This window comes from Streptomyces sp. NPDC003635 (genome assembly GCF_053587635.1).
In genome coordinates, this window is the sequence record NZ_JBSFOK010000001.1 from 1 (window position 1) to 56947 (window position 56947).

A 56947-nucleotide genomic window follows, 5' to 3' on the forward strand; every position below is an offset into this window, starting at 1 on the left:
CTGGCGTTGATTTTTGGCACGCTGTTGAGTTCTCAAGGAACGGTCGCTTCCTTTGTACTCACCCTCTCGGGCTTTCCTCCGGGCTTCCCTTCGGTCTTGCGTTTCCGACTCTATCAGATCTTTCCGATCCGATTTCCTCGGTGCTTTCCAGGTTCTCGCTTTCGCGTTTCCCTTTCCGGCGGTGTCGACTCTATCAGATCCTTTCGGCGTCTGACGCCCAGTCAACCGGGCTTGTCCGCGCGGCCGTTGGGCCGTTCCGACGTTTCAAACCTTAGCGGATCCGCTCGGCAGTTCCTAATCGGGCTGCCGAACCCCATTCGAATTGAATTCGGGCACGCCGAATTCATCCCGGCTGGGAGATCGTGCTGTGGTTTGGTTTGCCGCTGCTGCGGCGGAGGTGTTGTCGGAGAACCGTTACGGCTCGGCGGCAACCCGAAGAACTCTACGGATCGGGCAGGGGGGTGTCAAGTGGCCCCTGTCAAGATCTTTAATCGAGGTCGGTGAGCCGGCCGCCCGCGTCCGGCTGGGCGTGCTCCACCCTGCGCAGGAGTCGGGTGAGCACTTCCCCCAGGGCGGTGCGCTCCTCGGCGGAGAGGTCCTGGAGCAGGTCCTCCTCGAAGCCCGAGGCCAGGCGCATCGCCTCCATCCACTTCTCCCGGCCCTCCGTCGTGAGCTCAACGATGACGCGGACCCGGTTGGACTCGTCGCGCTCCCGGGTCACCAGGCCCTCGGTGACCATGCGGTCGATCCGATGGGTCATAGCGGCGGGGGTGAGACCGAGGCGCTTGGCGAGGTCGCTCGGGCCCAGCCGGTACGGGGCGCCGGACAGCACGAGGGCCTTGAGGACCTCCCACTCGGTGTTGCTGATGCCGAGGGTGGCGGTCTGGCGGCCGTAGGCGACGTTCATCCGGCGGTTCAGCCGGGACAGTGCGGAGACGATCTTCTCGACCTGGGGGTCGAGGTCCTGGAACTCGCGCTGGTAGGCGGCGATCTGCTCTTCGAGTGTCGGCTCGCCGTTGGCGCCGGAGGTATCGCCCATGCGTCGCAGTATCGCACGACAGTAGTTGGCGTTGAAGTCCTTCCATGTGTACTCTTTAGCTTCGAACTTTAGCTTTGAAGTCTTCGGAGCTAACTACTTGAGGCCTCCACTTCAGGCCGGACTACTCGAGAGAGGTGAACGTGACCAGGGCGATGGGCGCGGCGATGCGCCGGATCCACGTGGGCAACGCACTCAGCGCGTTCGGGCTCGGTTTCACCGTCCCGTACCTGTACGTCTATGTGGCGCAGGTACGAGGGCTGGGTGCGGTGACGGCGGGTCTCGTGCTCGCCGTGTTCGCCGTGGCCGCGCTCGTCGTACTGCCGTTCGCCGGACGGGCCATCGTCCGACGCGGCCCGCTGCCGGTGCTGCTCGCCGCCCTGGTCACCGCCGCGCTCGGCGCGCTGAGCCTCGGCCTCGCCGGGAACGCCACGGCCGTACTGCTGTCGTCGGCCGCGCTGGGGGCCGGGCAGGCCGTGATGCAGCCGGCGCTGGCGACGATGATCGTGGACTGCTCGACCGCGGAAACGCGGTCGCGGGCGTTCGCGACGCAGTTCTTCCTGCAGAACCTCGGTCTCGGTGTCGGTGGCCTCATCGGCGGCCATCTGGTCGACACGAACCGGGTCTCCTCCTTCACGCTGCTGTTCGCGATCGAGGCGGCGATGTTCCTGCTGCTGGTGGTGGTGATGGCGACCGTGCGGATGCCGCACTCGCCGCGCATCGGGGGCGCGCCCGCGCAGTCGGCGAAGGGGAGCTGGAAGCAGCTGCTGGGGAACCGGGCGATGGTGCAGCTGTGCGTGCTGGGCTTCGTGCTGTTCTTCGCCTGCTACGGCCAGTTCGAGTCGGGTCTGAGCGCCTACGGGGTCGAGGCGGCCGGGATCTCCACGTCCGCCCTCGGGACGGCTCTCGCGGCCAACACCGCGATGATCGTCGTGGCGCAGTTCGCGGTGCTGAGGTTCGTGGAGCGGCGGCGCCGGTCCCGGGTGATCGCGGCGGTCGGGCTGATCTGGGCCGTGGCGTGGGTCGCGGCGGGGTACGCCGGGCTCGGGCACGGCAGCCAGGAGATGGCGACGGCGGCCTTCGTGTCGACGTACGCGTTGTTCGGGCTGGGTGAGGCGATGCTGTCGCCGACGGTCGCCCCGCTGGTGGCGGACCTCGCCCCCACGGGGATGGCGGGTCAGTACAACTCGGCCTTCGCCCTGGTGAAGCAGCTCGCGCTGGCCGTCGGTCCGGCGGTCGGCGGCCCGATGGGTGCCGCGCTGCACGCGCCGTACATCGTGACGTTCCTGCTGTTCTCGCTCGGCATCACGTACCTGGCGCTACGTCTGGGCCGCCGGTTGACGGTCGAGCAGGACCACCCGGCGCTGGCGAGGAGCCGGGTGGTGGCGGGCGGCACTCCGTCGCCGGAGACCGCCCCCGCTCACGCCTGAGCGCGCGGCAGCGCGAACTCGCACCACACCGCCTTGCCGCCGCCCGGGGTCTTGCGGGCGCCCCAGGACGAGGCGATGGTCGCGACGATGGCGATGCCCCGGCCCGATTCGTCGGCCGGGTCGGCGCGGCGGCGACGCGGCAGGTGGTCGTCGCCGTCGGTGACCTCGACGATGAGGCGGCGGTCCGTACGGCGCAGGCGCAGGCGCATGGGCGGGGTGCCGTGCTGGAGGCTGTTGGCCACCAGCTCGCTCGCCGCGAGGACGCCCAGGTCGTGCAGGTCCGCGGGGAAACGCCAGCTCGTCAGGACGCCGGAGGCGAAGGCACGCGCGCGTGGCGCGGCCTCCACCCCGCCCAGCAGTTCCAGCGCCGCGTTGCGGAACAGGTCGGCGTCAGGGCCCGTGCGCGCGGGGTGCTGGAGGACCAGGACCGCCACGTCGTCGTCGTGGTCCGCCGTGACGCCCGCCGAGCGGACCAGGCGGTCGCAGACGACCTGCGGGCTGCCCGTCGCGCCGGCCAGGGCGCGCTCCAGGGCCGCGATGCCCTCGTCAAGGTCCTCGTTCCGGCGCTCCACCAGGCCGTCCGTGTAGAGGACCGCCGTCGAGCCGGGGCTCAGTGGGATCGAGCCGGAGGCGTGGATCCAGCCGCCGGTGCCCAGCGGCGGCCCGGTCGGCTCGTCGGCGCGCAGGACCGTGCCGCTCTCGTCGCGGACGAGGATGGGCAGGTGCCCGGCGGAGGCGTACACCAGCCGCCCCTCGTTCGGGTCGTGGACGGCGTAGACGCAGGTCGCGATCTGGTTGGCGTCGATCTCCGTGGCGAGGCCGTCCAGGAGTTGCAGCACCTCGTGCGGCGGGAGGTCCAGTCGGGCGTACGCGCGGACCGCCGTGCGGAGCTGGCCCATCACGGCCGCCGCCCGCACGCCCCGGCCCATGACGTCGCCGATCACCAGGGCCGTACGGCCGCCGCCGAGGGTGATGACGTCGTACCAGTCGCCGCCGACCGCGGCCTCCGTGCCGCCCGGCTGGTAGGTGGCCGCGATGCGCAGGTCGTCCGGCTGTTCGAGTTCCTGGGGGAGCAGTGAGCGCTGCAGCGTCACCGCGGTCTCGCGCTGGCGGCGCTCGCTGGCGCGCAGCCGTTCGGCGGCCTCGGCGTGGTCGGTGACGTCGGTGGCGAAGACGAGAACACCGCTGCCGCCGCCCTCGCCTTCGGCGACCGGGGTGCAGGTGAAGGTGTAGGAGCGGCCGTCGGGGGCCTTGCGGGACTTGACCGTCCGGGGCTTGCCGCTGCGCAGGACCTGGTCGAACAGCGGGAGCAGGCCCAGTTCGTCCAGTTCCGGCAGGGCTTCCCGGGCCGGTTCGCCGAGCGGGCGGACGCCGAAGGCGCCGGCGTAGGCGTCGTTGACGTAGGCGAGGCGGTGGTCGGTGCCGTGGACCAGGGCGACGAGGGCCGGTACGCGGTCGAGGACTTCGCGTACGGGCAGTTCGTCGAGGGCGGGCAGGGGTGCGTCGGTGAGCTGCTCGGCTCTGGCCGCGGGGACGGAGCCGCCGCTGTCCCCGCGCCGCTCGGGGGTGACCGTGTGGTCGGTCCGCGCTGCGGCGCGGCGCTGCGTTCCGGGGAGCCGGGCGCTCCAGCGCGTGAAGTTCACGAATCCTTGCCTCGTGTCGTCGTCTTCGGCCAGCTCCGGACCCGGCCGGGGCGGAGAGTCGCCCGTCCGAGGGCGTCCAGCGTCGGGGGTCAGTGTGGCAGTGTGGCGGACCGGCCGACATCCGTCAGACGCCCGCCCGGCCGGTGGAGTTCCTGGGTCCGGTCAGGACGACCCCTTCGGGTCGTCGTCCGTGTCGACAGGAGGCTTTCCACCGGCCGCGAGTTCGAACTCCGCTCGGGGGTGTTCGAGCGAACCGAGCGACACGATCTCCCTCTTGAAGAGCCCCGACAGCGTCCACTCGGCCAGGACGCGCGCCTTGCGGTTGAAGGTGGGCACCCGGCTCAGGTGGTAGACGCGGTGCATGAACCAGGCGGGGTAGCCCTTCAGCTTGCGCCCGTAGACGTGGGCGACGCCTTTGTGCAGTCCGAGGGAGGCGACCGAGCCCGCGTACTGGTGGGAGTACGTCTGCAGCGGCTCCCCGCGCAGGGAGCGCACGACGTTGTCGCCGAGGGCCTTGGCCTGGCGCACCGCGTGCTGGGCGTTGGGGGCGGTCTCCGTGCCGGGCTCGCCGGCCGTGACGTCGGGGACGGCGGCCGCGTCTCCGGCCGCCCACGCGTGCGGGGCGCCGTCGATGGTCAGCTCGGCGGTGCATTTCAGCCGGCCCCGCTCGGTGAGCGGCAGGTCGGTGGCGGCGACGAGGGGGTGGGGTTTGACGCCGGCCGTCCACACGACCGTACGGGTCGGGAAGCGGGCGCCGTCACTGAGCACGGCGACCCGGTCGACGCAGGATTCCAGCCGGGTGTTCAGGCGTACGTCGATGTTGCGGCGGCGCAGTTCGGTGACCGTGTAGCGGCCCAGCTCCTCGCCGACCTCCGGAAGGATGCGGCCGGAGGCCTCGACGAGGATCCACTTCATGTCCTCGGGGAGGACGTTGTGGTAGTAGCGGGCGGCGTAGCGGGCCATGTCCTCGAGTTCGGCGAGCGCCTCGACTCCGGCGTAGCCGCCGCCGACGAAGACGAAGGTGAGGGCCGCGTCGCGGATCGCGGGGTCGCGGGTGGAGGAGGCGATGTCCATCTGCTCGATGACGTGGTTGCGCAGTCCGATGGCCTCTTCGACCGTCTTGAACCCGATGCCGTGGTCGGCGAGTCCGGGGACGGGGAGCGTGCGGGAGACCGAGCCGGGGGCGAGGACGAGTTCGTCGTAGGAGATGCGCTCGCCGCCGGTGCCCTCCTCCGCGGTGGCGAGGGTGGTGAGGGTCGCGGTGCGCTTGGTGTGGTCGATGGAGACGACCTCGCCGACGACGACCCGGCAGCGGTCGAGGAGGCGGCGCAGCGGTACGACGACGTGGCGGGGGGAGATCGAACCGGCCGCCGCCTCGGGGAGGAACGGCTGGTAGGTCATGTACGGGTCCGGTGTGACGACGGTGACCTCGACTTCTCCGCGTTTGATTTCCGGTTTCAACTTTCGCTGGAGTCGCAGAGCCGTGTACATCCCGACGTAGCCGCCGCCGACAACGAGAATGCGCGCACGTTCCTTCACCATCCCATGACGCACCCAGCGCTTGAGTTTGTCCACAGCCTCGGCAATTTGTGTGACCGCGCGCCTTCGGGCCACCGGGTTGGCCGAATTACCGGAGTGCGGGGAAGGCTCGCAGGTCAACGGGTGTGCGCCGGGGGGTCGGAGGGGGTGCAATCGGGACGTATACGACCCGTACGCCGATCGGGGGGCGCTCCGTGCGGAACGTGCCCCTTCTGAATTGACTCCCTCTCAACTATGTTCGTGTGTCGACGGGGTGTAGGGGGATGCGCTCGTCGGGCTCAACGGGTTCGCGACGGGCGGGCTCGGGTCCGGGCAGTTCCACCGCGCTCCGGCTATCTATGGCGGGGAGAGTCTCCGGGGGGAGACGTCATTACCGGGGGAACGCTTATGCATGTTCAGGACTCTCATTGGTCGTCCACGTCCGCCATCACAACCAGTGGCGGAGCGATGGGCGGAACGATGGGTGGAACCATGAACGCGGCGGGGAACGGACGCGGGGACAGCTCCCGCACGACTCCGCTGCGAGTCGACGCACAGCGCAATCTGGAGCACGTACTGCGCGCGGCACGCGAGGTCTTCGGCGAGCTGGGCTACGGCGCGCCGATGGAGGACGTGGCGCGGCGCGCGCGGGTCGGCGTGGGGACGGTGTACCGCCGCTTCCCGAGCAAGGACGTCCTGGTGCGCCGGATAGCCGAGGAGGAGACCTCCCGGCTGACCGACCAGGCCCGGGCGGCGCTCGGGCAGGAGGACGAGCCGTGGTCGGCGCTCTCGCGCTTCCTGCGCACCTCGGTGGCGTCCGGCGCCGGGCGGCTGCTGCCGCCGCAGGTGCTGCGCGTCGGGGTCGCGGAGGAGCGCGCGGACCACACCGGGTTCGACGAGGCGCGGGTGCCGCAGCAGCGGACACAGCCCGGCACGGGCGAGCTGCGGCTGGTACCCGGCGACACTCCGGCGGGCTCCGGTGCCGGCGTGGACGACGCGGGCGCTTCGGCGCTGCTCGAGGTCGTGGGGCAGCTCGTCGACCGGGCGCGCGAGGCGGGTGAGCTGCGCGCCGACGTGTCGGTGGCGGACGTGCTGCTGGTGATCGCGACGGCGGCGCCCTCGCTGCCGGACGCGGCGCAGCAGGCGGCGGCCTCGGCACGGCTGCTGGACATCCTGCTGGAAGGGCTGCGTTCGCGGCCGTCGTGACCGGCGGCGGGGCAATGCGCCGGGTGACTCGAAAAGGTGACGCCGGGGCGGGGCGCCAGGTGCGCCCCGCCCCGGAAACACTCGGGGAACATCTCGGGAATTCCGGGCTATTGCCTCAACTGCACTTCCGGAAACGTCATTTGAGCCTTCCCCGTAAGGGTGACGGCCAGTACCGCGGAAGAGGAAGTCCCCTCGGACGAGTGGAAGGCCCTCATCGCCGGCCGCTGACGAAAAGTCGATAGGGCACACTGACCCGGTGTTCGGGACTGGTTGGGCCGGCGGCGGGGGCTTTCCGCGATGAGCGTTGACGGGCGGGACGGGTCACTCGGCGACGGTGACGCGGAAGGCGGCGGCCCGGCCTCGCCGCACGTGCCGAGTCAGGGCGGACGCGCGGACCTGCCGCAGGGCGGCGAGTCTCCGGTGGCCAACATCCCGGCGCAGGGCGGGGAGCCCGTGGAGGGCAGCGTCCCCGCGCAGCGCGACCGGCGCGAGGACAGCGTCCTGCCGCCGCCCAGGGACCTGGCGCCGTCCGACGCCGAGTTGATCGGGCGGATGCGCGCGGGCGACGACACGGCCTACGAGGAGCTGTACCGCAGGCACTCCGACGCGGTCCGCCGGTACGCCCGCACCTGCTGCCGCGACGCGCACACCGCAGAGGACCTGACCGCCGAGGTCTTCGCCCGCATGCTCCAGGCCGTACGCGGCGGTTCGGGCCCCGAGCACGCCGTACGCGCGTATCTGCTCACCTCCGTCCGGCGCGTCGCCGCGACCTGGACGAAGTCCGCGAAGCGGGAGCAACTGGTCGACGACTTCGCGGTGTTCGCCTCCCAGGCGACACGGGTGTCGGAGGTGGCGGACGGCGACACGCTCGACCTCGGCGCGGATGTGCGCACGATGCACGAGGCCGAGCAGTCGATGGCGATGCAGGCCTTCCGGTCGCTGCCGGAGCGCTGGCAGGCCGTGCTGTGGCACACGGAGGTCGAGGACGAGTCCCCGAGCGAGGTCGCCACGCTCTTCGGGCTCGACGCCAACGGCACGCGCGTGCTCGCCAGCCGCGCCCGCGAGGGCCTCAAGCAGGCCTATCTCCAGGCCCACGTCAGCGCCACCCTCGCCAGCGACGAGGAGTGCGCCCGCTACGCCGACCGGCTCGGCGCCTACGCCCGTGGCAGCCTGCGCACCCGTGCCGAACGGGGCCTGCGCAAGCACCTGGAGGAGTGCGCCAAGTGCCGCCTGGCAGCGGGCCAGCTCAAGGAAGTCGCCAGCGGTATCCCGGCCGTCGTCCCGGTCGCGGTCATCGGCTGGTTCGGCGCCGCCGGGTACGCCAAGGTCGCCGCGCTCATCGCGGGCGGTACCGGAGCGGGCGCCGCGGGTGCCGCGGGCGCCGCCGCCGCGGCGGGCGGTTCCTCCTCGGGCGGTGCGGGCGCCGGAGGCGGCGCGGCGGCCTCCGAGGGGCTCGGCGCCCCGGTGAAGGCCGGTATCGCGGCCGGTGTGGTCGCCGTGGCCGCCGCGGCGGTGGCCCTGGCCCTGGTCGCCGACGACGACCGGGCGCCGAAGCCGGACGCCAAGCCGCCGGTCACCTCACCCACCCCGGTCGTCGAGGACGCCCCCACCCCCGAGCCCTCGAAGAGGGCGCCCACGCCGGCCCCGCCCGTCTTCGCCGCCGATCCGGCCCCGAAGCCCACAGCCACCCCCACACCGAGCCCGACCCCCACGCCAAAGCCGAAGCCCACCCCGACCCCCGCACCCACGCCGAAGCCCACCCCGCCCCCGACGCCCACCCCCACACCGACGCCGCCCCCGGCTCCCGCGCCACCGCCGGCCGAGTACCGGTGGAGCGAGCTGCGCTACGACGTCAACGGCGACGGCACCGCACCCGAGATGCGGATCGGGGAGAGCAGCTGGGTCTGGCAGCGGCAGGGTGCGTCGATCGGTGGCACCCGGTACGCGCACGGCGTCACCGTGCACGGCGCCTCCTCGGTCACCATCGACCTGAACCGGGCGTGCTCCACCTACCGGGCCGTGGTCGGCGTCGACGACATGAGCCTGGGCCTGGGGAAGATGCGGTTCTCCGTGTACGCGGACGGGGTCCGGCTGTGGCAGTCCGGGTACGTCAAGGGCGGCGACCCCGCGGTCTCCCTGTCGGTGAACATCGCCGGGCGCGAGACGGTCCGGCTGGTCGTGGAACCGCACAGCGCCTTCGACAAGCTGGTCCTCGCGGACTGGGCCGAGTCGAAGTTCCGCTGCGCCTAGGCGCGCCGGGCCGTGGCTCCGGCGCCGAGGGCGTTGCGCTGGGGAGTGATGCCGGCGGGCACCGCACGCGCGCGTGCCGGGGTTCCGGTCCAGCAGGTGCCCCGGCGGGCGAGCAGCCGTCGTAGCCACAGCTCCAGGGAGACCAGGTCCGCGAGGCCGTCCAGGGGCAGTGGTTCGCCCTCGGCGGCGGAACGCAGCGCCTTGCGGACCACGCGGGCCTCGACCAGGCCGGCCTCGGCGAGCAGCGGCGTACCGAACAGGGAGATCAGGTCGGTGGCCGCCACCCGCAGTCCGGTGCGGGCGGCCACCGCGGCGGGGGCGTGGGAGGGCGCGCCCCAGCCCGAGGGCAGGTCGGCCACGCCGGCGCCCTCCAGGACCGTGCGCAGGATCGCGGCACGCGCGCCGGGCTGGACACGCAGGGCCTCGGGAAGAGCGCGGCAGGCGCGGACGACCTGGTTGTCGAGGAACGGCGCGTGCAGGCGCTGGAAGCGGATCTCGGCGGCCTGCTCCAGCACGCGCACGTCCGCCGCGTGGCGGGCGAGGGCGGCACGGGCGCGGTAGTCGCCGGGGCGCTGTCCCGGGCCGACCCCGGAGCGGTTGGTGGCCCCTTGCAGGCGAACCGATACTTCAGCGAGCGCCTCCCCGGTCAGCCAGCGGGCCGCCGGGCCCGGTCTGGCCCAGGTGAGCGCCGCCAGCGACGCCCCCACGGCACCTCCGGGCTCGTCGAACCGGCGCTGCAGCAGCCGCTCGGCGAGCGCCTCGAGCCCGGTGCGATACGGCGTGCGCGCCAGCTTGCGGGCCGCGCCGTACACCCGCGCGGGAACCATCACCGAGCCGTCCGCCTTGGCGAGCGCGGCGACGGGTCGCACCAGGTGCCGGCGCTTGCGGTCCATCAACAGGTCCGTCAGCCGGGCCGGATGGGCGTCCAGGACCTGACGGGCGCCGTAGCCGGTGAAGTGGTCCGCGCTGCCCGCGGCGAGCCGCGCCCGGTGCCGGGCGGCCGTCACCAGGGACGACCCGGGTTCGTCGGTGAGCGGGCCGTCCAGATCGGCGTACGGCAGGGTCTCCTCGCCGCCGGTCACCACCACGTGGTGCAGGCGCGGGTTGGACGCGAGCGTGCCCGCCCGCTCCAGCTCCGCCTCCCGCCCGCCCACGGCGAGGTCGTTGAAGGTGACCGCCAGCAGCCGTTCCCCGGCGCCGGTGCCGTGTCCCAGCACCGTGCCCGGCATGCCGGGCAGGCCCGCGGCGAGCAGGGCGAGGGTGCCGGAGGCCGGGCCGCCGGAGAGGTCGGCGCCGATGCCGGGAACGGGCATCCCGCGCGCGGCACGGCGTTCGGCGGGGCCCATGCCCGGGACGGGCCCGGGGTCGATGTCGGCGCCGGGCACGTGCCGGGGTGCGGAGAGCCGGGCCCGTACCGCCTCCACGAGCGCGTCGCGCACGCCGCCGACCGCGCTGTCCGGGTCGGCCGGGGGAGCCGCCACCGCGAGGGAGGCGACCGGCTCGTACCCGGCGATCTCGCGCGCTCCGGCGCGCAGGATCAGGGCGTGCCCCGGCGGAATGCGCCGTACGCCGTCATAGGGCGTGGAGTCGTCCAGCGCCGCGGGGACGTCCGGGGCCGCCAGCAGGGCCGCCAGATGCCCGAAGTCGAGGTTGGCCTCGATGAGGTCGGCGAGGGGCAGCGCGGCGGTCGCGTAGGCCGTGCCGCCGGCCCAGGGGGTGTAGAACACCGGCCGGGCGCCCGCCAGATCGCCGCACACCATGACGCGGCGGCCGACCTGGACGACGGCCGTGTAGCTGCCCGGCCAGGCCGTCAGATGCCGAAGTGCCCCGCCGCGCGCGGCGAAGAGTCCGACCCGCAGCTGCTCGTCGCTCGCCCCGCAGATGCCGAGCACGGCGATCCGGGTCTGAGCGTCGGCCTGCACCACACGCACCTCGTCGGGGCGCCAGTCGCCGACCGCCCACAGCGGATCGGGGTCTCCCCACAGGAGTTGGGAGCCCACCGGGTGCACGGTCTCCCCGTCGGGCCCGGTGGCCCCCGCGGAACCGATCTGGGCGGCTCCCGCGGCGGTGCTGCTCCATCCCACCAACCACCGCATCGACGCCTCCACAGGCTGTGGACCACCAGTGCACCGCACGAACCGGTTCACCATGCTGCCATGAAGGACGCGCGCCGGAGACGCGGTGACACCGCTTGAGATCCTTGAATGCGCCCCTAATGGCGCCCCCGTGCGGCGGGCGTGTGGCGTCAACGCCCGTACGGGACACGGCGATCGCCGGGCCGCGGCGACGTGAATGCGCCCCCGGTTCACGCCCCGAAAACACCCTTCGCGCCGTCAAGTTCCGTGGTGGGAGCGGTGATCACCCAGAAAAGGCGGGGTCTATTTTCAGCCAATTCGGCGTGACGACGACAGCTTTGGCCACGCTCCGTACAGGCCCTGCGCACTACTTGGCGTGTGCGCAGTCCGGGAGGCGGGACTCGCCCCCCGGACCGTTCCGCCGCCCGCGGGGATGGAGGCGGCGGTGTCCCCCAGCCCACTGGATCCAGTACAGCGGGCCGACCCACGCACGATCCATGGAACCGCTCCCCCCGTGGCCGGAGAAGAGCGCACACACGGGCGCACAGCCACACAGCGGGAGCACGTCGCAACGGTCCGTACCTGAACCGCACTTCAGTACGGACCACAATCCCGCCATCCGGAAGAATGCCCCTTAACGCTTGGGATGCGGCGAACTACGCTGGGTTTACGAATGCCGCGTGGTTATGCCAGCGCGGCAGCCGTCTGTGTCGAGGGGTGGCGCATGTCCAGGGAGCAACGCGGGCCGAACGAAAAGCTCGGCGCCGTTCTCGCCCTCGCGGGAATCAGCAACGCAGGACTCGCGCGCCGCGTCAACGACCTTGGCGCTCAACGCGGGTTGACTCTTCGCTACGACAAGACGTCGGTGGCGCGCTGGGTGTCGAAGGGAATGGTGCCGCAGGGTGCGGCGCCGCACCTCATCGCCGCCGCCATCGGCCAGAAGCTCGGCCGCCCGGTGCCGCTCCACGAGATCGGCCTGGCGGACGCGGATCCCGCACCCGAGGTGGGCCTCGCCTTCCCCCGGGACGTCGGACAGGCGGTGCGGTCGGCGACGGATCTCTACCGCCTCGACCTCGCCGGCCGGCGCGCCGGCTCCGGCGGCATCTGGCAGTCGCTCGCCGGATCGTTCGCAGTGAGCGCGTACGCAACGCCCGCCTCCCGATGGCTGATAACCCCGGCCGACAGTTCGGTCGCGCGCGAGGTGAACCCCGCCGAGGGCTCCGGCGCACCGGCCAAAGTCGGCCACAGCGACGTGCAGAAACTGCGGGAGGCCGCCGAGGACGCCAGGCGCTGGGACTCCAAGTACGGAGGCGGCGACTGGCGTTCGTCCATGGTGCCCGAGTGTTTACGGGTGGAGGCGGCGCCGCTGCTGCTCGGCTCGTACTCCGACGAGGTCGGGCGGGCGCTGTTCGGGGCGAGCGCCGAGCTGACGCGTCTCGCCGGGTGGATGGCCTTCGACACCGGGCAGCAGGAGGCCGCGCAGCGGTACTACATCCAGGCGCTGCGGCTCGCCCGCGCGGCGGCGGACGTACCGCTGGGCGGGTACGTCCTGGCCTCGATGTCCCTGCAGGCGACCTACCGGGGCTTCGGCGACGAGGGCGTCGACCTCGCGCAGGCGGCCCTGGAGCGCAACCGCGGCCTGGCCACGGCCCGCACCATGAGCTTCTTCCGGCTGGTCGAGGCACGCGCGCACGCGCGCGCGGGTGACGCCCAGGCCGCCGGCGCCGCGCTCAAGGCGGCGGAGGGCTGGCTGGAGCGCTCGCGGGACGGCGACCAGGACCCGTCCTGGCTCGGCTTCTACTCCTACGACCGCTTCTGCGCGGACGCGGCCGAGTGCTACCGCGATCTGAAGGCACCACGTCAGGTGCGGCGGTTCACGGAGCAGGCGCTGTCGAAGCCGACGGAGGAGTTCGTGCGCTCGCACGGGCTGCGGCTCGTCGTCTCCGCGGTCGCCGAACTGGAGTCCGGCAACCTCGACGCGGCATGCGAGCAGGGCGTGCGGGCGGTGGAGGTCGCGGGGCGGATCTCCTCGGCGCGCACCACCGAGTACGTGAAGGATCTGCTGCACCGGCTGGAGCCGTACGGCGACGAGCCGCGGGTGGTGGAGCTGCGCGAGCGGGCCCGCCCGCTGCTGATGGCTCCGGCGTAGGTTCCCTCTCCTCTTCCCCCGGGTTTGAAGGCATTGTCAGTGGCGCAGTGCACTATCGAAGGCGGGAGGTGGTGCGGGTGCGGCCGGGGATCGTCTACGACTGCGATGTGCTCGTGATCGGCGCCGGGATCGTCGGGCTGTCCACGGCGTACGCGATCACGCGCGCCGCGCCGGGTACCCGCGTCACCGTGCTGGAGAAGGAGACCGGGCCCGCCCGGCACCAGACCGGGCGCAACAGCGGAGTGATCCACAGCGGGATCTACTACCGGCCCGACTCGCTGAAGGCGCGGTACGCGGTGCGCGGTGCCGCGGAGATGGTCAAGTTCTGCGCGGAGTACGACATCGATCACGCGGTCACCGGCAAGCTGATCGTCGCCACCGAGCGGGCGGAGCTGCCGAGACTGCACGCGCTGGTGCAGCGCGGGCGGGAGAACGGCATTCCGGTGCGGGAGCTGGGGGCCGCGCAGATCGCGGAGTACGAGCCCGAGGTGCGGGGCCTGGCGGCGATACAGGTCGGGACCACCGGGATCTGCGACTTCGTGGGGGTCGCGCGACGGCTGGCGGAGGCGTCCGGGGCGGAGATCCGGTTCGGCGCCCAGGTCGTACGGGTGGATCGGCGGCCGGAGCTGGGGGTGGCCGTGCGGACGTCCTCGGGTGACGTCGTGCGGGCCCGGGTGCTGGTGAACTGCGCCGGGCTGCACTGCGACGAGATCGCCCGGCTGACCGGGGACGAGCCGGGTATGCGGATCGTGCCGTTCCGGGGGGAGTACTACACGCTGGCGCGGCCTTCGCTGGTGCGGGGGCTGGTGTATCCGGTGCCGGATCCGGCGTTTCCCTTCCTCGGTGTGCATCTGACCCGGGGGATCGACGGGGCGGTGCACATCGGGCCCAACGCGGTGCCGGCGCTGGCCCGGGAGGGGTACGGCTGGGGGGTCGTACGGCCGCGGGAGCTGGGGGCGACGCTGGGGTGGCCGGGGGCGTGGGCGATAGGGCGGCGGCACTGGCGGTACGGGGCGGGGGAGCTGCGACGGTCGGTGTCGAAGGCCGCGTTCGTGTCGGCGGTGCGGAGGCTGTTGCCGGCGGTCACCTCGGAGGACCTGGTGCCCGCGGCGGCGGGAGTGCGGGCGCAGGCGGTGCTGCGGGACGGGACGCTGGTGGACGACTTCCTGATCCGGGAGGGGTCGCGGGCGGTGCATGTGCTGAACGCGCCGTCTCCGGCGGCTACGGCCTCGCTGCCGATCGGGAGAGAGGTGGCTCGGCGGGCGCTGGCCGTGCTGGGCGGGGTCTGAGCGGAGCCGCGGGTTGCGGTTTGCGGATCGGTGGGTGGGCTTCGCCGACCCGCGCCGACGGGGTGTCGCCCGCCCGCACCGACCAGATGTCGCCCGCCCGCGCCAACGGGGTGCCTCCACAGAAGTACGACAGCACGACTGCCCGCCGCCACGTCGGTCGTAGAATCGTTCCCACTGTGTCTGACTCCCTCTCCACCCCCGAAGCCCCCCAGCCCACCCCCGGCCACACGCCTGGCGTGTCTGTCCGGCACACCCGGGCCAAGGGACAGCCGCGGTTTCCGGACGGGCCGCAGGCCGATCCGGCCGGGTCGCACTTCGAGCGGCGGATCCGGAGTTTCCAGCCGCGGCGGAGCCGGGTGACCGCGGGGCAGGCGGACGCGCTGCAGCGGCTGTGGCCCAAGTGGGGGCTCGACATCGACGGGCAGCGGGTCATCGACCTGTCGGAGATGTTCGGCAACGACCGTCCCGTCGTGCTGGAGATCGGGTTCGGGATGGGCGAGGCCACCGCGCAGATGGCCGCCGCGGATCCCGACACCAACGTGCTCGCCGTCGACGTGCACACCCCCGGCCAGGGCAATCTGCTCAACCTCGCCGACCACCACGGCCTGTCCAACATCCGCGTCGGCAACGGCGACGCCATCATCCTGCTCCGCGAGATGCTCGCCCCGGACGCGCTCGACGGGCTCCGCGTCTACTTCCCGGACCCCTGGCCCAAGAAGCGGCACCACAAGCGGCGGCTGATCCAGCCGGAGTTCCTCAGCCTCGCCGCGACCCGGCTCAGGCCCGGCGCGCTGCTGCACTGCGCGACCGACTGGGAGCCGTACGCCGAGCAGATGCTCGAGGTACTGACGGCCCATCCGGACTTCGAGAACACGCAGGCCGACGGCGGTTTTGCGCCGCGTCCCGAGTTCCGGCCGCTGACCCGTTTCGAGGGCCAGGGACTGGACAAGGGTCATGTCGTGAACGACCTGCTCTTCCGTCGCGTACAGCAGCGCGCAGACCAGCGCGTGCCCCACTCGGACGAACCCCCCACCGGCGCCTGAGCCCACCGCTCTCCCTCTGCGGGCAGCGCCCCTCCCTCGTTAGGGTCAATGCCGTGGCCACCTGTCCCCCGTACCCGACGCCCCCCACCGGTCCGCCCGGCGGCGCACTGCGGCACGCGCACTGGTGGCAGCGGAAATGGGTGCGTTACGGCGCGCTGATCACCCTGCTCGCCCTCTCCGGTCTCGTCATCCTCGCCCTCGTGCGGGAACAGACCGGCACCCAGGGGTTCCTGGTCGGCCTCGGGCTCGCCGTCCTGCCGGTGCCGCTGCTCATAGCCGCCTTCCGCTGGCTGGACCGGGTCGAGCCGGGCCCCTGGCGGAATCTGCTCTTCGCCTTCGCCTGGGGCGCCTGCGCGGCCGCGCTCATAGCGATCGTCGCCAACAGCTTCGCGACCAGATGGATAGCCACGGCCACCGCGGACCCGTCCAGCGCGGACACCCTCGGGGCCACCGTCATAGCGCCGATCGTGGAGGAGTCCGCGAAGGCGGCCGCCGTCCTGCTCGTCTTCCTCTTCCGGCGGCGGGACTTCACCGGGCTCGTCGACGGGGTGGTGATAGCCGGGATCACCGCCACCGGCTTCGCGTTCACCGAGAACATCCTCTACCTGGGCACCGCCTTCGGCACCGACCAGCTCACCGGCGACAGCGGCATCGCCTCCGTCACCGCCGCGACCTTCTTCGTGCGCATCGTCATGTCCCCCTTCGCGCACCCCCTCTTCACCGTCCTCACCGGTATCGGCTTCGGTGTCGCCGCGCTCTCCGGCGACCGTCAGCGCTGGCGGCGCGTGCTGCTTCCGCTGTCCGGGCTGCTGCTCGCGATGGGCCTGCACGCGATGTGGAACGGCTCGTCGGTCTTCGGTCCGTACGGCTTCTTCGCGGTGTACGCGGCGATCATGGTGCCCGCGTTCGGGTTGCTGACCTGGCTGGTGATCTGGACTCGCCAGCGCGAATTGCGCACCGTGCGCGAGGAGCTGCCCGCCTACGCGGTCGCCGGCTGGCTCACCCCCGGCGAGCCCTTCGCGCTGAGCTCGATGCGGGCCCGGCGCCTGGCCCGTCAGTACGCCCGCCGTCACGCCGGAAAGCGGGCGGCGCGGGAGGTGGCGCACTACGAGGCGTACGCGACCTCCCTGGCGTTCCTGCGGCACCGGGGCCGCCGGGGCCGCGCGGGCGCCGACTTCGTCGTACGGGAAGCGGAGTTGCTGGGGGAACTGTGGCGGCGCCGGGAGATCGCGCGGCCCGCCCTGGACCACGCGGCCCGGGTCACCGCCCCGCCGGTGCCGGTGCTGCCGCCTCCGTGGCCGGTCCACGGGGTGTACGGAAACCCGGCGCAGCCGACCTACCAGGCCTATCCCGCGTACCCGGGGTACAACCCGTACCGCACGTAGACATGCGTAACCGGCAGCCCTGACGTCGGGGGGATGTGCCGTCAGGACCGCCGGGGATCACACGGGGGGCTGAATCAGGGGTTGAGGCCCTTGCTGCGCAGCCAGGCCAGCGGGTCGATGCCGGAGGTGGACCCCTCGGGGTGGACCTCCATGTGCAGGTGGGCGCCGGTCACGTTGCCGGTCGCGCCCACGCGCCCGATGACGTCACCGGTGTTGACCTTCTGGCCGACGCTGACGCTGATCGAGGACTGGTGCGCGTACCAGATCTCGGTGCCGTCCTCCAGGGTGAGCACGGTCTTGTAGCCGTAGGAGCCGTCCCAGCCCGCCGCCGTGATCGTGCCGGTGTGGACCGCCTTGAGGAGGGTACCTGTGGGAGCGGCGAAGTCGAGGCCGGTGTGGTAGCCGGAGGACCACAGCGACCCGGCCTGACCGAAGGTCGAGGTGAGGGTGTACGAGGACGTGGGCAGCGCGAACTGCTTGGCGAGCTGGGCCAGCCGCTCGGCCTCGGCCTTCTCGCGGGCCTCCTCCTCCGCCTTCTCCTTGGCGGCCTGGGCCTTGGCCTCGGCCTCCTTCTCCGCCTTCGCGGCGGCTTCCGCGGCGGCCTTCTCGGCGGCAGCGGCGGCGGCCTCGGCGGCCTTGGTGTCGACCTGGTCCTGCTGCTGCTCGGCCTGGGCCATGATGCGGGCGCGCAGCGCCTCGCCGGCGTCGGCGGCCTGCTCGGTCCCGGTGGTGGTGACCCCGATGTTGCTGAGCGGGGTGGTGTCGGCCTCGGGAGCCTCGTCCGCGGAGTCGTTGATCAGCGGCAGGTCGGGCATGGTGATCGCGACCGGCGGCTTGCCGGACTGCGCGCTGGCCATGCCGCCCGCGCCGACGGCGGCTATGACGCCGACGCCGAGAACCGTGGAGCTGCGGGCGAGTCCGCCGCGCTGCTTGGCGACGCGGTGCCGGCCGCGTACCGGGCGAATGGACTCCGCGGTGGGGTTCCACTCCTCCCAAGGGCCCTCGTCGGTGCGGTGGCTGCCGTAGCCGAAAGCCTCGGTGTCACGCTGGCTCGGCACGAACGGGGCCTCAGGGCCAGGCCGGTTTGACGCCACGTGGGCGTGCTCCTTTCCTTCCTTCTCGCCTACCGGGTTAGCTGACGGGTTCGGAGCAGGAAGGTCTCCTACGCGCGTATATCCGCCGTTTCATGTCCGGCGAAATACGAGCGATTCACCCCAAGTTGGTGGTTCCCCGGTTCCCTTACGGGATTCGGCGCGTGCGCACGGAGCCGACTCTTGTGACGGCTGGGACGACCGCGCTGCGTTATCGAACGTTAATAGACCCGGGGCGCTGATTCCAAGCTGTTCCTCTTGATCATTAACGATTCCGGCCTGGACTTTCGGGTCACCAGGGGGCCAAATCGGGCGAGTTGGCCACGCTTCAGGTGTCACAGTAGTGCTGACGGTGTGTCAGTTGTTATGCGGAGGGCGTCTGTCCGGTCACCCCCGGTGACGGTCAGGGCCGTCGCACGGCGAGCAGCGCCATGTCGTCCGCCATCCCTCCCCCGCTGTGCCGGCGCACCTCCTCGGCGAGGGTCCGGATCAGCGTGCCGGGATCGGCGAAGGTGCGGCCGGCCAGCCGCAGCTCGGGGTCGTAGAAGGCGCCGTGCGCGTCCCGGGCCTCGGACAGTCCGTCGGTGTGCAGCAGCAGGGTGGTGCCGGGCGGGAAGGGGACCTCGTCGGCTGTGGCCGGCCAGTTGCCCAGCTCGCTCATGCCCAGGGGCAGCGCGGGCTCCCGGGCGGGCAGCGGGCGCACGGTGCCGTCGGGGTACAGCAGCAGCGGTGGCGGATGACCGCGGTTGACGACCCGTACGCCCCCGTCGCCGTGCGGGAGTTCGGCGAGTACGGCGGTGGTGAACCCCTCGACGGCGTCGATCCCGTCGCGCCGGGAGCCCTCCCGGTTCAGCGCCCGCTCCAGCCGCTGCGCGACCGCCTCCAGGGTCGGCTCCTGCTCGGCGGCCTCGCGGAACGCCCCGATGACGACGGCGACGGCCGCGACCGCCCCCATCCCCTTGCCGCGCACGTCACCGACGACGAGCCGGACGCCATAGGTGCTGTCCTGCACCGCGTACAGATCGCCGCCGATGAACGCGTCGGCCTGCGCCGCCTCGTAGCGGGCGGCGATCTCGTACCCGCCGAGCCGCTCCATGGGCAGGGGCAGGACGGCGCGCTGGGTGGCCTCGGCGATCTCGCGCTGCGAGGCGAGCCGCAGATGGCCCTGGCGCACGACGAGATTGAGCCCGGTGGCCAGGACGGCGACCGTGACGACGGTGAGCACCTCGGTGACCGTGTCCGCGTCGAGGCCGAAGCCGAAGCGGACATGGACGCCGTAGGTGGCTATCAGGGCCCCGATCCCGGTGACGACGGTGCCGAGGAGACTGAAGAACGGCGCGGCGACCAGCGGCGCGGCGGTGAAGAAGGGGACCGGGGTGTAGCCGCGGGGAGTGACGAAGTCGTACAGGACTCCGCCCGCGATGAGCAGCGCCGGGAGCAGCCGGACGAAAGTGCGTGCGGGCGGGACGCGCCGTGCGTTCGCCACCCCTGAGATCCGCACCGCCGCCTCCCACCACGTCCGCCGTCCCTCCAGGTTTCCCGGAGCGGGGGCGGGGGGCGATCGGGGTGGGCCGAGTGGATGAGACCGGGAACACACACGGAACGGACCGCGAACGGCCATGACACCCACGCGGAAACGACTGAGGGCCGGAACTCGTTGAACGAGTTCCGGCCCTCGGCCTTCAGTAGCGGGGACAGGATTTGAACCTGCGACCTCTGGGTTATGAGCCCAGCGAGCTACCGAGCTGCTCCACCCCGCGTCGGTGAAACCAGTGTACGTCATCCGCGGGACACGAAGCACACACGTTTGTTCACGCGGCGGGGTTCCCGGCGTGGGTCAGGGTCTCCCAGGCCACGAAGAGGTTGTCGGTACCGGCCGGGCGGGTCTTCTCGGCGAGCCTGCGGGCGGCCGGGACGGAGCCGCCGCGCCGGTCCTCCAGATGGTTGAGGGCGACCTCGAGATCGGGCCCGAGGGTCCGCTCGACCTCGCCCCCGCACAGCCACCCCGGCGCCGGCTCCCCCAGCTGGTGGCGGGCGTGCAGTGCCATCGCGGCCGTCAGCCGGTCCTCGGCCTCTCCGTACAGATCGACGCCCTGGTGCCAGGCGGTCTCGGCGATGTGGGCGGTGGCGGCGAGGGAGCGGCCGACATGCGCGAAGTCGCGGCAGGTCTCCTGGGTGAGGCCCGTCCGGTACGTCGTCTGGTCGAACCAGTACGACGCCAGCCGCTGCGGGGTGTTCATGCCGGACCCGGCCGGGGTGAGCGGGAGGCGGCCGTCCTTCTCCAGGTAGAAGTAGGCGGGTACGCGGTCGCGGTAGCGGGCGAGGGCGTGGTCGAAGGTCGCGTGGTCGTCGAGGAAGACGGCGATGGAGATGGCGGCGTCGGTGGTGACGAGGTCCCGGTCGCCGTTGACGTCCGGGACCTTCTGGGTGACCTGGGGCAGGTGGGCGGTGCGCAGCATGCGCTCGAAGCGGGCCACGCGGTCCGGCGGCCAGCCCGACCCGGGGCTGTACCGGACGATCTCGGCGGCCCGGGCCCATGTGGATCCGGTCCACCCCGCCTGCAGCCCGGCGTCCTCCCCGGTGTGCCGCTTCAGCGTCGCCGACCAGGCGTCCATGATCTCCCTGGCCTTGAGGGCGTGCCTCGGCTTGCCGGTGACGGTGAACAACAGGGCCTGCGTGTAGGCGGCGATGGCGTCCTGCCGCTCCTGAGCACATCCCCGGCCGGCCTTCTTCCCGGCGGGACAGTGCACGTCGGCGCGCGGCCGGGCCCGGTACCTGTACGCCCCGTACTTGCTGTCCCGCATCCCCAGGTACGCCTTCAGCCACGGCTGCTTCCCGGCGGTGACGTTCTGTCGTACGGCGGCCAGCTGGGCCGCGCTGACGAGCACGCCGGGGTGGGTGAACCCGGCGTCGGGAGGCAGCGCCCTGGCCTTGCCGCGCTCACCGGCCCCGGCCGCACCGCAGGCGCTGACGAGGAGGGCGACGAGCACAAGCGCGGCGGTACGCCTTCGAACTGACCTCATGTGGGCAGCGTGGCCCAGCCGGGGGTGGGGCGCAGTCCGTGTTGGGCCAACCTGCGTAGCCGCCGGGGTCAGGCCGGCAGATGTCGGTTCGGTGCCATCGCCCGGCCCTCGTGCTCCGGCAGCACCACCACGTCCGCCCCGGCCGCAGCCAGCAGCCCGGTCCCGTCCGCGTCCGTCACGAAGGTGTCGGGCTCCCGCCAGGCCGTGACCACCCTGCGCACCCCCGCCGCCAGGATCAGCCGCGCACAGGGCACCGGACGGGAGGCCCGCCGGGCGCACGGCTCCAGGCTGCTGTAGACGGTGGCGGACGGCAGCCGCGGATCCGCCGGGTCGATCTTCGCCAGCGCCGCCTCCTCCGCGTGGACCACCGGGTCGTCCCCCTCCCGGGAGTGCCCGCGCGCGAGTTCCGTGCCGTCGGCGGCCACCACCACCGCCCCCACGCTGAACGCGGTCCGCGACGGCGGGCACAGCTGCGCCAGTTCGCAGGCGAGCCGCAGCCAGTGGTGGTCGGCGGCGGTCGCCCGCGTGCCCTGGCCGGGTGCCGTGGGCTCGTAGCGCATCAGCACCACGTCCTCGATACGACGGGACTCCACGAGGCGCAGCCGGCCGGACTGGTATCCGCCGGGCCCGAAGAGGCGGGGCGCGGACGCGTCGCCCACGAACAGCGGCGCCACGACCAGCTGCAGTTCGTCCGCCAGGCCCTCCTGGAGGAGCTGGGTGTGGATCCGGCCGCCGCCCTCGACCATCAGCCGCCGTACGCCCCGGGCATACAGGTCCTCGAGCAGTCGGGGCCAGTCCAGGTCCGCGCCCAGGGCGACCACGTCCGCCGCGAGCGCGGCCGCGCGGGCCCGCTCGGCGCCCTTCTCCGTCGTATAGACGACCTTGGCGCCGCCCGTGTGCCAGAACCTCGCCGCCGGATCCAGCTCGCCGCTCCCGCTGACCGCCACCTTCAGCGGGTACTCGGGCCGCCCCGCGGCGACCCGCGCCGCGCGCCGCTGCGGGGAGTTGACCAGCAACCGCGGGTTGTCGGCCCGGATCGTGCCCGCGCCGATCAGGATCGCGTCGACGGAGGCCCGTACCTCGTCGACGCGGTCGAAGTCGGCGGGGCTGGAGAGCAGCAGCCGCTCGGGGCCGGTGTCGTCCAGGTAGCCGTCGAGGGAGACGGCGGCCGAGAGGAGGACGTAAGGCAGAGGCATCGGCGCTCCTACGGAGACCTCGGGGGCTTGGTTCAAGTTTGAAGCAAACCTACACTGGCCGTATGACGACCCGCTGGCTCACCCCCGAGGAGCAGCGCGCCTGGCGCGCGTACATCGGCGCCACCCATCTCCTGGAGGACGCCCTCGACCGGCAGCTCCAGCATGACGCCGGCATGCCGCATCTGTACTACTCGATCCTCGCCAACCTCTCCGAGTCACCGGAGCGCCGGCTGCGGATGACCGATCTCGCCCGGACGCTGAAGATCACCCGGAGCAGACTGACGTACGCCGTCACCCGGCTGGAGAAGGACGGGCTCGTCGCGCGCGAGGGGTGTCCGCAGGACAAGCGGGGAAGTGTCGCCGCGCTGACCGACGAGGGGATGACCGTGCTGGAGCGGACCGCTCCCGGCCATGTCGCCACCGTCCGGGCCGCCCTCTTCGATCACCTCACCCCGGAGCAGGTCGGCCAGCTGGAGGAGATCTTCGGCGGTGTGACCCGGGCGCTTCAGGGCGGGGAGTCGACGGACATGCCCTGGCTGCGCCGCTCGGGCGGCTGCGGCGGGGGCGACTGAGCCGTCGCCCCGGCGCGATCCGGGTCACAATCCAGTTGCTTCAAACTTCAAGCATGAGTTAGGGTCCCGTCTCGAGGAGCTGCTTCAAATCTGAAGCAGCAAGCCCTCCGACGACCGGAGACCCGCATGTCCGACCTGCCCGCCGCCACCCCGCGCTCCCGCGTCCGCGTACCGCTGCGCTTCCACGACGGCTACGGCGTCGACGCCGACCTCGTCACCTTCCACGGCCTCACGGACGGCCAGGAACACGTGGCCGTCGTCCTCGGCGACCCCGGACCCGTCCCGCTCGTCCGGCTCCACTCCGAGTGCCTCACCGGCGATGTCCTCGGCTCGGCCCGCTGCGACTGCGGCCCCCAGCTGCGCGAGGCGGTCGAGCGCATCGCGGAGCGCGGCGGCGTGCTGCTCTACCTCCGCCAGGAGGGCCGCGGCATCGGCCTCTACAACAAGCTCGACGCGTACGCCCTCCAGGACCAGGGCCTCGACACCTACGCCGCCAACGCCGCCCTCGGCCTGCCCGAGGACGCCCGCGACTACACGGCCGCCGCCCAGATGCTGAGCGCCCTCGGCATCGACGAGCTCGACCTGCTCTCCAACAACCCGGACAAGGCGGCCCAGTTGCGCGAGCTCGGCATCGACGTCCGCGACCGTGTCCCCACCGGCGTCTTCACCACCCCGCACAACGTCCGCTATCTGCGCGCCAAGGTCCTCCAGACCCAACACACGCTGCCGCTCGGCGAGTTGACGGAGCGCACGGCGGGCTGAAGCCACCCCCGAAATGGCTCCCGGAGTGCTGGTGCGCAGCCGTTCGACTCCGTACAGTGCTGCGGCCGGGCTGTGACTGGGGGGTTGCCGTGGGGCGGTTATTACGTGCGGGGCGAAGATCCGCCCTGGTATGCGGAGGCCTGGTGCTGCTCGGCAGCCCGTGGTTGCGCGATCCACTGAACGAGTTCCAGCCGGACACCCCCCTGGGGAGCCTGGTCCACCGCTCGCTGTACGTCCCCATGTGGGATCTGTCGCCCAGTTCCGAGGGGTTCGCCGAGCCCCTCTATCTCGCGGGCGACACCGCCCTGATCGTCCTGCTCGCCGGCGCCCTGCTGGCGCCCCGGCTGCTCACCCGGAGCCCGGCCTCCCGGGGTCTGCGGTGGCTGGCCGCCTTCGGCGCGGGCCTGCTCCTCTCGCTCCTCGCGGCGGTGGCGTCCTGGGCCGTCGTGAAGGCCGACGGCGAGGAGTCCTTGCTGTTCTTCGGCTCGCCCACGAACGCGGTCATCGTCAACTTCCTCGTGGACGGCCTCGTCTTCGGCGTGCTGCTGGGCCTGGCCCTGGCACTCGTGTACGGCGGGACCGGTACCCGCGCAGCCATGTCCCGTATCCGCGAACGGAGCAGCACCATGGCACCCTCCGCCCCTCGGACCCCCGGTGGTGTCGTGGGCTCCGCCGCCCCGGCCGACACCACCCGCCACCTGTGCGCGGCCGCCTACACCGACCCCGAGTTCAGCCGCAGGGTCGTCGAGGACGTCCTGCGCGACGAACTCGGCGCGGTAGCCCCCTCGCCCGGCGTCGACCTGGTGCCGGTCGTCCGGCACAGCCTGGCGGCCCGGCGGCTGCACCGGGACCGCGACCAGCGGCTCGCCGCGCTCAACGTGCTGATCGCCCTGTTCGGCCCGCTGTGGCTGATCTACGGCCACTTCGCCTTCAAGGCGCTGGCCGCCGCCTCCAGGGCCCCGGGACGGGCGGTGCGCGGACGGGAACCGGTGGACTCGGCGGCGGCCGTACGCCGGCTCGTGGCCACGCTCGTCGCCCTGCTGCTCGCCGGGTTCCTGCTCGGCCTGTTCCTGTCCGCGCTGCCGCTGCCTGGCTGGCTGAGCTGGCTGTGCGGCGCGTACGCGATGGGCATCCCGCCGCTGCTGGCGGTGATCGGCGGCGGGACATGGGGCTTCTGGATCATGGCCCGCGGGGAGCTGGACGTGGACCGGCGGCTGCGGGAGAACCTGCGGCGCGAGACCTTCGACCCCGCGGCGGCTCCCAAGCCCGGCGAGGCGTGGGCGAAGGCGGGGGTGCGGGCCGTGGCCGAGGCGCAGTCCGGCAACGTGACCGTCTACAGCGGCTTCTCCCCCTTCGTCGGCCAGGGCGTCCACAACTCCCAGTGGGCCCTGTCGCTGCCGCTGCTCCCCGCGCAACCCGGCGGCCCGCTCACCGCCTTCGACACCTGGGCGGTGGTGGAGCGACTGCGGATCCGGCTGCGGGAGGCCGCCACCCGGCCCCCGCTGGACGGCGGCCCGAGCCTCGCGACGCTGGAGGTGGAGGACCGGGTCTTCGTCAGCGGCACCCGGATCGCGGGCGACGCGCGCCTGCTGCCCGCCTTCCTGAAGGCCCCCGCGACCCGGCTCTCCGACCCCGTCGTACGCGAGATCGCGCTGGACCCGCAGGGCACGCCCCGGCACTGTCTGGCCGCCCATCTGCCGCTGTGGGGCGGGGCGGTGGTGCCCAGTCAGCTGCTGCACATCGCGGTCGTGGGCCGCACCCTGCACCTGCACTGCGACCGCCACGTCCTCACCCCGCTCCGCCCCGATCTGCGCCGGGTCGACCTGCTGCCCTCGCGTCTCACCCCCGCGCACCGGGCGGGCCTGCTGCTGTCGGCGCTGCGCGACAGCGGCACCGCCCTGTTCGGGGCGCCCCGGGCCGTGCTCGGCGACGCCCTGCGCGAGTGGCGCGCGCCGCGCCGCAGACGCCGGGAGCAGGCGGCCGCGCAGACGGACCCCGCCTTCGACCGCGGGGCCCGGATGAGCATCCGCGAGCACGCCATGAGCGCCGAGTACCTCGACCACTTCCAACGCGTCGACGCCGAGCGGGCGTTCGCCGCCCTGGACCGGCACGCCCTGGCCGCCGTAAGGGACTTCCTGGACGAGCACGGGGTGGACACCACCGACTTCCGCACCCAGACGCAGACGATCCTCAACCACGGTGTGCTCCAGACCGGCGGGGTCAGCGTCGTGGGCAACCAGGCCGTCGGGCAGGGCGCCCAGGCCACCGCCAGGACGGCCACGGCCGCGGCCCCGCAATAGCCACGGCCACGGCCCCGCACCAAGGAGGACGAGATGACCCAGCAGCCCCCCGAGAGCGCGAACTTCGGCGTGCAGCAGTTCGGCGGCCAGAGTCAGGTGGCCAACCAGGCCGTGGGCCCGGGCGCCCGGGCGATCGCGGGCCAGGTCTCCTTCCAGTCGCTCACCGCGGACCAGCGAACCCAGATCCACCACCAGCTGTCCCAGGTGGAACGCCTTCTGGACGAGCACCTCCCCGACCAGGAACCGCCCCGGGCGGAACTCCGCCGGCTGCGGGAGGAACTGGCCGACAGCGCCCCCGAACCCGGGGTCGTCCGCCGGGCCCTGGACCGGCTGGCGGCCATCGCCGAACCGGTGGCCCCGCTGGCGGCGGCGGTGGCGGCCCTCGCCCAGGCGATCCCCTCTTTCTGAGTCGACCCGGTTCGGTCCCGGCGGCCGTGCGCCCGCCTGTGCCCCGGCTCTGCCTCAGCCGTGTCACAGCATGGACACGACACCCCCACGCGCCCTCGGAGTCCCGCATGATGCACCCTCAGCGATCAAGAACCCTGGGGGGACCATGAAGACCCGCACAGCCGTCGTAGCCGCACTCATCGCCCTCGGCGGCCTCACCGCCTGCGGCAGCGGCGACGACAGCGCCGACCCGGCCGCCTGCAAGGAGGCGCTGGTCAAGCAGATGGAGAGCGGCAAGGAGGGCGAGCGCCCCGGCTCCTGCGAGGGCCTCAGCGACAAGGAGATCGAGAAGATCGCCCGCGAGGTCGTCGGCGAACAGGTCGGGGACTCCCTCGAGGACCTCGAAGCAAGCCTCGACGACTCCCTGGAGGACCTGGAGACGGCGGCACCCTGACCCACCGACGCCACGAGCCCCGGCCCGGAAGAGATCCGGACCGGGGCTCGGTGGTAGGCCCTGTGGGACTCGAACCCACAACCAATGGATTAAAAGTCCACTGCTCTGCCAATTGAGCTAAGGGCCCAGGCGATGTTGCCCCCACGAGCATAGCCGGACGCGGCCCTGTCTCCGATCGGGTATCGGCACACGGCCGCGTCCGGTGGGTGAAGGGTTACGGATCGACCGGTTCGGGGGAGCCGGCGCGCGCCGCCTCGCGGGCCTTCGTACGTTCGTGATCGGCGTTCAGGAACCAGTGCCGCGCCGACACCAGCCACCAGGTCGCGGCGAAGCCGAGGACCACCAGGACGGCGACCGGGGCGTAGTTGAAGGTCTCGGCGGTGACCGGGGAGACCTGCGGCAGCATGAACAGCACCGTGATGACCCCGACCCACGCCACCGCCACGACTCCGATCACCCTCGACCAGCGCCCCAGGTGCCAGGGCCCCCGCTCGAAGGCCTCGCCCTTGCGCAGCCGCAGCAGGGTCGGGATGACGTAGGCGATGTAGAGGCCGATCACCGCGATCGAGGTCACCGCGGCGTAGGCCGTGACATTGATCAGATACGGCAGCCCCAGCACCAGAGCGCCCAGCGCGGCCAGCCACACCGCCGCCACGGGCGTCCGCGTGCGCGGGCTCACCGTGTGCCAGACGTGCGAGAACGGCAGGGCGCCGTCGCGCGAGAAGGCGTAGATCATGCGGCTGTTGGCGGTCACCGAGGCCATCCCGCAGAACAACTGCGCCCCGATCACCACCAGGAGCAGCAGCTTGCCCGCGGTGGCGCCCAGCGCGTCGAGCAGGATCTGGGCGGGCGGCGCGCCGGTCGGGGAGGTGAGGGCTCCCTCGTACGACTGGATCGCGAAGGTGAAGCCCAGCAGCAGCACGAACCCCGCGATCCACGACGTCCAGATGGACTGGACGATCCCCTTCGGGCCGGCCGTCGAGGCGTCGTGGGTCTCCTCCGTCATGTGCGCGGAGGCGTCGTACCCGGTGAAGGTGTACTGGGCCATGAGCAGGCCGATCAGGACGACGTACAGGCTGCTTCCCCAGCCTGTGTTGTTGACGAACTCGCCGAAGACGAAGGACGCGGACCGGTGCTCGTCCGGTACGAAGGTCAGGGCGCCGACGATGACCGCGACCCCCAGCACGTGCCACCACACGCTGACGCTGTTCAGCAGCGCGACGATCCGCACGCCGAAGGTGTTCAGCAGACCGTGCAGGACCAGGATCGCGGCGAAGAGCAGGATCGTCCGGCCGGGCGTCACCTCGAAGCCGAACTCCAGGTTCAGATACGCGCCCAGGAAGGACGCGGCGCCGAAGTCGATGCCCGCGGTCACCGCGACCTGCCCCAGCACGTTGAACCAGCCCGTGAACCAGGCCCAGGCCGCCTCGGTCCGGGGCGGCGCCAGCCGGTGGGCCCAGAAGTACAGGCCCGCGGAGGTCGGATAGGCCGAGCAGATCTCGGCCATCGCGAGCCCCACGAACAGCGTCATCAGCCCCACGGCCACCCAGCCCCAGGTGATCACCGCGGGCCCGCCGGTGTTCATGCCGAACAGATACAGCGTCAGACAGCCCGACAGCACCGAGATGATCGTGAAGGAGACCGCGTAGTTGGAGAACGCCGACATCCGCCGGGCCAGCACCTGCGTATAGCCGAGCTGGGCCAACCGCTCTTCGTCACTGGGCCCGCTCGCTCTGGCGTCATCTGTCATGTACCCAGCGATTCCCTTCGCCGGGCTGTGACATGCGTCACGGTTGGCTAAAAAACAGAGGCCCGCACGACCGAAATCGTGCGGGCCTCAAGGGTTCAGAGCTCAGGCTCAGCCGTTGCGCTTCCAGCGCGGCTTGTCCTCGCGGCGGCCGAAGGAGCCGCCGCCGCGGTGGTCGTCACGGCGGCCGTAGGGGCGCTCGTGGCCGCCGGAGCGGAAGCCGGGGCGGTCGCCCTGGCGGTCGCGGTTGAACGGACGGTCGCTGCCGCGGTGGCCACCGCGGTCGTCACGACGGTCGTCCCGGCGGAAGCCACCGCGGTCGTTGTCCCGGCGGAAGCCACCACGGTCGTTGTCCCGGCGCTCGAAGGAACGCTCACCGCGGTCGTCCCGGCGGAAGCCGCCACGGTCGCCGTCACGACGCTCGAAGGAACGGCCACCACGGTCGTTGTCCCGGCGGAACCCACCACGGTCGTTGTCGCGACGCTCGAAGGAACGCTCACCGCGGTCGTCCCGGCGGAAACCGCCACGGTCGCCGTCACGACGCTCGAAGGAACGGCCACCACGGTCGTCCCGGCGGAAACCGCCACGGTCGCCGTCACGACGCTCGAAGGAACGGCCACCACGGTCGTTGTCCCGACGGAACCCACCACGGTCCCCGTCCCGGCGCTCACGACGCTCGTACGACGACGCGGACTCGGCACGCTCGGCCTTCTCGACGTCCCGCGCCTCCGGCTGCTCCGGTACGGCGATCTCGGCCGCGGCCTCGGCCACCGCCGCCTGCGCCTCGGCCACCGCGGCCTCCGGGTCCTCGCCACGCTCGCGGGCGACCCGGGCGACCAGTCGGTCGGCCTCCTCGCGCAGCTCGGTCGCGCGCCGCTGCGCCCGCTCCAGCTGCTTGGTGAGGTGGGAGACCTCGCGCTCGGCCTGCTGCGCGGCGTTGCCCGCGGACTCGGCCTGCACCTCGGTCATCGAACGGGCGCCGGTGATCTCGGCGACCTCCGGGTCGAAGGCGGCACCGCCCTGGATGATGTGGCGCGAGGCGTCGACGCCCGCGTCCTCCATCAGCCGGAAGATCTGGCGGCGCTGGTGCGGCAGGGACAGCGAGACGACGGTGCCGCTGCGGCCGGCCCGGGCGGTACGGCCCGAGCGGTGCAGGTAGTCCTTGTGGTCACCGGCCGGGTCCACGTTCAGGACGAGGTCGATGCCGTCGACGTGGATACCGCGGGCGGCGACGTCAGTGGCGACCAGGACGTTGACGTAACCGTCCTTGAAGTCGGCCAGCGTCCGGGTCCGCGCGCCCTGGGTCATACCGCCGTGCAGCGCGTCGGCCTTCACGCCGGAGTCGCGCAGCTGCTCGGCGACACGGTCGGCGCCGAGCTGGGTGCGGACGAAGATGATGGTGCGGCCCTTGCGGGAGGCGATCGCGGCCGTGACCGGCGCCTTGTCCTTGGGCTTCACGATCAGGATGTGGTGCGACATGGTCGTGACGGCGCCCTGGGCGGCGTCGACCTCGTGCGAGACCGGGTCGTTCAGGTACCGGTCGACGAGGGTCTTGATCTCGTTCTCCATCGTCGCGGAGAACAGCATCCGCTGACCGCCCGCCGGAACCTGGTCCAGCAGCTCGGTGACCTCGGGCAGGAAGCCCAGGTCGGACATCTGGTCGGCCTCGTCGAGGACGGCGACCTGGACGTCCTCCAGGGAGCAGGCGCCGCGGTTGATGATGTCGCGCAGGCGGCCCGGGGTGGCCACCAGCACGTCGACACCGCGCTCGAGGGCGTAGATCTGGTTGCCCATGGACGTACCGCCGCAGACGACCTTCATCTTCAGGCCGAGCTGGTCGCCGTAGGGCTGGAGCGCGTCCGCGACCTGCATCGCGAGCTCACGGGTCGGGGTGAGGATGACCGCGCGCGGGCGGTGCTTCTCGGTACGACCGCCCGAGAGGCGGGCGAGGGTCGGCAGACCGAAGGAGAGGGTCTTGCCGGAGCCGGTGCGACCGCGGCCCAGGATGTCCTTGCCGGCCAGGGCGTCCGGGATGGTCGCGGCCTGGATCGGGAAGGGGGTCGTGACACCGTTCTGCGCGAGCTTGCGCACGACGGTCTCGGGGAGGCCGAGGTCCGCGAAGGTGACCTCGGGGGTGCTGGTCTCGTCGTTGGTCTCGTCGTTCTCGGACACGACGACGTGATCAGTACTGGAAATGGACATGCGTATGCGAAACCTTCCGGAGTCTCGTCGGCACGCGCCCGTCAACTCCGTGATTTCGCAATAAGACCGCCTCGATGCGGTCAGCCACGGCAAGGGAGAGTACGCGCCACACGGCGCGCTCTGCGTTGGCGCCGGGCAAATGGGATCAAACGATCTACCACCATACGCACCCTGCCCCGGTGAAGGCAAACCGGATCGGTTAGACGTAGGTCACACCGGAGCCCCCGCCTCCGGCGCCGGCTCCCGCTGGAACATCTGCGGCTCCGCCTCCCCATGGGCCGAGGAGGACGGTTCGGCGACCGTCGGCTCGGGCGTGACCGTGGGCTCGGGCGGGGTCGGGGTGGGAGTGGGGTCCGCAGGGCGGGTCGGGGTCGGCGGGACCTTCGTCGGCTCGGGCTGCTCCCCCGGCTTCTCGGTCTTCCCCGGCTTCCCGGGCGCCGCGGGGCCGTCGCTGGGCCGGGCAGACTCGGAGGCCGACGGGGACGCCGACTCCCCGTCCTTCTTCCTGCCGCCCTTCCGGTCCTTCTTCTTGGCGCCCTTCCCGCGCTTGCCGTCCGCCGCCGCGGCCCCGTACCCCGAGCCGCCGCCGGACACCGCCGATCCCCCGTCCGGCGGCTCCCCGCCGTGCCGCCCGGCGGAGTGCGACGGCTTCGCGCCCCCGTCGGGACCGTCGTCCCCCACGCTCATACAACCGGCTGCTGCGGCGGCGGCCATGACCGTGGCGGCCAGACGGACGGGTACGGGCAAGGGGCGCACGGGCAGCCACCTCCGGTGGAGGGTGAAGGAGTCAACCTGCCCAACTCCCGCCGCCCACAAGAGGACACGCGACCTGTATCAGCCGGGGCTCACCCGTACCCGAGTGCGTGCAGCCGCGCGTCGTCGATCCCGAAGTGATGCGCGATCTCGTGCACCACCGTCACCTCGGTCTCCGCGACGACGTCCTCCCGCGACTCGCACATCCGCAGCGTCGGCCCCCGGTAGATCGTGATCCGGTCCGGCAGGACACCCGCGTACCACTCGCCCCGATCCGTCAGTGGCGTCCCCTCGTACAGCCCGAGCAGCTCGGGATCGTCGGCGGGCGGCTCGTCCTCGACGAACACCGCCACGTTGTCCATGAGCCGCGTCAGCTCCGGCGGGATCCGGTCGAGCGCCTCGGCGACCAGTTCCTCGAACTCCTCGCGCGTCATCTCCAGCACAGGCCCATTGTCCGGCACGCAACGGCCGGACGAGAGCCGCCCGCACCCGGCATATCCGCCCGCGCACTTGGGCATACGGGACCAATGGCCCGCGTCCCCTCCGCAGTCCTGACCGTCAACCACCGGATACGAAGGGCCCCGCGCGCCCTGGCCCGCCACTACCGCGCCCGCCAGGCGCCCTGCACGATCCAGCTCGTCCCGCAGCCGCACCCGTGGAGCCGCGCCCTCGGCCTGATCACCGTCGTCCTGCTCGGCGCCTGGCTCGGCCTGCTGATCGTGGGCAACGTGCGCGTGTCCGTCGGCCCCATGAACACCACCATGACCCTGCGCCCGTCGGTCAGCGGCGGCACGAAGATCAACGTCTCCCCGCTCGGGGCGCTCGAGCTGGACAGCCATGTCGCGCCGGTCCGCCTCGACGTGAACGTCGACCAGCTGGACCCCGAGCGCGCCCAGGCCCTCGTCGACCATCCCGAGCGCCTCTCCGGCCTCCAGGAGGAGGTCGCCCGGGACGTCGCCGACGGCACCCTCGACCTCGCCGTACGCTCCTGCGTCGCCGTCGTCGCCGGGGCGACGGCACTCGGTCTCGCCGTCTACCGGCGCCCCCGGCGCGCGCTGGGGGCGGGCGGCCTGGCGCTGACCCTGCTGGCGGCCTCCGGCGGCACCGCCGCGGCGACCTGGAACCCGAACTCCGTCCTGGAACCGAAGTTCTCCGGCCTGCTGTCCTCCGCGCCCTCCCTGGTCGGCGACGCGCGCAGCATCGTCACCGAATTCGACGTCTACCAGAAGGAGTTGGCGCGGCTGGTGACGAACGTGACGAAGCTCTACGACGCCACGTCCACGCTGCCGGTCTACCAGCCCGACCCGACGACGATCCGGGTCCTGCACGTCTCGGACATCCACCTCAACCCGGCGAGCTGGAAGATCATCGCCTCGCTGGTGGAGCAGTACCAGGTCGATGTGATCGTCGACTCCGGCGACACGATGGATCACGGTACGGCGGCGGAGAACGCCTTCCTGGACCCGATCGAGGACCTGGGGGCGCCGTACGTGTGGGTGCGGGGCAACCACGACTCGATGATCACCCAGCGGTACCTGGAGGACCTCGACAACGTGCACGTCCTGGACGAGGGCCGGTCCCGGACCGTGGCCGGCCTGCGCTTCGCCGGGATCGGCGATCCGCAGTTCACCCCCGACCGCACGAACAAGATCGGCGCCGAGGCCTCCCAGGAGCTGGCCGGCGCCCGCCTCGCCTCGGCCCTGCGCGACCAGCGGGCGGCGGGATCCCCGGTGGACGTGGCGATCGCTCATGAGCCGTCGGCGGCGCGCGAGGTCGACGGCGAGGTGCCGCTGGTCCTGGCGGGCCATCTGCACCACGACGAGATGGAGGTCCTGGAGCGGGGGACGCGCCTGCGCACGGAGGGGTCGACGGGCGGGAGCGGCCTGCGGGCGATCGAGGGCAAGTACCCGGACCCGATCGAGACGTCGATCCTGTACTTCGACCGCGACAGTCGCCGTCTCCAGGCCTGGGACGAGATCGAGCTGGGTGGTCTGGGTCTGACGACGGCCGAGGTCAGCCGCCACATCCCGGAGGAGAACCAACCGGGCGGAAGCAGCCCCCCGTCTCCCTCCCCGTAAACCGTTTTGGCGATCCCTCCCGCCATCCCATATGCTTCTCACGTCCCCGACGCGCTGAGAAGCGCCCAGGCGGGCCGATAGCCCTCATCGTCTAGCGGCCTAGGACGCCGCCCTTTCAAGGCGGTAGCACGGGTTCGAATCCCGTTGGGGGCACGCAAAACCGTGTGCGACACTAGTGGTCGCCCACAAAGCTTGGTCCTGTGGAGCAGTTTGGAGTGCTCGCCACCCTGTCAAGGTGGAGGCCGCGGGTTCAAATCCCGTCAGGACCGCTGAAGCTTCCTCGGAAGCTTCGTGGCTGGGTAGCTCAGTTGGTACGAGCGATCGCCTGAAAAGCGATAGGTCGCCGGTTCGACCCCGGCCCCAGCCACAACCCAAAGGCCCCGACCACCCAGTCGGGGCCTTTACCCTTTCCCTCCCGCTCCCATCCCGCCACCCGGCCAGGGTGGACGCCGCCGCGGCGCAGCCGCAATCAGGCACAGCAAACCCCGTCAGAACCGCTGAAGCTTCCCCGGAAGCTTCGTGGCTGGGTAGCTCAGTCGGTACGAGCGATCGCCTGAAAAGCCCGCTGCGTGTGCCCCTCTCGGGGACCCCTCCGTGCCCGTCTCCGGGCTGGTGCGGCGCCGCGGGCAAAAGCGTTCGCCAGGTTTTTGGCCGGGATGAGATCCTGGGTCGCGTATGTCTACGCACTCTGCCCCCGCCCTCGGCGCCCTCGCCTCCCGTCTGACCGAGTTGTCGTTGCGCGACGCGCACCGGCTCGGGCGGCGGCTCGAGGGCGCGCGCAAGATCCGTAAGCCGGAGGCCCGCGCCGCCGTACTCGGCGAGATCGACGCCGAGGTCGCCAGGGCCGAGGAGCGGATGGGGGAGCGGCGCGGCCGGGTGCCGGCCGTCAGCTACCCCGAGCAGCTGCCCGTCAGCCAGAAGAAGGACGACATCGCGGCCGCCATCCGCGATCACCAGGTCGTCATCGTCGCCGGTGAGACCGGGTCCGGCAAGACGACCCAGATCCCGAAGATCTGCCTCGAGCTCGGCCGCGGTGTGCGCGGCATGATCGGCCACACCCAGCCCCGCCGGATCGCCGCCCGCACCGTCGCCGAGCGGGTCGCGGACGAGATGAACACCCCCCTCGGCGAGGCCGTGGGCTGGAAGGTCCGGTTCACCGACCAGGTGAACCCGGACGCCACCTTCATCAAACTGATGACCGACGGCATCCTGCTCGCCGAGATCCAGACCGACCGCGAGCTGCGCGCCTACGACACGATCATCATCGACGAGGCCCACGAGCGGTCCCTCAACATCGACTTCCTGCTCGGCTATCTGGCGCAGTTGCTGCCCAAGCGGCCCGACCTCAAGGTCGTCATCACCTCCGCCACCATCGACCCCGAGCGGTTCTCCCGGCACTTCGGTGACGCCCCGATCATCGAGGTCAGCGGCCGTACGTACCCCGTCGAGGTGCGCTACCGCCCGCTCCTCGAAGAGGATTCCGACGACGCCGACCGCGACCAGATCACCGCCATCTGCGACGCCGTGGAGGAACTGCAGGCCGAGGGCAAGGGCGACATCCTCGTCTTCCTCTCCGGCGAGCGGGAGATCCGGGACACCGCCGACGCGCTGGAGAAGAAGCGGTACCGCTTCACCGAGGTGCTGCCTCTCTACGCCCGCCTCTCCCACGCCGAGCAGCACCGCGTCTTCCAGCCCCACACCGGCCGCAGGATCGTTCTGGCGACCAACGTCGCCGAGACCTCGCTGACCGTTCCCGGGATCAAGTACGTCATCGACCCCGGTTTCGCCCGGATCAGCCGGTACAGCCACCGCACCAAGGTGCAGCGGCTCCCCATCGAGGCGATCTCGCAGGCCAGCGCCAACCAGCGCAAGGGCCGCTGCGGCCGTACGAGCGACGGTGTCTGCATCCGGCTGTACTCCGAGGACGACTTCCTCGCCCGGCCCGAGTTCACCGACGCCGAGATCCTGCGCACCAACCTCGCCTCCGTCATCCTCCAGATGACCGCGGCCGGCCTCGGCGACATCGAGAAGTTCCCCTTCATCGACCCGCCGGACCACCGCAACATCCGCGACGGCGTCCAACTCCTCCAGGAACTGGGCGCGCTGGACCCCACCCAGAAGGACGTACGCAAACGGCTCACCGACACCGGCCGCAAGCTCGCCCAGTTGCCCGTCGACCCCCGCCTCGCCCGGATGGTCCTGGAGGCCGACCGGAACGGCTGTGTCCGCGAGGTCATGGTCATAGCCGCCGCGCTCTCCATCCAGGACCCGCGCGAGCGCCCCGCCGACAAGCAGGCCCAGGCCGACCAGCAGCACGCCCGGTTCAAGGACGAGACCAGCGACTTCCTCGCCTACCTCAACCTCTGGCGCTATGTCCGCGAGCAGCAGAAGGAGCGCGGATCCAGCTCCTTCCGCCGGATGTGCAAGCAGGAGTACCTGAACTTCCTGCGCATCCGTGAGTGGCAGGACATCTACACCCAGCTCCGGACCGTCGCCAAGCAGATGGGCATCCACCTCAACGAGGAGGACGCCCCCGCGGACCGCATCCATGTCTCCCTCCTCGCCGGCCTGCTCTCCCACATCGGGATGAAGGACGTCAAGGACGGCAACAAGAACGAGTACCTCGGCGCCCGCAACGCCAAGTTCGCGATCTTCCCGGGCTCCTCCCTCTTCAAGAAGACCCCGCGCTTCGTGATGTCCGCCGAGCTGGTGGAGACCTCCCGGCTCTGGGCCCGCGTCAACGCGAAGATCGAGCCCGAGTGGGTCGAGCCGCTGGCCGGGCACCTCATCAAGCGCACGTACTCCGAACCGCACTGGGAGAAGGACCAGGCCGCGGTGATGGCGTACGAGAAGGTCACGCTGTACGGCGTCCCGATCGTCGCCCAGCGGAAGGTCAACTACGGCCGGATCGACCCGGAGGTCAGCCGCGAGCTGTTCATCCGCAACGCCCTCGTCGAGGGCGACTGGCGCACACACCACAAGTTCTTCGCCGACAACCGCAAGCTGCTGAGCGAGGTCGAGGAGCTCGAACACCGCGCGCGGCGCCGGGACATCGTCGTGGACGACGACACGCTCTTCGACTTCTACGACCAGCGGGTGCCCGAACACGTCGTCTCCGGCGCCCACTTCGACTCCTGGTGGAAGCGCAAGCGGCAGGAGCAGCCGGAGTTCCTGGACTTCGAGCGGGAGATGCTCATCCGGGAGTCGGCGGAGGCGGTCACCAAGGCCGACTATCCCGACTCCTGGCGGCAGGGGCAGCTGAAGTTCCGGGTGACCTACCAGTTCGAGCCGGGCGCGGACGCGGACGGTGTGACGGTCCACGTGCCGCTGCAGGTGCTCAACCAGGTCACGGACGAGGGCTTCGACTGGCAGATCCCGGGGCTCCGGGAGGAAGTGGTCACCGAGCTGATCCGTTCCCTGCCCAAGCCGATCCGCCGGAACTACGTGCCGGCGCCGAACTTCGCGCAGCGGTTCCTCGACACGGCCGTCCCGCTCCAGGAGCCGCTGACGGTCACCATGGCCCGCGAGCTCAAGCGGATGGTCGGCGTGCCCTTCGAGGCCGAGGACTTCGACTGGACGAAGGTCCCGGACCATCTGCGGATCACCTTCCGGATCGTCGACGAGCGGCGCCGCAAGCTGGCCGAGGACAAGGATCTGGAGGCGCTGAAGCTCCGCCTGAAGCCGAAGGCGCGCCAGGCGCTGTCCCAGGCCGCCGCGGCCACCGCGTCCCGGGAGGGCGGCGAGTCCCTGGAGCGCAAGGGCCTGACGGACTGGTCGATCGGCACGCTGACGCGGGTCTTCGAGACGCGGCGGGCGGGTCAGCCGGTGAAGGCGTACCCGGCGCTGGTGGACGACGGCGACACGGTCTCCGTACGCCTCTTCGACACGGAGGCGGAGCAGGCGGAGGCGATGTGGAAGGGCACCCGCCGCCTGATCCTGCGGAACATCCCGGTCAATCCCGCGAAGTTCGCGTCCGAGAAGCTGACGAACGCCCAGAAGCTGGCGTTGTCGGCGAACCCGCACGGTTCGATCCAGGCGCTGTTCGACGACTGCGCGATGGCGGCGGCGGACAAGCTGATCGGCGACTTCGGCGGGCCGGCGTGGGACGAGGAGTCGTACCGGAAGCTCTACGACAAGGTGCGCGCGGAGATCGTCGACACCACCGTGCGCACGGTCGGGCAGGTGCAGCAGGTGCTGGCCGCCTGGCAGGCCTGTGAGCGCCGGTTGAAGGCCGTACAGAGCCCGGCGCTGCTGGCGAACCTGACGGACGTCCGCAAGCAGCTCAACGCGCTGGTGAAGCCCGGCTTCATCACGGGCGCGGGCATTCGGCGGCTGCCGGACCTGATGCGGTACCTGGTGGCGGCGGACCGCCGGCTGCAGCAGATGCCGACGAACGTCCAGCGAGACACGACCCGTATGGAGAAGGTCCACGAGATGCAGGACGAGTACGCCTGGCTGCTGGAGCAGATGCCGCAGGGCCGTCCGGTCCCGCAGCAGGTTCTCGACGTCCGCTGGATGATCGAGGAGCTCCGGGTCAGCTATTTCGCGCACGCGCTCGGCACCGCGTACCCCATCTCGGACAAGCGGATCGTGAAGACGATCGACACGCTGGCACCGTGACGGAGCCCGCACGGAGGGTGAGTTCGACCAGGACACCCACCCTCCTGTACAGTCCTTCTCGCAGCGCAACGCAGCAATAAGCGCCGCGAAACCTGGTCCTGTGGAGCAGTTTGGAGTGCTCGCCACCCTGTCAAGGTGGAGGCCGCGGGTTCAAATCCCGTCAGGACCGCATAGAGAGAAGAGCCCGGGTCGAAAGACCCGGGCTCTTCTGCGTGCGCGCCCCACGGACGTCCGAGGCGCTCCACGCCGTCTTGACGGCGTCACATTCGCTCGGTACCCAGAAACCAGGGCCCCTTCTCCGTACGGCCCCTGGAGGTGGCGTATGGCGGCTTCGGCTAGGCACGAGACGCGGGCGTTGCTCCGCGCGCATCTGGCGGCCGCTTCCTCCTACCGGCATCTCACCCGGCACTGTCCGATCTGCCATCAGCTCCTGCGGCTCGCCATGGACTCCGCGCCACCCCCCACGGAACCCGCGGAGGACGAGTCCGCCCAGGACGAGAGCCCCACGCCCGCGTGACCGTCGCCGGCCCCAACACCCGTACGCGCGTGGGACGCTGGAAGGCGTGGTTCCACTAGCGCACATACGCCAGGGGCAACAAGCTCCCTGGCATGTGACGGGTGTCACCGCATGAGTTTCCGGAACCGCGGTACTTACACCCCGCCTACAACTGGTCAATTTAATATGTGCAATTGCACCCCCCATGGGGGTGCGTCCACAGGAGATCCGACACCCCTCCCCAGGCTTCGACAAGGCCACACACAGAGCCCCTGGCGAGCAGGGTTCCGCGCACAAAAAAGATCGCGCTGGACTCGGCGGAGTCCAGCGCGATCCACGACACACCCTGTCAGTTGCCTGAAGCCTTGGGCGTGGGTCCTGTTGGGGCAGCACCCGCGTCGCTTGGAGCTGTGGGTTCCGGACGCCTCGGCACGTTGGGGGACCTGCCGAAATGCCCGGTTATGAAGTTGTTCAGGCCTCGCTGCGCTGCTGCGGGATGCCCGCGAGCAGAGCGCGGACCTCGGCCTCGCGGTAACGGCGGTGCCCGCCGAGCGTACGGATGGACGTGAGCTTTCCGGCCTTCGCCCACCGCGTGACCGTCTTGGGGTCCACGCGGAACATGGTGGCGACCTCAGCCGGGGTCAGCAGCGGCTCGGCATCAGGGGTGCGAGCGGTCATGAGCGGCCTCCTCGGGAGAACCGAACCTTCTCGGTTCTTTCCTCTAAATTCTGCACCTTGACCCGCGTTGCCCGAAATGGCGGACGCGAGTCGAGTCGGTTATAGGACGAACGGCTTGTCCTCGGCACTACAACTACACCATCTGTCCAGCCGCGTCGGCCAAACCGATGGAATTGCCCCTCCAGGTGTTCATCAGCGACGGAAGCCGATGGACCATGCCATAGCGGACAGTCACGCCACTGTGACGATCAGTCACAGGGCGATCAGGAGGCACCAGACCCCCCAAAGCGTGCAATGCGAGCGGAGTCCTCCCCGGACTCCTTGTCCTATTTTGGCATGAGGGAGGGCAAGAGACGCAAGGGCCGCGTAAGTGCGGTCCATCACGCTTGACACACCTTGGGCCGAACGCCCGGATCGGGACCTACGTCCCATGTTGACGAAACTTCAGCAACGTCGGGTGCGTCAGAAGGAGGACGAAACCCCAAAACGGGCGTCTGGTCAAACGTCAGTTCGTGACCTGACCCACAGTGACGCGCGCCACATGAGGGCTAGTTGGACGAGCGCCGGTCCCGGACCGACCGCCACCGCTCCACCAGCCGTCCGTACGCCACACCCGCCGCCGTGCCGTCCCCGGAGCGCAGCGCCGCGATGCCCTCGGCCACGTCCGCCGCCGAGTGGTCGTCCTCCAGCGCACCGGCCGGCAGGACGTGCACCAGGCCGCCGTAGTCCAGCTCGACCAGGGACCGCGGATGGAACTCCTCCAGCCAGCGCCCGACGTCCACCAGGCCGTCGATGAGCGGCCCTTCGTCGATCGTGTCCTTCAGCGTCCGCAGCGCCCGCGCCACCCGGCGGCGCGCCTGCACCATCGGCGTCCGGTAGCGCAGCAGCGGGGGGATCTCGCCGGTGCCCTTGTCGTAGCGCCGCTCCTCGTCGGAGACCAGGACGAACCAGTGCAGCGGCACCTGCCAGGTCGAGGTGCGGATCCAGGGTCTGGCGTCCGGATTGCGCTCCAGCCACCGCTCGTAGTCCTGCGTCGCCTGCCGCCGTACGACGGGAGGCAGCACCGCGTCGAGGACCGGCGCGGGAAGTTCCTCGGCCAGATCGCCGAGCGCCTGCCAGCCGCGCAGCCGAGTGCGCCACGGGCAGACGCAGACCACGCCGTCCACCTCCAGCACGAAGGCGTCCGGGCTCTCGTGCACGGGCACCGGGACCGGCGGGGTGGGCAGCAAGTCGGCGAGGGCGCGACGCAGTTCGTCCTGGTACGAGGGCCGGTCGGTGCGCCGGGCGTAGCGCGCCCAGTGCCCGCGTTCGGGTTCGGGGAAGGCGGCCAGCGGCTCGTACACACGCAGGTAGGTCGCGTACGGGACGATCACCGAGGACACCTTGGGCACGCCTGCTCCATCCCCCGCCGTCTGCCAGGAAAACCTCAGAAACCCGCTCACAAAGCCGCGGGAAAACTATGCAAATCGTCGCACGGGGGTACTCCAGGAGTAGGTGATCCTGAGCACGTCGAGGTGGCGGCGAGCCCCAGGCTCTAATCTCGTGCTCACAGTTCTCGCCACCCGCACGGGAGCTGCTCCCAACCGCCGCTACTTACCCAGGAGTCACCACAGTGACCGACGTAACCGGCGCACCTGCTGATGTACTGCACACCCTGTTCCACTCGGAGCAGGGAGGTCATGAGCAAGTCGTGCTCTGCCAGGACCGCGCCAGCGGCCTCAAGGCCGTCATCGCCCTCCACAACACCGCGCTGGGCCCCGCCCTCGGCGGTACGCGCTTCTACCCGTACGCGACCGAGGAGGAGGCCGTCGCCGACGCCCTGAACCTCGCGCGCGGGATGTCGTACAAGAACGCCATGGCCGGTCTCGACCACGGCGGCGGCAAGGCCGTGATCATCGGCGACCCGGAGCAGATCAAGACCGAGGAGCTGCTGCTGGCCTACGGCCGGTTCGTGGCCTCCCTCGGCGGCCGGTACGTCACCGCCTGCGACGTCGGCACCTACGTCGCCGACATGGACGTCGTCGCCCGCGAGTGCCGCTGGACCACCGGCCGCTCCCCGGAGAACGGCGGCGCCGGCGACTCCTCCGTCCTCACCGCGTTCGGCGTCTACCAGGGCATGCGGGCCTCCGCCCAGCACGTGTGGGGCGACCCGTCGCTGCGCGGCCGCAAAGTCGGCATCGCGGGCGTCGGCAAGGTCGGCCACCACCTGGTGGAGCACCTGCGTGCCGAGGGCGCCGAGGTCGTCATCACGGACGTGCGCGAGCAGGCCGTGGGCCGGATCCTCGCGGCGCACCCGGAGGGCGTGACGGCCGTCGCCGACACCGCGACCCTGATCCGGGTCGAGGGCCTCGACATCTACGCCCCCTGCGCGCTCGGTGGCGCCCTCAACGACGACACCGTGCCCGCGCTCACCGCGAAGATCGTCTGCGGTGCGGCCAACAACCAGCTCGCCCACCCGGGTGTGGAGAAGGACCTCGCCGACCGCGGGATCCTCTACGCGCCCGACTACGTGGTGAACGCCGGCGGTGTCATCCAGGTCGCCGACGAGCTGCACGGCTTCGACTTCGAGCGGTGCAAGGCCAAGGCGGCCAAGATCTACGACACCACGCTGGCCATATTCGCACGTGCGAAGGCGGACGGGATCCCTCCGGCCGCCGCCGCCGACCGGATCGCCGAACAGCGGATGCAGGACGCCGCCGCGGCGCGCCGGGCGCGCTGATCCGCGGACGGCCCGGAGATTGACCGGTACCCGCCGGTGGGCACTTAGAGAGAACTCTCACTTCTACCGGCGGGTCGACCGGCGATAAGTGGTTAAAATCGCCGTTGACCAGCGAGGACGGGGCGCCTCGAAGGTCCTGTGCACACGCGCGTGCTGCGGGCGACGTACCGTATGGGCGCGGGCTCAGGTACCGTGGAAGCCCTACGGACCGGTCTCTCTGCGGAGAGCCCGTTCCAGATCATGAACGCGTGTCGAGACTCTGGGGCCGTCGAGCCCCGTCACCGAGGGGGTCGAGCCATGGGGCGCGGCCGGGCCAAGGCCAAGCAGACGAAGGTCGCCCGCCAGCTGAAGTACAACAGCGGCGGGACTGACCTGTCGCGTCTGGCCAGTGAGCTGGGCGCTTCGACTTCGAGCCAGCCGCCGAACGGCGAGCCGTTCGAGGACGACGAGGACGAAGACGACCCGTACGCCCAGTACGCGGATCTCTACAACGACGACGACGAGGACGAGGACGACGAGTCCGGTCCCACGTCGCAGCGTCGCGGCGCTTGACGTAGCTCGCTTCGCAGTTACCGTCACTACTGCACTTCACCCGGTCCGGGGCCTCGGCGCTGGACCGGGTTTCGTGCTGCCGATCAGGCGTAGTCGCCCACCAGCGCGGCACCCTCGGTGTGCTCGCCCCGGTCCGTGATCTCGCCCGCGACCCAGGCTTCGACCCCACGGTCGGCCAGGGTCGCCAGAGCCACGTCGGTGGACTCCTCGGGCACGATCGCGATCATGCCCACGCCCATGTTGAGGGTCTTCTCCAGCTCGAGGCGCTCGACCGAACCCGTCTTCCCGACGAGGTCGAACACGGGAGCGGGGGTCCAGGTGGAGCGGTCGACGATCGCGTGCAGCTCGTCCGGGATCACACGGGCCAGGTTGGCGGCGAGTCCGCCACCGGTGATGTGCGAGAAGGCGTGCACATCGGTGGTCCGGGTGAGCGCCAGACAGTCCAGCGAGTAGATCTTGGTCGGCTCCAGCAGCTCTTCGCCGAGGGTGCGGCCGAACTCCTCGATCCGCGCGTCCAGGGCCAGACCGGCCTGGTTCAGCAGGACGTGGCGGACCAGCGAGTACCCGTTCGAGTGAAGACCGGAGGCCGCCATGGCGATCACGGCGTCACCCTTACGGATGCGATCCGGGCCGAGCAGCCGGTCGGCCTCCACGACGCCCGTACCGGCGCCGGCGACGTCGAAGTCGTCCGGGCCCAGCAGGCCGGGGTGCTCGGCCGTCTCGCCGCCGACGAGGGCGCAGCCGGCGAGCACACAGCCCTCGGCGATGCCCTTCACGATGGCGGCGACCCGCTCGGGGTGGACCTTGCCGACGCAGATGTAGTCGGTCATGAACAGCGGCTCGGCGCCGCACACCACGATGTCGTCCATCACCATCGCCACCAGGTCGTGGCCGATGGTGTCGTAGACGCCCAGCTGGCGCGCGATGTCGACCTTGGTGCCGACACCGTCCGTGGCGGAGGCGAGCAGCGGGCGCTCGTAGCCCTTGAGGGCGGAGGCGTCGAAGAGGCCGGCGAAACCGCCGAGGCCGCCGAGGACCTCGGGGCGCTGCGTCTTCTTCACCCACTCCTTCATCAGCTCGACGGCGCGGTCGCCCGCTTCGATGTCGACGCCTGCAGCCGCATAGCTGGCACCGGTGCCCGCGTGCGAAGCACGCTGATCAGACTCAGCAGACATAGGGGTGAGAACTTTCGTGTCGTACTACGGGGGCTTACGGGCGACGGATCGCGTCGGCCGCGGCCGTGGCGGCGGGCCCTGCGGCCAGCTCGGTCTCCAGGAGTTGCTTGCCGAGCAGCTCGGGGTCCGGGAGTTCCATCGGGTACTCGCCGTCGAAGCAGGCGCGGCAGAGGTTCGGCTTGGCGATGGTGGTCGCCTCGATCATGCCGTCGATGGAGATGTACGCCAGGGAGTCGGCGCCCAGCGAGGTGCCGATCTCGTCGATCGTCATGCCGTTGGCGATGAGCTCCGCGCGGGTCGCGAAGTCGATGCCGAAGAAGCAGGGCCACTTCACGGGCGGCGAGGAGATCCGGATGTGGACCTCGGCGGCGCCGGCCTCGCGGAGCATGCGGACCAGGGCCCGCTGGGTGTTGCCGCGCACGATGGAGTCGTCGACGACCACCAGGCGCTTGCCCTTGATGACTTCCTTCAGCGGGTTCAGCTTGAGGCGGATGCCGAGCTGCCGGATGGTCTGCGAGGGCTGGATGAACGTACGGCCGACGTAGGCGTTCTTCACCAGGCCGGCGCCGAACGGGATGCCGGAGGCCTCCGCGTAGCCGATCGCGGCCGGGGTGCCGGACTCCGGGGTCGCTATGACCAGGTCGGCCTCGACCGGGGCTTCCTTCGCCAGCTTGCGGCCCATCTCCACGCGGGAGAGGTACACGTTCCGGCCGGCGATGTCGGTGTCCGGGCGGGCGAGGTAGACGTACTCGAAGACACAGCCCTTGGGCTTCGCTTCCGCGAATCGGGAGGTGCGCAGGCCGTTCTCGTCGATGGCCACGAACTCGCCCGGCTCGATCTCGCGGACGAAGCTGGCGCCGCAGATGTCGAGGGCGGCGGACTCCGAGGCGACGACCCAGCCGCGCTCCAGGCGGCCGAGGACCAGCGGGCGGATGCCCTGCGGGTCGCGGGCCGCGTAGAGGGTGTGCTCGTCCATGAAGACCAGCGAGAAGGCGCCCCTGACCTGCGGGAGGATCCGGTGGGCGGCCTCCTCGATGGTCAGCGGCTTGCCGTCCTCGTCGACCTGGGCCGCGAGCAGCGCGGTCAGCAGGTCGGTGTCGTTGGTCGCCGCCACACGCGGGGTGCGGCCCTCCTGCTTGGGCAGGTCGGCGACCATCTCGGCGAGCTGGGCGGTGTTGACGAGGTTGCCGTTGTGGCCGAGCGCGATGGAGCCGTGCGCGGTGGCGCGGAACGTCGGCTGGGCGTTCTCCCACACGGAGGCCCCGGTGGTCGAGTAGCGGGCGTGTCCGACCGCGATATGACCCTGGAGCGAACCGAGAGAGGTCTCGTCGAAGACCTGGGACACAAGGCCCATGTCCTTGAAGACGAGGATCTGGGAGCCGTTGCTGACCGCGATTCCCGCGGATTCCTGGCCCCGATGCTGGAGGGCGTAGAGCCCGAAGTACGTGAGCTTTGCGACCTCTTCGCCCGGAGCCCAGACACCGAAGACGCCACACGCGTCCTGGGGGCCTTTCTCGCCGGGGAGCAGATCGTGATTGAGTCGACCGTCACCACGTGGCACGGCTCCGAGTGTAGGCGAGATCGACCACTGGTCCGAATTCGTGGAGAGTGGGCTTTCTTACTTCGCCGCGGACTTCGCACGGGCGACGAGACCGTCACCGGAGGCCGCCGTGAGGGTCAGTTCCTGGTCTTTCTGCTGGTAGGACACCTTGCCGGCCAGGATGTCGATCAGCTCCTGCTCCGCCTTCATCACCGGGCCCTCGCACAGCATCTTCGTGGTCGACAGCCGCCCGAACTCGATCGTCCCGTCCTTGACGGTCGCCTTGCCCCGGAAGTTGTTGCAGCCGAGGTTGCCGCTCACCGAGCCGTCCTCGGCCAGGGTCAGGTGGGCTTTGGCGCCCTCGGGCAGGGACTGGGCCGTACCGTCGTCGCCCTTGCCGGAGAGCAGGGTGTCGACGGTCCACTTCGTGCCCTCCAGGGCGGGCTCGGGCTCCGCGCCCTTCGCCGGTCCCTCGGTCAGGGTCATGGAGTCGCCGTCGCCCCTGGTCAGGGTGAGGGTCTTGGTGCCGTCGCGGTCCTCGATCGCGGCCTTCAGAGTGCCCGTGAAGACACTCTGGAAGCGCTCCTCGAACTCCTGCACCGGCCCGGGGCAGCCCATCGCGGTGGTGGCGAGGTCGGTGATCTTCACGGTGTCGCCCTCGATCTCGACATCGGCGCCGAAGTCGTTGCAGCCCACCGAGCCGCCGGACCTGCCGCCGTCGACGCCCGGGTCGGTGGCGCCGGGCTTGAAGGTGATGTGCGCCTGGTCGACGCGGAACTGCTTGTCGTCGGTCGGCAGCTCGTACGTCCTGCCGTCGACGGTGACCTTCTGGGGCACCCAGCGGGTGTCCGCGATGTCGGCGGCCTTGGTGCTCCCGGTGGTCTTCCCGCCGTCTCCGACCGAACCGCTGTCGCTGCCCGACTCCGTGCCGCAGGCGGCCAGGACGGCGGTGCCGGCCAGGGCCACGGCGGCGTACTTCACACTTGTCGTCCGCTTCATGTCCCTTGGACGCACGAGGCGCGTGTTGGGTTCGGGGTCGTTACCGGTCCGTTGTGTCGTCAGGCCATCAGGGGCAGCAACGCGCCGAGAGCGGCCCGCTCCCCGCTCGCGCTGACCTTCGCCTCCTGGAGGGCGTCCTGCCACGCCAGCCGCCCGGTCGCGAGCCGGATCCAGGTCAGCGGATCGGTCTCCACGACGTTCGGCGGGGTGCCGCGGGTGTGCCGGGGGCCCTCCACGCACTGCACCACCGCGTACGGGGGGATCCGCACCTCGGTCGAGCCGCCGGGCGCCTTCACGGCGAGGGCGTCGGCGAGCAGCCGGGTGCAGGCGGCCAGGGCCTGCCGGTCGTACGGGACCTCGAGACCCGGCACGGCGGCGTTGAGGTCGTCGGTGTGGACGACGAGTTCCACGGCGCGGGTGACCAGGTAGTCGGCGAGCGGCAGGGCGCCGGCGTTGGTCTGGAGGAGCCGGGTGCCCGGGTGGGTGTCGAGCTGCTCCTCCAGGGTGCGCGCGATGTCGGTGAGGTAGGTGTCGAGGTCGGGGTGGGCCTGGACCAGCCGCCTGGTGAACTCGTCGATGGCCGAGGAGCTGGCGCCGGTCGCGAACGGCCAGTCCAGCAGCACGGCGTCCGGCCTGGGCGGCTCCGGCAGGTCGAGGGAACGCCCGATGGCGGTCAGCGCCATCCCGATGTGCGCGACCAGTTCCCGCACGGTCCACTCGCCGAGCCGGGTGGGCAGCGCGAGTTGGTCGGGCGTCAGCCCGCGCACGGCGTCCTGGACGTGCCGCAGCTGGGCGAGGACGGCGGTGCGGGTCTTGGCGGGGTCGTAGGCGCGGGCGCGCTTCTTGGCCGGGGGCATGCGATCAAGCCTAGGCAGAGCGCTCGGCCGGCACGGGCACTTCGAAGACCTCGCCGTTGCCGGGGACGCCTATGCCCCGCCAGCGGAACGGCAGGCCGCGGGCGGTGTCCGGGTCGGGTCCGTCCATCAGCTGGAAGTGCACATGCGGCTCACTGGAGTTGCCCGAGTTCCCGCACCGGGCGAGCACCTGCCCGGCGCGCACCCGGTCGCCCTCGGCCACGGCCAGCGAGGAGCGGTTCAGGTGGGCGTAGAGGGCGTGGGTGCCGTCGCCGAGGTCGAGGACGAGGTGGTTGCCGACGATCCGCCGGACGCCCGCCATCTCGCGCACCGACGCCTCGGCGAGCATCAGATACAGCAGCCCGGGCAGCGAGGTGCGGCTGAGATGGTCGCGCTGCCGGTCCTCGGCCCGGACGACCGTGCCGTCGGCCACCGCGAGCAGCGGGGCGCCGAAGGCCGGGAAGTCGGTGCTGCGCCGGGCGAGCGGCCACAGGGCGCGGAAGCCGGGGCGGGCGCCCGGCTCGGGCTCGGCGACGAGGTCGATGGCGTAGGTCTGGCCGTAGGCGTGGGTGCCATGGCTCGGGGTGCGGTCCGCCGGGCTGTTGAGCGCCGACCAGCGGCCGGTGACGGGCGGCTCGACCTCCATCGGCTCGCGCTCCTCGGGCTGCCCCGCGGGGGTGCGCGCGGGCCGGTTGGCGGCGACGACGAGGGCGTATGCCGGGACCAGGAGCAGGAAGTTCCACCAGTGCGGATAGCCGAGGTCGAGCCAGACGTCGGCGGTCATCAGACCGAAGAAGGCGACCAGCAGGAGCCGGAAGCCGATCATGGCGAGTTTGCGTGCGGACATGGTTCCCCCCGTGGTGCGGTTGTTCTCGATGGCCTACGGCCGGGCCGCCGCGAGCATGACCAGGAGGGGTACGACCCTTCCCGGCGGCACCTCGTAGCGCCCGCGTGCGGTGGTGTGCAGCCAGCCCCCTGCGGTCAGTTGGGGCAGGTGGTGGTAGATCTGGCCGCTCGTGCCGATCTCCTCCAGCGCGGTCAGCTCGGCCACGGTGCGCCGGCCGCCGAGCACCTCGCGCAGCAGCCGCAGCCGGACCGGATGGCCGAGCGCGGCGAGCGCGTCGGCGGATTCCGACCACTCCTCGTCCAGCAGGTCCTCGACGAGCGCGGTGTGCTGCCAGCCGTACTGCTCACCGGTGGGCAGTCGCACCTCTCCGGTGAACAGGACGCCTCCGTCCGCGGCTCCCGCCTCGGACATCTGTTCCTTCAATGTCTCCAGGGCCCAGAAGTGGCCTTCGCCGACGCGCGGGGTGGTCCGGCCCGCTGTTTCGATGGCCGCCAGTCGGCGTTCGAGATCGGCGACGCGCTCTTCCAGGTCCATGCTTCGAGATTACGTAACTACGTAATTCCGTGCAAGCACTCTTTCCGGTGAACATGCCGAAGCCCCCGCCCGGGTGACCGGACGGGGGCTTCTCAGGTACCTGCGGGACGACTACGCCAGCAGCGCCGGGATCGTCGCCTCGTGCACCTCGCGCAGCTCCTCCAGGGAGAGGGCGAACTCGCCCTGGACGTCGACCGTGTCGCCGTCGACGACACCGATACGGGTGACCGGGAGGCCCCGGGCGCCGCACATGTCGTTGAAGCGGACCTCCTCCGAGCGGGGAACGGCGACGACCGCACGGCCCGCCGACTCCGAGAAGAGGAAGGTGAAGGCGTCCAGACCGTCGGGGACGATCAGCCGGGCGCCCTTGCCGCCGAGCAGCGCCGACTCCACGACCGCCTGGATCAGACCGCCGTCGGACAGGTCGTGCGCGGAGTCGATCATGCCGTCGCGGGAGGCGGAGATCAGGATCTCGGCGAGCAGGCGCTCACGCTCCAGGTCGACCTTCGGAGGCAGGCCGCCGAGGTGGTCGTGGACGACCTGGCTCCACGCCGAGCCGCCGAACTCCTCACGCGTGTCGCCGAGGAGGTAGAGCAGCTGCCCCTCCTCCTGGAAGGCGACGGGCGTACGGCGGGCGACGTCGTCGATGACGCCGAGCACGGCCACGACCGGGGTCGGGTGGATCGCCACCTCGCCGGTCTGGTTGTAGAGGGAGACGTTGCCGCCGGTCACCGGGGTGCCGAGCTGCTGGCAGGCGTCCGCCAGACCGCGGATGGCCTCCGCGAACTGCCACATCACCGCCGGGTCCTCGGGCGAGCCGAAGTTCAGGCAGTCCGACACGGCGAGCGGCTTGGCGCCGGTCGTCGCCACGTTCCGGTAGGCCTCCGCCAGCGCCAGCTGCGCGCCCGCGTACGGGTCGAGCTTGGCGTAGCGGCCGTTGCCGTCCGTCGCGATGGCGACGCCGAGGCCGGTCTCCTCGTCGATGCGGATCATGCCGGAGTCCTCCGGCTGGGCCAGCACGGTGTTGCCCTGCACGAAGTGGTCGTACTGCGAGGTGATCCACTTCTTGGAGGCCTGGTTCGGGGAGCCGACCAGCTTCAGGACCTGGTCCTTCAGCTCCTCGCCCGTCGCGGGCCGCGGCAGCTTGCCGGCGTCGTCCGCCTGGAGCTCGTCCTGCCAGGACGGGCGGGCGTACGGGCGCTCGTAGACCGGGCCGTCGTGCGCGACCGTGCGCGGGTCGACGTCGACGATCTTGCCGCCGTGCCAGTAGATCTCCAGCCGGTCGCCGTCCGTGACCTCACCGATCACGGTGGCGATGACGTCCCACTTCTCGCAGATCTCCAGGAACCGGTCGACCTTCGCCGGCTCCACGACCGCGCACATGCGCTCCTGCGACTCGCTCATGAGGATCTCCTCGGGCGAGAGCGTGGAGTCGCGCAGCGGTACGTCGTCGAGGACGACGGTCATGCCGCCGGAGCCGTTGGACGCCAGCTCGCTCGTCGCGCAGGACAGGCCCGCCGCGCCGAGGTCCTGGATGCCGACGACCAGCTTCTCCTTGAAGGCCTCCAGGGTGCACTCGATGAGGAGCTTCTCCTGGAAGGGGTCGCCGACCTGGACGGCCGGACGCTTCGACGGCTTGGCGTCGTCGAAGGTCTCGGAGGCCAGGATCGAGGCGCCGCCGATGCCGTCGCCGCCCGTGCGGGCGCCGTAGAGGATGACCTTGTTGCCCGCGCCGGACGCCTTCGCGAGGTGGATGTCCTCGTGCCGCATCACACCGATGGCACCGGCGTTGACCAGCGGGTTGCCCTGGTAGCAGGAGTCGAAGACGACCTCGCCGCCGATGTTGGGCAGGCCCAGGCAGTTGCCGTAGCCGCCGATGCCGGCGACGACGCCGGGCAGCACGCGCTTGGTGTCGGGGTGGTCGGCGGCGCCGAAGCGCAGCGGGTCCACGACCGCCACCGGCCGCGCGCCCATCGCGATGATGTCGCGCACGATGCCGCCGACACCCGTGGCCGCGCCCTGGTAGGGCTCCACGTACGAGGGGTGGTTGTGCGACTCGACCTTGAAGGTCACGGCGTAGCCCTGACCGACGTCGACCACACCGGCGTTCTCGCCGATGCCGACGAGCAGGGCGTCCGACTGCGGGGCCTTCTCGCCGAACTGGCGCAGGTGCACCTTGGAGGACTTGTAGGAGCAGTGCTCGGACCACATGACCGAGTACATGGCGAGTTCGGCGCCGGTCGGGCGGCGGCCGAGGATCTCGACGATCCGCTCGTACTCGTCCTTCTTCAGGCCGAGTTCGGCCCAGGGCAGCTCGACGTCGGGGGTCTCGGCCGCGTGCTCGACCGTGTCCAGAGGCGTCCGGCTCATGCGTTGACCAGCTTCTTGAGGATCGAGGTGAAGAAGGGGAGACCGTCGGTGCGGCCGGTGCCGATGAGCGGCTCCGTGGCGTGCTCCGGGTGCGGCATCAGGCCCACGACGTTGCCGGCCTCGTTGGTGATGCCGGCGATGTCGTTGAGCGAGCCGTTGGGGTTGAAGTCCAGGTAGCGGAAGGCGACCCGCCCCTCGGCCTCCAGCTTGTCCAGCGTGTACTGGTCGGCCACGTAGCGGCCGTCCATGTTCTTGAGCGGGATGTGGATCTCCTGCCCGCTCTCGTAGTCGCTGGTCCAGGCCGTGGACGCGTTCTCCACCCGGAGCTTCTGGTCGCGGCAGATGAAGTGCAGGTGGTCGTTGCCGAGCATCCCGCCGGGGAGCAGATGGGCCTCGGTGAGGATCTGGAAGCCGTTGCAGATGCCGAGGACCGGAAGACCGGCCTTCGCCTGCTCGATGACGGTCTCCATCACCGGCGAGAAGCGGGAGATGGCCCCGGCGCGCAGATAGTCGCCGTAGGAGAAGCCGCCCGGGAGGACGACCGCGTCGACCTGACGGAGGTCCTTGTCCTTGTGCCAGAGGGCGACCGGTTCGGCGCCCGCGAGGCGGATCGCGCGCTGGGTGTCCCGGTCGTCGAGACTTCCCGGGAAAGTGACGACGCCAATACGAGCGGTCACTTGGCCGCCTCCGCCACTTCTTCCACCTTGACGGTGAAGTCCTCGATCACGGTGTTGGCGAGGAAGGATTCCGCAAGATCGTGGATGCGGGCGAGCGCGGCCTCGTCGACCGGCCCGTCAACTTCCAGTTCGAATCGCTTTCCCTGACGGACGTCCGAGATGCCTTCGAATCCCAGCCGCGGCAGTGCGCGCTGCACCGCCTGGCCCTGGGGGTCGAGGATCTCCGGCTTGAGCATGACGTCGACTACGACGCGTGCCACGTGCACTCCCGGTGGTGTGGTGCTGAGCTGGTTCCTGCAAGGTGGTTTCAGACTACCTGCACAAAATTTCTACGCGCGTCGACTTGTAGGAATCTACGTGAGGGCCGTCACGAGCGGCGACAACGACAGCCGTCCATGAAAACTTCCGGAAAAGATCCCAGATCGACACCTGATAGCTATTGCGCTCGGACACGCGGGGGGATTTAGTCGAACTTCACAATGCAATGTCGGGCACTGTACAAATGAATTGTCAGCTGGCCGCACGAAGGGACCGATATTCGTGGCGCAGAAGGTCGTGGTCACCCTCTTTGACGACATCGACGGCTCGGAAGCGGCGGAAACGATCGCCTTCGGACTCGACGGCAAGTCGTACGAGATCGACCTGAACCCAGCGAATGCCGAGAAACTGCGTAAGGCACTCGAGCCGTACGTGGAGGCCGGCCGCAAGCGCTCTCGCTCCGGCAAGGCCTACCGGCAGACCGAGGTCGCCCCCGACCCGGCGGCCGTCCGGGCCTGGGCCCAGGCGAACAAGATGGACGTACCGGCCCGCGGCCGGATCCCGAAGAAGGTCTACGAGGCGTTCGCCGCGGCGCAGTGACCGCCCCCGGGGCCCCCGTCCTCAGGGTGCGTCAGCGGGCCCTGAGGACAACCGACTTGCGCTGCACCCCTGTCGGTCGGCTAGAGTCTGGAGCACGCCGAGGGCGGGGCCGAAAAGCCCAGCTCACGGAGTACATGCGGGTGTAGTTCAGTAGTAGAACATCCCCCTTCCAGGGGGAAGGCGCAGTGTGCAATTCCTGTCACCCGCTCTGCATCGCCGTACCGAGCATCCTTCTGGATCAGGTAGGCTGGTGCTCGCGCCGATCGGTGAGAGCCGGTCGGAGGCAATGCGGACGTAGCTCAGTTGGTAGAGCGCAACCTTGCCAAGGTTGAGGTCGCGAGTTCGAGCCTCGTCGTCCGCTCTCTTTCGAAGGCCCCCGGTTCTCCGGGGGCCTTTCGTGTTTCCCATGACTCCCGCTCCTCGCTTCTGACATTTGTCATGTCGGGTGATGACAGCACGCACTGCCAACGGACTCCGCCCGCCGGGACGCTGAAGTCATGGACAGGAACGAACACGAACACGTGATTGAGGTCACCGACCTGCGGCGTGTGTACGGGGGCGGGTTCGAGGCGGTGCGCGGAATCACCTTCTCGGTGGCCCGCGGTGAGGTCTTCGCGCTGCTCGGCACCAATGGCGCGGGCAAGACCTCCACCGTCGAACTGCTGGAAGGGCTCGCCCGGCCGGCCGCCGGCAGCGTCCGGGTGCTCGGGCACGACCCGTTCGCCGAGCGGGACGCCGTCCGGCCGCGCACCGGCGTGATGCTCCAGGAGGGCGGCTTCCCCTCCGAGCTGACGGTCGCGGAGACCGCGCGGATGTGGGCGGGGTGCGTGAGCGGGGCGCGCTCCGAGCGGGAGGTGCTGGAGCGGGTCGGGCTCGGTGGGAAGACCGGCGTACGCGTCAAGCAGCTGTCCGGGGGTGAGCGGCGGCGGCTGGACCTGGCGCTCGCGCTGCTCGGCGACCCCGAGGTGCTCTTCCTCGACGAGCCGACGACCGGCCTCGACGCCGAGGGGCGGCGGGACACCTGGGCACTGGTGCGGCAGCTGCGCGACTCCGGCACGACCGTGCTGCTGACCACTCACTACCTGGAGGAGGCCGAGGACCTCGCCGACCGGCTGGCCATCCTGCACGAAGGACGCATCGCCGCGGCCGGCACCCCGGCCGAGGTGACCGCCGCCCAGCCCTCCCGGATCTCCTTCGAACTGCCCGAGAACTACTTCCTGGGCGACCTGCCCCCGCTGGACGAGCTGGGAATCACCGGGCACGAGATCGAGGGCCGCCTCGTACGGCTGCGCACCCACGAGCTCCAGCGGGCCGCCACCGAACTGCTGACCTGGGCCGGACGGGCCGGGGTCGAACTGCGGCGGCTGGACGTGCGGTCGGCCTCGCTGGAGGAGGCGTTCCTGGGCATCGCGCTGGAGGCGTCCGCGCACGAGACGAAGGAGTACGCGGCATGAGCGGCACCGTCACCACCCCGGCCGGCCGGATGAAGGCCCTGGCCCGCGCCGAGCTGACCCTGCTCGGCCGCACCAGGGGCACCCTGGTCGCCGCCCTGTTCGTCCCGCTGGTCCTGCCGTTCAGCGTCTGGTCCGCGACCAAGGACATGGACCTGGACGAGTACGGCCTCACCGTCGGCACCGTCGTCCTGCCCGCCGCCGTCGGCTTCTCCCTGCTCTTCGCGGTGTACGGCGCGCTGGTGGGCGTGTTCACCGCCCGGCGCGAGGAACTCGTGCTGAAGCGGCTGCGCACCGGTGAACTGCGGGACGGCGAGATCCTCGCCGGGTCCGCCCTGCCCGCCGTCACCACCGGCCTCGGGCAGTCCCTCCTGCTGGTGGCGGGCTGCACGGTCGTCCTGGACGTGCCCGCGCCCCGCGCGCCCCATCTCGCCGTCCTGGCCCTGCTGCTGGGTCTGGTGCTGTGTGCCGCGCTCGCCGCCCTCACCTCGGCGTTCACCCGCACCACCGAGAGCGCCCAGGTCACCACCCTGCCGCTGCTGCTGGTCTCGATGCTCGCTTCCGGCATGACCTTCCCGCTGGAGATGCTGCCCGGCAAGGTGGCGTCGGTGTGCGAACTGCTGCCGCTCACCCCGGTGATCACCCTGGTACGCGGCGGCTGGACCGGTGAGCTGTCGCTGTCGCAGACGGCGGGACCGGTGCTGATCGCCCTGGCCTGGACCGCGCTGGCCGTGTTTGCTGTACGACGGTGGTTCCGGTGGGAACCGCGGCGCTGAGGTGCGGGAAGAACGGGAGACGCGCGTGTCCGGGGGATGGTGGCGGGGCAAGAGCACGCCGGCGAAGGTCGAGACGTACACGCGCTGGTCGTTCCACTTCTTCGGGGTGGCCGAGCTCTTCTCCATCGGCTTGGCCGCCTTCGGTCAGGCCGGGCCGGCGATCGGCACCTGGCTGCTGGTCGCCGTGTCCGGCCACGCAGCGGTCGCCATGGTGACCGCCTCCCGGGCGCTCGACTGGACGCGCGGGCAGCGGGAGCAGCCGGTGCGGCTGCTGTGGACACTGGCCGCGGTCACCGCGGTCATCGCCGTGGCCGCGCTCGCGCTGCTGGAGCACGGGCCCGGCGACAAGGACGTCGAGACCGCCGCGGGCACCGTCTTCGGCGGGGTGACGGCCTTCGGGGCGGGCACGCTGGCGCTCGGAGTGCGGGAGCGCAGGCGCATGCTCGCCGTCGTGGGCGGTTTCGCCGCGGGCGCCGCGGTCGTCACCTGGCCGCTGGGGCTGCCCGCGACGGCCTCGCTGGCCACCGCCGCGGTGGTGCTGGTCGGCGGCGGATTCCTCGCCTTCACCTCCGCCTTCTCCGTCTGGCTGCTCAACGCCGTCTACGAACTCGACGAGGCGCGCGAGACCCGCACCCGGCTCGCCGTCGCCGAGGAGCGGCTGCGGTTCGGGCGGGATCTGCACGATGTGATGGGCCGGAACCTGGCGGTCATCGCGCTCAAGAGCGAGCTGGCCGTGCAGCTCTCGCGGCGCGGGCGGCCGGAGGCGGTGGAGCAGATGATCGAGGTGCAGCGCATCGCGCAGGACTCCCAGCGCGAGGTGCGCGATGTCGTACGGGGTTACCGTGAGGCCGACCTCGGGGCGGAACTCGCCGGGGCGCAGGGGGTCTTGACGGCTGCCGGGATCGCCTGCGAGGTGAGCGGGCCGGTCGACGGGCTGCCGGCCGAGGTGCAGTCGGCGCTCGCGTGGGTGGTCCGGGAGGCGACCACGAATGTGCTGCGCCACGGGAACGCGGAGCGGTGTTCGGTGTCGGTGCGGGTGCGGGAGGGGCGTGTGGTGCTCATGGTGGAGAACGACGGGGTGGCTGGAGGCGCCGCCAAGGGCTCCGGGTCCGGGCTCGCGGGACTTCGGGAGCGGCTCGCCGCCGTGGAGGGCACCTTGGCGGCCGGGGCCGAAGGGGCCCTGTTCCGGGTGGTGGCGGAGGTGCCGCTCGGGGTGGTTGTGGCGTGAGTGACGAGCCGTTGCGGGTTCTGCTGGCCGATGACGAGCATCTGATCCGGGGGGCGCTGGCCGCGCTGCTCTCGCTGGAGGACGACCTGCTCGTCGTCGCCGAGGCGGCGTCCGGACCCGAGGCGCTGGCGATGGCCCGGGCCCACCGGCCCGACGTCGCCGTGCTGGATCTTCAGATGCCCGGGGCGGACGGTGTGAAGGTCGCCACATCGCTGCGGGCGGAACTGCCGTCCTGCCAGGTCATGATCGTGACCAGCCATGGCCGCCCGGGACATCTCAAGCGGGCGCTTGCGGCGGGTGTGCGCGGGTTCGTCCCCAAGACCGTCAGCGCCCAACGGCTCGCCGAGATCATCCGCACGGTCCGCGCCGGAAACCGTTACGTGGACCCCGAGTTGGCCGCCGACGCGATCTCCGCCGGGGACTCCCCGCTGACCGCGCGGGAGGCCGAGGTGCTGGAACTGGCCGCCGACGGCGCGCCCGTCGCGGAGATCGCGGAGCGGGCCGCGCTGTCCCAGGGAACCGTGCGGAACTATCTCTCCTCGGCCGTCTCCAAGCTCGGGGCGGAGAACCGTCACGCGGCGGTGCGGCTCGCGCGCGAGCGAGGTTGGGTATAGTTGCTCTCGCGCCACGGCGCACTGCGGACGTAGCTCAGTTGGTAGAGCGCAACCTTGCCAAGGTTGAGGTCGCGAGTTCGAGCCTCGTCGTCCGCTCTCATTCGAAAGGCCCCCGGTTCTCCGGGGGCCTTTCGCGTTACGCCCAGCTCGTGCCCGTCAGACGCTCGTACGCCTCCACGTACTTGGCGCGCGTCGCGTCCACGACCTCCTGCGGCAGCGGCGGCGGGGGCTGCTCGCTCTTGCGGTCCCAGCCGGAGGCCGGCGAGGTCAGCCAGTCGCGGACGAACTGCTTGTCGAACGACGGCTGCGCGCGGCCCGGCTCCCACTGGTCCACCGGCCAGAAGCGGGAGGAGTCCGGGGTGAGGACCTC

The 56947-nt window shown here is 71.2% G+C and carries 46 protein-coding genes, 9 tRNA genes and 1 riboswitch (1 of these 56 cut by a window edge); of the genes, 29 read left to right on the plus strand and 26 right to left on the minus strand.

Annotated elements, in window-relative coordinates:
• Positions 1–487: 487 nt before the first annotated feature.
• On the minus strand, positions 488–1039 hold the full coding sequence (locus ACWDRW_RS00005; RefSeq protein WP_451717720.1) for a MarR family winged helix-turn-helix transcriptional regulator: 552 nt from the start codon (positions 1037–1039) through the stop codon (positions 488–490).
• A 152-nt stretch (positions 1040–1191) separates the two neighbouring features.
• Between ACWDRW_RS00005 and ACWDRW_RS00010 the strand changes: the two genes are divergently transcribed.
• Positions 1192–2466 carry an MFS transporter gene (locus ACWDRW_RS00010; RefSeq protein WP_451718643.1) on the plus strand — a complete coding sequence of 425 codons (1275 nt, stop codon included), beginning with the start codon at positions 1192–1194 and terminating at the stop codon, positions 2464–2466.
• On the opposite strand, the gene ACWDRW_RS00015 is transcribed toward ACWDRW_RS00010, so the two are convergent.
• Together ACWDRW_RS00015 and ACWDRW_RS00020 are read right to left on the minus strand one after the other, a co-directional pair.
• Positions 2457–4109 (minus strand): ATP-binding SpoIIE family protein phosphatase, encoded by a 1653-nt coding sequence (locus ACWDRW_RS00015; RefSeq protein WP_451717723.1) that lies wholly within the window; start codon positions 4107–4109, stop codon positions 2457–2459. The genes ACWDRW_RS00010 and ACWDRW_RS00015 overlap by 10 nt on opposite strands.
• Positions 4110–4271: 162 nt before the next feature.
• Complete coding sequence (locus tag ACWDRW_RS00020; protein ID WP_451717726.1) at positions 4272–5651, minus strand: NAD(P)/FAD-dependent oxidoreductase; 1380 nt, start codon at positions 5649–5651, stop codon at positions 4272–4274.
• A 384-nt stretch (positions 5652–6035) separates the two neighbouring features.
• On the opposite strand from ACWDRW_RS00020, the gene ACWDRW_RS00025 reads away from it, so the two are divergent.
• Both ACWDRW_RS00025 and ACWDRW_RS00030 read left to right on the plus strand, forming a co-directional pair.
• Positions 6036–6833 carry a TetR/AcrR family transcriptional regulator gene (locus ACWDRW_RS00025; protein WP_451717729.1) on the plus strand — a complete coding sequence of 266 codons (798 nt, stop codon included), beginning with the start codon at positions 6036–6038 and terminating at the stop codon, positions 6831–6833.
• A 297-nt stretch (positions 6834–7130) separates the two neighbouring features.
• A complete protein-coding gene (locus tag ACWDRW_RS00030) occupies positions 7131–9083 on the plus strand; it encodes a sigma-70 family RNA polymerase sigma factor (protein ID WP_451717732.1) in 1953 nt (650 codons plus the stop codon).
• Here the strand turns inward: ACWDRW_RS00030 and ACWDRW_RS00035 are convergent.
• Positions 9080–11179, minus strand: coding sequence for an asparagine synthase-related protein (locus tag ACWDRW_RS00035; RefSeq protein ID WP_451717734.1), 2100 nt, complete (start codon positions 11177–11179; stop codon positions 9080–9082). The two genes, ACWDRW_RS00030 and ACWDRW_RS00035, sit on opposite strands and share 4 nt — an antisense overlap.
• 703 nt (positions 11180–11882) lie before the next feature.
• Here ACWDRW_RS00035 and ACWDRW_RS00040 point away from each other — a divergent pair.
• From ACWDRW_RS00040 to ACWDRW_RS00055, 4 genes are all read left to right on the plus strand, one after another.
• Positions 11883–13307, plus strand: coding sequence for an MFS transporter (locus ACWDRW_RS00040; RefSeq protein WP_451717737.1), 1425 nt, complete (start codon positions 11883–11885; stop codon positions 13305–13307).
• Positions 13308–13354: 47 nt separating this feature from the next.
• Positions 13355–14596 carry an L-2-hydroxyglutarate oxidase gene (gene lhgO / locus ACWDRW_RS00045; RefSeq protein WP_451717739.1) on the plus strand — a complete coding sequence of 414 codons (1242 nt, stop codon included), beginning with the start codon at positions 13355–13357 and terminating at the stop codon, positions 14594–14596.
• A 176-nt stretch (positions 14597–14772) separates the two neighbouring features.
• Complete coding sequence (gene trmB, locus ACWDRW_RS00050; protein ID WP_451717742.1) at positions 14773–15639, plus strand: tRNA (guanosine(46)-N7)-methyltransferase TrmB; 867 nt, start codon at positions 14773–14775, stop codon at positions 15637–15639.
• A 53-nt stretch (positions 15640–15692) separates the two neighbouring features.
• Positions 15693–17024, plus strand: coding sequence for a PrsW family intramembrane metalloprotease (locus ACWDRW_RS00055; RefSeq protein ID WP_451717744.1), 1332 nt, complete (start codon positions 15693–15695; stop codon positions 17022–17024).
• A 74-nt stretch (positions 17025–17098) separates the two neighbouring features.
• Here ACWDRW_RS00055 and ACWDRW_RS00060 read toward each other — a convergent pair whose 3' ends face one another.
• The 5 genes from ACWDRW_RS00060 to ACWDRW_RS00080 form a co-directional block, all read right to left on the minus strand.
• Complete coding sequence (locus ACWDRW_RS00060) at positions 17099–18118, minus strand: M23 family metallopeptidase (RefSeq protein ID WP_451717747.1); 1020 nt, start codon at positions 18116–18118, stop codon at positions 17099–17101.
• Between the two features lie 11 nt (positions 18119–18129).
• Positions 18130–18288: riboswitch (cyclic di-AMP (ydaO/yuaA leader) on the minus strand.
• Positions 18289–18518: 230 nt separating this feature from the next.
• Positions 18519–19601: a PP2C family protein-serine/threonine phosphatase gene (locus tag ACWDRW_RS00065; protein WP_451717749.1), complete on the minus strand. Its 1083-nt coding sequence runs from the start codon at positions 19599–19601 to the stop codon at positions 18519–18521.
• Positions 19602–19801: 200 nt separating this feature from the next.
• Positions 19802–19875 (minus strand) — tRNA-Met (locus tag ACWDRW_RS00070).
• A gap of 51 nt (positions 19876–19926) precedes the next feature.
• Complete coding sequence (locus ACWDRW_RS00075) at positions 19927–21138, minus strand: alginate lyase family protein (RefSeq protein ID WP_451717752.1); 1212 nt, start codon at positions 21136–21138, stop codon at positions 19927–19929.
• Positions 21139–21206: 68 nt separating this feature from the next.
• Entirely contained in the window at positions 21207–22334 is a 1128-nt protein-coding gene (locus ACWDRW_RS00080) for a dihydrofolate reductase family protein (protein WP_451717755.1), read from the minus strand.
• Between the two features lie 62 nt (positions 22335–22396).
• Between ACWDRW_RS00080 and ACWDRW_RS00085 the strand changes: the two genes are divergently transcribed.
• The 5 genes from ACWDRW_RS00085 (at position 22397) to ACWDRW_RS00105 (ending at position 26809) form a co-directional block, all read left to right on the plus strand.
• A complete protein-coding gene (locus tag ACWDRW_RS00085) occupies positions 22397–22906 on the plus strand; it encodes a MarR family winged helix-turn-helix transcriptional regulator (protein ID WP_451717757.1) in 510 nt (169 codons plus the stop codon).
• A 126-nt stretch (positions 22907–23032) separates the two neighbouring features.
• Positions 23033–23668 (plus strand): GTP cyclohydrolase II, encoded by a 636-nt coding sequence (locus tag ACWDRW_RS00090; RefSeq protein WP_451717760.1) that lies wholly within the window; start codon positions 23033–23035, stop codon positions 23666–23668.
• A 143-nt stretch (positions 23669–23811) separates the two neighbouring features.
• Positions 23812–25968 (plus strand): hypothetical protein, encoded by a 2157-nt coding sequence (locus ACWDRW_RS00095; RefSeq protein WP_451717763.1) that lies wholly within the window; start codon positions 23812–23814, stop codon positions 25966–25968.
• A gap of 33 nt (positions 25969–26001) precedes the next feature.
• Entirely contained in the window at positions 26002–26376 is a 375-nt protein-coding gene (locus ACWDRW_RS00100; protein ID WP_451717765.1) for a hypothetical protein, read from the plus strand.
• A 145-nt stretch (positions 26377–26521) separates the two neighbouring features.
• Positions 26522–26809 carry a hypothetical protein gene (locus tag ACWDRW_RS00105; protein WP_451717768.1) on the plus strand — a complete coding sequence of 96 codons (288 nt, stop codon included), beginning with the start codon at positions 26522–26524 and terminating at the stop codon, positions 26807–26809.
• A 51-nt stretch (positions 26810–26860) separates the two neighbouring features.
• Here ACWDRW_RS00105 and ACWDRW_RS00110 read toward each other — a convergent pair.
• The 5 genes from ACWDRW_RS00110 to ACWDRW_RS00130 form a co-directional block, all read right to left on the minus strand.
• Positions 26861–26936, minus strand: a tRNA-Lys gene (locus tag ACWDRW_RS00110).
• 87 nt (positions 26937–27023) lie between these two features.
• The gene (locus tag ACWDRW_RS00115) at positions 27024–28559 is read right to left on the minus strand and encodes an amino acid permease (RefSeq protein WP_451717771.1); all 1536 of its coding nucleotides are present in this window, start codon (positions 28557–28559) and stop codon (positions 27024–27026) included.
• Between the two features lie 108 nt (positions 28560–28667).
• Positions 28668–30758 (minus strand): DEAD/DEAH box helicase, encoded by a 2091-nt coding sequence (locus ACWDRW_RS00120; RefSeq protein WP_451717773.1) that lies wholly within the window; start codon positions 30756–30758, stop codon positions 28668–28670.
• A gap of 210 nt (positions 30759–30968) precedes the next feature.
• Positions 30969–31514, minus strand: coding sequence for a hypothetical protein (locus ACWDRW_RS00125; RefSeq protein WP_451717776.1), 546 nt, complete (start codon positions 31512–31514; stop codon positions 30969–30971).
• Between the two features lie 89 nt (positions 31515–31603).
• Positions 31604–31954 carry a metallopeptidase family protein gene (locus tag ACWDRW_RS00130; RefSeq protein WP_009327618.1) on the minus strand — a complete coding sequence of 117 codons (351 nt, stop codon included), beginning with the start codon at positions 31952–31954 and terminating at the stop codon, positions 31604–31606.
• 84 nt (positions 31955–32038) lie between these two features.
• On the opposite strand from ACWDRW_RS00130, the gene ACWDRW_RS00135 reads away from it, so the two are divergent.
• The 7 genes from ACWDRW_RS00135 to ACWDRW_RS00165 all read left to right on the plus strand — a co-directional run bounded on the left by ACWDRW_RS00135 (position 32039) and on the right by ACWDRW_RS00165 (position 38726).
• Complete coding sequence (locus ACWDRW_RS00135; protein WP_451717779.1) at positions 32039–33589, plus strand: metallophosphoesterase family protein; 1551 nt, start codon at positions 32039–32041, stop codon at positions 33587–33589.
• A gap of 80 nt (positions 33590–33669) precedes the next feature.
• Positions 33670–33742: transfer RNA gene (locus ACWDRW_RS00140), tRNA-Glu, on the plus strand.
• A gap of 41 nt (positions 33743–33783) precedes the next feature.
• A tRNA-Asp gene (locus ACWDRW_RS00145) sits at positions 33784–33858 on the plus strand.
• A gap of 24 nt (positions 33859–33882) precedes the next feature.
• Positions 33883–33956, plus strand: a tRNA-Phe gene (locus ACWDRW_RS00150).
• 308 nt (positions 33957–34264) lie between these two features.
• Positions 34265–38209 carry an ATP-dependent RNA helicase HrpA gene (gene hrpA, locus ACWDRW_RS00155; protein WP_451717781.1) on the plus strand — a complete coding sequence of 1315 codons (3945 nt, stop codon included), beginning with the start codon at positions 34265–34267 and terminating at the stop codon, positions 38207–38209.
• 94 nt (positions 38210–38303) lie between these two features.
• Positions 38304–38378 (plus strand) — tRNA-Asp (locus ACWDRW_RS00160).
• A gap of 153 nt (positions 38379–38531) precedes the next feature.
• Positions 38532–38726 carry a DUF6274 family protein gene (locus tag ACWDRW_RS00165; RefSeq protein WP_451717784.1) on the plus strand — a complete coding sequence of 65 codons (195 nt, stop codon included), beginning with the start codon at positions 38532–38534 and terminating at the stop codon, positions 38724–38726.
• 450 nt (positions 38727–39176) lie between these two features.
• On the opposite strand, the gene bldC is transcribed toward ACWDRW_RS00165, so the two are convergent.
• Positions 39177–39383 carry a developmental transcriptional regulator BldC gene (bldC, locus tag ACWDRW_RS00170; RefSeq protein WP_003949541.1) on the minus strand — a complete coding sequence of 69 codons (207 nt, stop codon included), beginning with the start codon at positions 39381–39383 and terminating at the stop codon, positions 39177–39179.
• Between the two features lie 548 nt (positions 39384–39931).
• Entirely contained in the window at positions 39932–40774 is an 843-nt protein-coding gene (locus ACWDRW_RS00175) for a hypothetical protein (protein WP_451717787.1), read from the minus strand.
• A 221-nt stretch (positions 40775–40995) separates the two neighbouring features.
• On the opposite strand from ACWDRW_RS00175, the gene ACWDRW_RS00180 reads away from it, so the two are divergent.
• Together ACWDRW_RS00180 and ACWDRW_RS00185 are read left to right on the plus strand one after the other, a co-directional pair.
• Positions 40996–42102, plus strand: a complete 1107-nt coding sequence (locus tag ACWDRW_RS00180) for a Leu/Phe/Val dehydrogenase (protein WP_451717789.1) — start codon at positions 40996–40998, stop codon at positions 42100–42102.
• Positions 42103–42399: 297 nt separating this feature from the next.
• Positions 42400–42654: a DUF3073 domain-containing protein gene (locus tag ACWDRW_RS00185; RefSeq protein ID WP_451717792.1), complete on the plus strand. Its 255-nt coding sequence runs from the start codon at positions 42400–42402 to the stop codon at positions 42652–42654.
• 83 nt (positions 42655–42737) lie between these two features.
• On the opposite strand, the gene purM is transcribed toward ACWDRW_RS00185, so the two are convergent.
• The 9 genes from purM to purS all read right to left on the minus strand — a co-directional run bounded on the left by purM (position 42738) and on the right by purS (position 51910).
• On the minus strand, positions 42738–43829 hold the full coding sequence (gene purM / locus ACWDRW_RS00190; RefSeq protein ID WP_451717795.1) for a phosphoribosylformylglycinamidine cyclo-ligase: 1092 nt from the start codon (positions 43827–43829) through the stop codon (positions 42738–42740).
• A gap of 34 nt (positions 43830–43863) precedes the next feature.
• The gene (gene purF, locus ACWDRW_RS00195; protein ID WP_451717797.1) at positions 43864–45390 is read right to left on the minus strand and encodes an amidophosphoribosyltransferase; all 1527 of its coding nucleotides are present in this window, start codon (positions 45388–45390) and stop codon (positions 43864–43866) included.
• A 57-nt stretch (positions 45391–45447) separates the two neighbouring features.
• Positions 45448–46368 (minus strand): META domain-containing protein, encoded by a 921-nt coding sequence (locus ACWDRW_RS00200; RefSeq protein ID WP_451717800.1) that lies wholly within the window; start codon positions 46366–46368, stop codon positions 45448–45450.
• 59 nt (positions 46369–46427) lie between these two features.
• Positions 46428–47225 carry a sterol carrier family protein gene (locus tag ACWDRW_RS00205; protein ID WP_451717803.1) on the minus strand — a complete coding sequence of 266 codons (798 nt, stop codon included), beginning with the start codon at positions 47223–47225 and terminating at the stop codon, positions 46428–46430.
• A 10-nt stretch (positions 47226–47235) separates the two neighbouring features.
• The gene (locus ACWDRW_RS00210; RefSeq protein WP_451717806.1) at positions 47236–48069 is read right to left on the minus strand and encodes a M23 family metallopeptidase; all 834 of its coding nucleotides are present in this window, start codon (positions 48067–48069) and stop codon (positions 47236–47238) included.
• 33 nt (positions 48070–48102) lie between these two features.
• Positions 48103–48603: an ArsR/SmtB family transcription factor gene (locus ACWDRW_RS00215; RefSeq protein WP_451717808.1), complete on the minus strand. Its 501-nt coding sequence runs from the start codon at positions 48601–48603 to the stop codon at positions 48103–48105.
• Positions 48604–48714: 111 nt separating this feature from the next.
• Positions 48715–50973, minus strand: coding sequence for a phosphoribosylformylglycinamidine synthase subunit PurL (gene purL / locus ACWDRW_RS00220; RefSeq protein WP_451717811.1), 2259 nt, complete (start codon positions 50971–50973; stop codon positions 48715–48717).
• The gene (purQ, locus tag ACWDRW_RS00225; RefSeq protein ID WP_451717814.1) at positions 50970–51650 is read right to left on the minus strand and encodes a phosphoribosylformylglycinamidine synthase subunit PurQ; all 681 of its coding nucleotides are present in this window, start codon (positions 51648–51650) and stop codon (positions 50970–50972) included. The genes purL and purQ overlap by 4 nt, the downstream gene beginning before the upstream one ends.
• On the minus strand, positions 51647–51910 hold the full coding sequence (gene purS / locus ACWDRW_RS00230; RefSeq protein ID WP_015659417.1) for a phosphoribosylformylglycinamidine synthase subunit PurS: 264 nt from the start codon (positions 51908–51910) through the stop codon (positions 51647–51649). The genes purQ and purS overlap by 4 nt, the downstream gene beginning before the upstream one ends.
• A 280-nt stretch (positions 51911–52190) precedes the next feature.
• Here purS and ACWDRW_RS00235 point away from each other — a divergent pair, with 280 nt between their 5' ends.
• From ACWDRW_RS00235 to ACWDRW_RS00270, 8 genes are all read left to right on the plus strand, one after another.
• Positions 52191–52508 (plus strand): histone-like nucleoid-structuring protein Lsr2, encoded by a 318-nt coding sequence (locus tag ACWDRW_RS00235; protein ID WP_451717817.1) that lies wholly within the window; start codon positions 52191–52193, stop codon positions 52506–52508.
• A gap of 136 nt (positions 52509–52644) precedes the next feature.
• Positions 52645–52716, plus strand: a tRNA-Gly gene (locus ACWDRW_RS00240).
• Between the two features lie 80 nt (positions 52717–52796).
• A tRNA-Gly gene (locus tag ACWDRW_RS00245) sits at positions 52797–52869 on the plus strand.
• A 136-nt stretch (positions 52870–53005) separates the two neighbouring features.
• Positions 53006–53962, plus strand: a complete 957-nt coding sequence (locus ACWDRW_RS00250; RefSeq protein WP_451717820.1) for an ABC transporter ATP-binding protein — start codon at positions 53006–53008, stop codon at positions 53960–53962.
• Complete coding sequence (locus ACWDRW_RS00255; protein WP_451717823.1) at positions 53959–54735, plus strand: ABC transporter permease; 777 nt, start codon at positions 53959–53961, stop codon at positions 54733–54735. Before ACWDRW_RS00250 ends, ACWDRW_RS00255 begins: the two co-directional genes overlap by 4 nt.
• Positions 54736–54760: 25 nt before the next feature.
• Positions 54761–55963, plus strand: coding sequence for a histidine kinase (locus ACWDRW_RS00260; protein WP_451717826.1), 1203 nt, complete (start codon positions 54761–54763; stop codon positions 55961–55963).
• Complete coding sequence (locus tag ACWDRW_RS00265; protein ID WP_451717829.1) at positions 55960–56577, plus strand: response regulator; 618 nt, start codon at positions 55960–55962, stop codon at positions 56575–56577. The genes ACWDRW_RS00260 and ACWDRW_RS00265 overlap by 4 nt, the downstream gene beginning before the upstream one ends.
• 23 nt (positions 56578–56600) lie before the next feature.
• A tRNA-Gly gene (locus ACWDRW_RS00270) sits at positions 56601–56673 on the plus strand.
• A 40-nt stretch (positions 56674–56713) separates the two neighbouring features.
• Here ACWDRW_RS00270 and ACWDRW_RS00275 read toward each other — a convergent pair.
• Positions 56714–56947 carry the 3' portion of a phosphoribosylaminoimidazolesuccinocarboxamide synthase gene (locus ACWDRW_RS00275; RefSeq protein WP_451717831.1) on the minus strand. The gene runs 666 nt beyond the window's last position, so the window shows 234 of its 900 coding nt (coding positions 667–900); the start codon falls outside the window, past its right edge; its stop codon occupies positions 56714–56716.

What these genes read in the sequence shown, in the direction of transcription:
- ACWDRW_RS00205 (WP_451717803.1), bottom strand. Translation starts at nt 47,225, where the DNA reads ATGCCCCCGGCCAAGAAGCGCGCCCGCGCCTACGACCCCGCCAAGACC.
- ACWDRW_RS00255 (WP_451717823.1), top strand. Translation starts at nt 53,959, where the DNA reads ATGAGCGGCACCGTCACCACCCCGGCCGGCCGGATGAAGGCCCTGGCC.
- hrpA (WP_451717781.1), top strand. Translation starts at nt 34,265, where the DNA reads ATGTCTACGCACTCTGCCCCCGCCCTCGGCGCCCTCGCCTCCCGTCTG.
- ACWDRW_RS00200 (WP_451717800.1), bottom strand. Translation starts at nt 46,368, where the DNA reads ATGAAGCGGACGACAAGTGTGAAGTACGCCGCCGTGGCCCTGGCCGGC.
- ACWDRW_RS00020 (WP_451717726.1), bottom strand. Translation starts at nt 5,651, where the DNA reads ATGGTGAAGGAACGTGCGCGCATTCTCGTTGTCGGCGGCGGCTACGTC.
- purL (WP_451717811.1), bottom strand. Translation starts at nt 50,973, where the DNA reads ATGAGCCGGACGCCTCTGGACACGGTCGAGCACGCGGCCGAGACCCCC.
- ACWDRW_RS00025 (WP_451717729.1), top strand. Translation starts at nt 6,036, where the DNA reads ATGCATGTTCAGGACTCTCATTGGTCGTCCACGTCCGCCATCACAACC.
- ACWDRW_RS00105 (WP_451717768.1), top strand. Translation starts at nt 26,522, where the DNA reads ATGAAGACCCGCACAGCCGTCGTAGCCGCACTCATCGCCCTCGGCGGC.
- ACWDRW_RS00250 (WP_451717820.1), top strand. Translation starts at nt 53,006, where the DNA reads ATGGACAGGAACGAACACGAACACGTGATTGAGGTCACCGACCTGCGG.
- ACWDRW_RS00215 (WP_451717808.1), bottom strand. Translation starts at nt 48,603, where the DNA reads ATGGACCTGGAAGAGCGCGTCGCCGATCTCGAACGCCGACTGGCGGCC.
- ACWDRW_RS00075 (WP_451717752.1), bottom strand. Translation starts at nt 21,138, where the DNA reads ATGAGGTCAGTTCGAAGGCGTACCGCCGCGCTTGTGCTCGTCGCCCTC.
- ACWDRW_RS00010 (WP_451718643.1), top strand. Translation starts at nt 1,192, where the DNA reads ATGGGCGCGGCGATGCGCCGGATCCACGTGGGCAACGCACTCAGCGCG.
- ACWDRW_RS00080 (WP_451717755.1), bottom strand. Translation starts at nt 22,334, where the DNA reads ATGCCTCTGCCTTACGTCCTCCTCTCGGCCGCCGTCTCCCTCGACGGC.
- ACWDRW_RS00085 (WP_451717757.1), top strand. Translation starts at nt 22,397, where the DNA reads ATGACGACCCGCTGGCTCACCCCCGAGGAGCAGCGCGCCTGGCGCGCG.
- ACWDRW_RS00135 (WP_451717779.1), top strand. Translation starts at nt 32,039, where the DNA reads ATGGCCCGCGTCCCCTCCGCAGTCCTGACCGTCAACCACCGGATACGA.
- ACWDRW_RS00165 (WP_451717784.1), top strand. Translation starts at nt 38,532, where the DNA reads ATGGCGGCTTCGGCTAGGCACGAGACGCGGGCGTTGCTCCGCGCGCAT.
- ACWDRW_RS00090 (WP_451717760.1), top strand. Translation starts at nt 23,033, where the DNA reads ATGTCCGACCTGCCCGCCGCCACCCCGCGCTCCCGCGTCCGCGTACCG.
- ACWDRW_RS00030 (WP_451717732.1), top strand. Translation starts at nt 7,131, where the DNA reads ATGAGCGTTGACGGGCGGGACGGGTCACTCGGCGACGGTGACGCGGAA.
- ACWDRW_RS00185 (WP_451717792.1), top strand. Translation starts at nt 42,400, where the DNA reads ATGGGGCGCGGCCGGGCCAAGGCCAAGCAGACGAAGGTCGCCCGCCAG.
- purM (WP_451717795.1), bottom strand. Translation starts at nt 43,829, where the DNA reads ATGTCTGCTGAGTCTGATCAGCGTGCTTCGCACGCGGGCACCGGTGCC.
- ACWDRW_RS00035 (WP_451717734.1), bottom strand. Translation starts at nt 11,179, where the DNA reads ATGCGGTGGTTGGTGGGATGGAGCAGCACCGCCGCGGGAGCCGCCCAG.
- ACWDRW_RS00210 (WP_451717806.1), bottom strand. Translation starts at nt 48,069, where the DNA reads ATGTCCGCACGCAAACTCGCCATGATCGGCTTCCGGCTCCTGCTGGTC.
- ACWDRW_RS00115 (WP_451717771.1), bottom strand. Translation starts at nt 28,559, where the DNA reads ATGACAGATGACGCCAGAGCGAGCGGGCCCAGTGACGAAGAGCGGTTG.
- ACWDRW_RS00120 (WP_451717773.1), bottom strand. Translation starts at nt 30,758, where the DNA reads ATGTCCATTTCCAGTACTGATCACGTCGTCGTGTCCGAGAACGACGAG.
- ACWDRW_RS00005 (WP_451717720.1), bottom strand. Translation starts at nt 1,039, where the DNA reads ATGGGCGATACCTCCGGCGCCAACGGCGAGCCGACACTCGAAGAGCAG.
- ACWDRW_RS00100 (WP_451717765.1), top strand. Translation starts at nt 26,002, where the DNA reads ATGACCCAGCAGCCCCCCGAGAGCGCGAACTTCGGCGTGCAGCAGTTC.
- ACWDRW_RS00040 (WP_451717737.1), top strand. Translation starts at nt 11,883, where the DNA reads ATGTCCAGGGAGCAACGCGGGCCGAACGAAAAGCTCGGCGCCGTTCTC.
- bldC (WP_003949541.1), bottom strand. Translation starts at nt 39,383, where the DNA reads ATGACCGCTCGCACCCCTGATGCCGAGCCGCTGCTGACCCCGGCTGAG.